The 53,150-nt window shown below is 69.7% G+C and carries 57 protein-coding genes, 2 pseudogenes and 1 riboswitch; of the genes and pseudogenes, 24 read left to right on the top strand and 35 right to left on the bottom strand.

All coding sequences use genetic code 11. The features are described 5' to 3' along the window. Positions 1-189: DUF488 family protein (locus IC63_RS07340; protein ID WP_036718568.1), on the bottom strand; the 189-nt coding region annotated here is incomplete at its 3' end. A 19-nt stretch (positions 190-208) separates the two neighbouring features. Between IC63_RS07340 and IC63_RS07345 the strand changes: the two genes are divergently transcribed. Then, entirely contained in the window at positions 209-421 is a 213-nt protein-coding gene (locus tag IC63_RS07345; protein WP_036718571.1) for a hypervirulence associated TUDOR domain-containing protein, read from the top strand. Between the two features lies 1 nt (position 422). On the opposite strand, the gene IC63_RS07350 is transcribed toward IC63_RS07345, so the two are convergent. Together IC63_RS07350 and cobT are read right to left on the bottom strand one after the other, a co-directional pair. Beyond that, positions 423-1,601, bottom strand: a complete 1,179-nt coding sequence (locus IC63_RS07350) for a patatin-like phospholipase family protein (protein ID WP_052041956.1) — start codon at positions 1,599-1,601, stop codon at positions 423-425. A gap of 46 nt (positions 1,602-1,647) precedes the next feature. Continuing rightward, positions 1,648-3,510 (bottom strand): cobaltochelatase subunit CobT, encoded by a 1,863-nt coding sequence (gene cobT, locus IC63_RS07355; RefSeq protein ID WP_036718573.1) that lies wholly within the window; start codon positions 3,508-3,510, stop codon positions 1,648-1,650. Positions 3,511-3,656: 146 nt separating this feature from the next. Here cobT and IC63_RS07360 point away from each other — a divergent pair, with 146 nt between their 5' ends. Further along, positions 3,657-4,175 carry a hypothetical protein gene (locus IC63_RS07360; protein ID WP_036718575.1) on the top strand — a complete coding sequence of 173 codons (519 nt, stop codon included), beginning with the start codon at positions 3,657-3,659 and terminating at the stop codon, positions 4,173-4,175. On the opposite strand, the gene IC63_RS07365 is transcribed toward IC63_RS07360, so the two are convergent. Next, the gene (locus IC63_RS07365; protein ID WP_036718577.1) at positions 4,160-4,531 is read right to left on the bottom strand and encodes a winged helix-turn-helix transcriptional regulator; all 372 of its coding nucleotides are present in this window, start codon (positions 4,529-4,531) and stop codon (positions 4,160-4,162) included. The genes IC63_RS07360 and IC63_RS07365 overlap by 16 nt on opposite strands. A gap of 75 nt (positions 4,532-4,606) precedes the next feature. Between IC63_RS07365 and IC63_RS07370 the strand changes: the two genes are divergently transcribed. Next, positions 4,607-5,191, top strand: coding sequence for an NADPH-dependent FMN reductase (locus tag IC63_RS07370; RefSeq protein ID WP_232222538.1), 585 nt, complete (start codon positions 4,607-4,609; stop codon positions 5,189-5,191). A gap of 89 nt (positions 5,192-5,280) precedes the next feature. Here IC63_RS07370 and IC63_RS07375 read toward each other — a convergent pair whose 3' ends face one another. From IC63_RS07375 to IC63_RS07400, 6 genes are all read right to left on the bottom strand, one after another. Then, positions 5,281-6,051, bottom strand: a complete 771-nt coding sequence (locus IC63_RS07375; protein ID WP_036718581.1) for an ABC transporter ATP-binding protein — start codon at positions 6,049-6,051, stop codon at positions 5,281-5,283. Further along, positions 6,048-7,049, bottom strand: a complete 1,002-nt coding sequence (locus tag IC63_RS07380; RefSeq protein WP_156965401.1) for a FecCD family ABC transporter permease — start codon at positions 7,047-7,049, stop codon at positions 6,048-6,050. Before IC63_RS07380 ends, IC63_RS07375 begins: the two co-directional genes overlap by 4 nt. Next, a complete protein-coding gene (locus tag IC63_RS07385) occupies positions 7,046-7,870 on the bottom strand; it encodes an ABC transporter substrate-binding protein (RefSeq protein ID WP_036718583.1) in 825 nt (274 codons plus the stop codon). Before IC63_RS07385 ends, IC63_RS07380 begins: the two co-directional genes overlap by 4 nt. Then, positions 7,864-9,762 (bottom strand): TonB-dependent receptor plug domain-containing protein, encoded by a 1,899-nt coding sequence (locus IC63_RS07390; RefSeq protein ID WP_232222539.1) that lies wholly within the window; start codon positions 9,760-9,762, stop codon positions 7,864-7,866. The genes IC63_RS07385 and IC63_RS07390 overlap by 7 nt, the downstream gene beginning before the upstream one ends. A gap of 134 nt (positions 9,763-9,896) precedes the next feature. Further along, a riboswitch (cobalamin riboswitch) is annotated at positions 9,897-10,107 on the bottom strand. Between the two features lie 63 nt (positions 10,108-10,170). Next, the gene (locus tag IC63_RS07395; protein WP_036718584.1) at positions 10,171-10,737 is read right to left on the bottom strand and encodes a thioredoxin family protein; all 567 of its coding nucleotides are present in this window, start codon (positions 10,735-10,737) and stop codon (positions 10,171-10,173) included. Positions 10,738-10,753: 16 nt separating this feature from the next. Next, positions 10,754-11,488 carry a cytochrome c biogenesis CcdA family protein gene (locus tag IC63_RS07400; protein WP_036718586.1) on the bottom strand — a complete coding sequence of 245 codons (735 nt, stop codon included), beginning with the start codon at positions 11,486-11,488 and terminating at the stop codon, positions 10,754-10,756. A gap of 76 nt (positions 11,489-11,564) precedes the next feature. On the opposite strand from IC63_RS07400, the gene IC63_RS07405 reads away from it, so the two are divergent. Genes IC63_RS07405 through IC63_RS07415 form a run of 3 tightly spaced genes read left to right on the top strand, consistent with a single transcriptional unit; the run spans position 11,565 to position 13,457 of the window. Continuing rightward, positions 11,565-11,945, top strand: coding sequence for a thioredoxin domain-containing protein (locus IC63_RS07405; RefSeq protein ID WP_052041957.1), 381 nt, complete (start codon positions 11,565-11,567; stop codon positions 11,943-11,945). After that, positions 11,942-12,379 carry a DUF302 domain-containing protein gene (locus tag IC63_RS07410; RefSeq protein WP_036718587.1) on the top strand — a complete coding sequence of 146 codons (438 nt, stop codon included), beginning with the start codon at positions 11,942-11,944 and terminating at the stop codon, positions 12,377-12,379. Before IC63_RS07405 ends, IC63_RS07410 begins: the two co-directional genes overlap by 4 nt. 13 nt (positions 12,380-12,392) lie before the next feature. After that, on the top strand, positions 12,393-13,457 hold the full coding sequence (locus tag IC63_RS07415) for a YeeE/YedE family protein (protein ID WP_036718590.1): 1,065 nt from the start codon (positions 12,393-12,395) through the stop codon (positions 13,455-13,457). 54 nt (positions 13,458-13,511) lie between these two features. Here IC63_RS07415 and IC63_RS07420 read toward each other — a convergent pair whose 3' ends face one another. The 7 genes from IC63_RS07420 to soxX all read right to left on the bottom strand — a co-directional run bounded on the left by IC63_RS07420 (position 13,512) and on the right by soxX (position 19,660). Beyond that, positions 13,512-14,345 (bottom strand): c-type cytochrome, encoded by an 834-nt coding sequence (locus IC63_RS07420; protein ID WP_084115606.1) that lies wholly within the window; start codon positions 14,343-14,345, stop codon positions 13,512-13,514. Beyond that, positions 14,329-15,624, bottom strand: a complete 1,296-nt coding sequence (gene soxC / locus IC63_RS07425; RefSeq protein ID WP_036718652.1) for a sulfite dehydrogenase — start codon at positions 15,622-15,624, stop codon at positions 14,329-14,331. The genes IC63_RS07420 and soxC overlap by 17 nt, the downstream gene beginning before the upstream one ends. Before the next feature lie 11 nt (positions 15,625-15,635). After that, positions 15,636-17,324, bottom strand: coding sequence for a thiosulfohydrolase SoxB (soxB, locus tag IC63_RS07430; RefSeq protein ID WP_036718593.1), 1,689 nt, complete (start codon positions 17,322-17,324; stop codon positions 15,636-15,638). A gap of 81 nt (positions 17,325-17,405) precedes the next feature. Continuing rightward, positions 17,406-18,272: a sulfur oxidation c-type cytochrome SoxA gene (gene soxA / locus IC63_RS07435; RefSeq protein WP_036718594.1), complete on the bottom strand. Its 867-nt coding sequence runs from the start codon at positions 18,270-18,272 to the stop codon at positions 17,406-17,408. A gap of 84 nt (positions 18,273-18,356) precedes the next feature. After that, a complete protein-coding gene (gene soxZ / locus IC63_RS07440; RefSeq protein WP_036718597.1) occupies positions 18,357-18,686 on the bottom strand; it encodes a thiosulfate oxidation carrier complex protein SoxZ in 330 nt (109 codons plus the stop codon). Between the two features lie 18 nt (positions 18,687-18,704). Beyond that, the gene (soxY, locus tag IC63_RS07445) at positions 18,705-19,157 is read right to left on the bottom strand and encodes a thiosulfate oxidation carrier protein SoxY (RefSeq protein ID WP_036718599.1); all 453 of its coding nucleotides are present in this window, start codon (positions 19,155-19,157) and stop codon (positions 18,705-18,707) included. Positions 19,158-19,165: 8 nt separating this feature from the next. Beyond that, on the bottom strand, positions 19,166-19,660 hold the full coding sequence (soxX, locus tag IC63_RS07450; protein ID WP_084115608.1) for a sulfur oxidation c-type cytochrome SoxX: 495 nt from the start codon (positions 19,658-19,660) through the stop codon (positions 19,166-19,168). A 197-nt stretch (positions 19,661-19,857) separates the two neighbouring features. Here soxX and IC63_RS07455 point away from each other — a divergent pair, with 197 nt between their 5' ends. Both IC63_RS07455 and IC63_RS07460 read left to right on the top strand, forming a co-directional pair. After that, a complete protein-coding gene (locus IC63_RS07455; protein ID WP_084115610.1) occupies positions 19,858-20,256 on the top strand; it encodes an ArsR/SmtB family transcription factor in 399 nt (132 codons plus the stop codon). 3 nt (positions 20,257-20,259) lie between these two features. Then, complete coding sequence (locus tag IC63_RS07460) at positions 20,260-21,315, top strand: YeeE/YedE family protein (protein WP_052041958.1); 1,056 nt, start codon at positions 20,260-20,262, stop codon at positions 21,313-21,315. Between the two features lie 60 nt (positions 21,316-21,375). On the opposite strand, the pseudogene IC63_RS18735 reads toward IC63_RS07460, so the two are convergent. Further along, positions 21,376-22,071: pseudogene (locus tag IC63_RS18735) on the bottom strand (FAD:protein FMN transferase); the annotation flags it as partial. Between the two features lie 253 nt (positions 22,072-22,324). Here IC63_RS18735 and IC63_RS07465 point away from each other — a divergent pair. After that, on the top strand, positions 22,325-22,663 hold the full coding sequence (locus IC63_RS07465; RefSeq protein WP_052041960.1) for an ATP-binding protein: 339 nt from the start codon (positions 22,325-22,327) through the stop codon (positions 22,661-22,663). Between the two features lie 112 nt (positions 22,664-22,775). Here IC63_RS07465 and IC63_RS07470 read toward each other — a convergent pair whose 3' ends face one another. After that, a complete protein-coding gene (locus IC63_RS07470; RefSeq protein ID WP_036718601.1) occupies positions 22,776-24,053 on the bottom strand; it encodes a glycerate kinase type-2 family protein in 1,278 nt (425 codons plus the stop codon). Positions 24,054-24,235: 182 nt separating this feature from the next. On the opposite strand from IC63_RS07470, the gene IC63_RS07475 reads away from it, so the two are divergent. From IC63_RS07475 to IC63_RS07520, 10 genes are all read left to right on the top strand, one after another. Further along, positions 24,236-24,589, top strand: coding sequence for a hypothetical protein (locus tag IC63_RS07475; RefSeq protein WP_036718603.1), 354 nt, complete (start codon positions 24,236-24,238; stop codon positions 24,587-24,589). Further along, complete coding sequence (locus IC63_RS07480) at positions 24,589-26,916, top strand: NosR/NirI family protein (protein ID WP_036718604.1); 2,328 nt, start codon at positions 24,589-24,591, stop codon at positions 26,914-26,916. Before IC63_RS07475 ends, IC63_RS07480 begins: the two co-directional genes overlap by 1 nt. After that, positions 26,913-28,889, top strand: coding sequence for a TAT-dependent nitrous-oxide reductase (gene nosZ, locus IC63_RS07485; RefSeq protein WP_036718607.1), 1,977 nt, complete (start codon positions 26,913-26,915; stop codon positions 28,887-28,889). The genes IC63_RS07480 and nosZ overlap by 4 nt, the downstream gene beginning before the upstream one ends. Then, a complete protein-coding gene (locus IC63_RS07490) occupies positions 28,889-30,241 on the top strand; it encodes a nitrous oxide reductase family maturation protein NosD (protein ID WP_036718608.1) in 1,353 nt (450 codons plus the stop codon). The genes nosZ and IC63_RS07490 overlap by 1 nt, the downstream gene beginning before the upstream one ends. Continuing rightward, positions 30,210-31,124, top strand: coding sequence for an ABC transporter ATP-binding protein (locus IC63_RS07495; protein ID WP_036718611.1), 915 nt, complete (start codon positions 30,210-30,212; stop codon positions 31,122-31,124). The genes IC63_RS07490 and IC63_RS07495 overlap by 32 nt, the downstream gene beginning before the upstream one ends. Then, the gene (locus IC63_RS07500) at positions 31,121-31,939 is read left to right on the top strand and encodes an ABC transporter permease (protein ID WP_036718614.1); all 819 of its coding nucleotides are present in this window, start codon (positions 31,121-31,123) and stop codon (positions 31,937-31,939) included. The genes IC63_RS07495 and IC63_RS07500 overlap by 4 nt, the downstream gene beginning before the upstream one ends. Further along, positions 31,936-32,517 (top strand): nitrous oxide reductase accessory protein NosL, encoded by a 582-nt coding sequence (locus IC63_RS07505; protein ID WP_036718616.1) that lies wholly within the window; start codon positions 31,936-31,938, stop codon positions 32,515-32,517. The genes IC63_RS07500 and IC63_RS07505 overlap by 4 nt, the downstream gene beginning before the upstream one ends. After that, a complete protein-coding gene (locus tag IC63_RS07510) occupies positions 32,514-33,449 on the top strand; it encodes an FAD:protein FMN transferase (RefSeq protein ID WP_232222540.1) in 936 nt (311 codons plus the stop codon). The genes IC63_RS07505 and IC63_RS07510 overlap by 4 nt, the downstream gene beginning before the upstream one ends. Before the next feature lie 96 nt (positions 33,450-33,545). Then, positions 33,546-33,746 (top strand): hypothetical protein, encoded by a 201-nt coding sequence (locus IC63_RS07515; protein ID WP_036718618.1) that lies wholly within the window; start codon positions 33,546-33,548, stop codon positions 33,744-33,746. A gap of 85 nt (positions 33,747-33,831) precedes the next feature. Continuing rightward, positions 33,832-34,674, top strand: a complete 843-nt coding sequence (locus IC63_RS07520) for an ATP-grasp domain-containing protein (protein ID WP_036718620.1) — start codon at positions 33,832-33,834, stop codon at positions 34,672-34,674. Between the two features lie 52 nt (positions 34,675-34,726). Here IC63_RS07520 and IC63_RS07525 read toward each other — a convergent pair whose 3' ends face one another. The 8 genes from IC63_RS07525 to moaA all read right to left on the bottom strand — a co-directional run bounded on the left by IC63_RS07525 (position 34,727) and on the right by moaA (position 40,673). After that, complete coding sequence (locus IC63_RS07525) at positions 34,727-36,868, bottom strand: peptidase domain-containing ABC transporter (protein ID WP_198026272.1); 2,142 nt, start codon at positions 36,866-36,868, stop codon at positions 34,727-34,729. After that, the gene (locus IC63_RS07530) at positions 36,865-38,220 is read right to left on the bottom strand and encodes an HlyD family efflux transporter periplasmic adaptor subunit (protein WP_198026273.1); all 1,356 of its coding nucleotides are present in this window, start codon (positions 38,218-38,220) and stop codon (positions 36,865-36,867) included. Before IC63_RS07530 ends, IC63_RS07525 begins: the two co-directional genes overlap by 4 nt. A 94-nt stretch (positions 38,221-38,314) precedes the next feature. After that, positions 38,315-38,479, bottom strand: coding sequence for a hypothetical protein (locus tag IC63_RS18035; protein WP_156965402.1), 165 nt, complete (start codon positions 38,477-38,479; stop codon positions 38,315-38,317). Between the two features lie 144 nt (positions 38,480-38,623). After that, complete coding sequence (locus IC63_RS07535; RefSeq protein ID WP_036718625.1) at positions 38,624-38,821, bottom strand: hypothetical protein; 198 nt, start codon at positions 38,819-38,821, stop codon at positions 38,624-38,626. A 45-nt stretch (positions 38,822-38,866) separates the two neighbouring features. After that, positions 38,867-39,001, bottom strand: a complete 135-nt coding sequence (locus tag IC63_RS19065; protein ID WP_269634712.1) for a hypothetical protein — start codon at positions 38,999-39,001, stop codon at positions 38,867-38,869. Between the two features lie 8 nt (positions 39,002-39,009). Continuing rightward, positions 39,010-39,171 (bottom strand): hypothetical protein, encoded by a 162-nt coding sequence (locus IC63_RS18040; RefSeq protein ID WP_156965403.1) that lies wholly within the window; start codon positions 39,169-39,171, stop codon positions 39,010-39,012. Then, positions 39,171-39,326 carry a hypothetical protein gene (locus IC63_RS18045; protein ID WP_156965404.1) on the bottom strand — a complete coding sequence of 52 codons (156 nt, stop codon included), beginning with the start codon at positions 39,324-39,326 and terminating at the stop codon, positions 39,171-39,173. The genes IC63_RS18040 and IC63_RS18045 overlap by 1 nt, the downstream gene beginning before the upstream one ends. Before the next feature lie 342 nt (positions 39,327-39,668). Then, positions 39,669-40,673 carry a GTP 3',8-cyclase MoaA gene (moaA, locus tag IC63_RS07540; protein ID WP_036718627.1) on the bottom strand — a complete coding sequence of 335 codons (1,005 nt, stop codon included), beginning with the start codon at positions 40,671-40,673 and terminating at the stop codon, positions 39,669-39,671. A gap of 148 nt (positions 40,674-40,821) precedes the next feature. Here moaA and IC63_RS07545 point away from each other — a divergent pair, with 148 nt between their 5' ends. After that, on the top strand, positions 40,822-41,364 hold the full coding sequence (locus tag IC63_RS07545; RefSeq protein WP_036718628.1) for a hypothetical protein: 543 nt from the start codon (positions 40,822-40,824) through the stop codon (positions 41,362-41,364). Between the two features lie 37 nt (positions 41,365-41,401). Here the strand turns inward: IC63_RS07545 and IC63_RS07550 are convergent, their stop codons facing one another. Beyond that, on the bottom strand, positions 41,402-41,770 hold the full coding sequence (locus IC63_RS07550; RefSeq protein WP_198026274.1) for a hypothetical protein: 369 nt from the start codon (positions 41,768-41,770) through the stop codon (positions 41,402-41,404). Beyond that, on the bottom strand, positions 41,767-42,933 hold the full coding sequence (locus IC63_RS07555; RefSeq protein WP_036718629.1) for a M20 aminoacylase family protein: 1,167 nt from the start codon (positions 42,931-42,933) through the stop codon (positions 41,767-41,769). The genes IC63_RS07550 and IC63_RS07555 overlap by 4 nt, the downstream gene beginning before the upstream one ends. Before the next feature lie 117 nt (positions 42,934-43,050). On the opposite strand from IC63_RS07555, the gene IC63_RS07560 reads away from it, so the two are divergent. After that, positions 43,051-43,662, top strand: a complete 612-nt coding sequence (locus IC63_RS07560; RefSeq protein WP_084115621.1) for an anthrone oxygenase family protein — start codon at positions 43,051-43,053, stop codon at positions 43,660-43,662. Here the strand turns inward: IC63_RS07560 and IC63_RS07565 are convergent. Continuing rightward, a complete protein-coding gene (locus tag IC63_RS07565; RefSeq protein WP_036718630.1) occupies positions 43,550-45,403 on the bottom strand; it encodes an ABC transporter ATP-binding protein in 1,854 nt (617 codons plus the stop codon). The genes IC63_RS07560 and IC63_RS07565 overlap by 113 nt on opposite strands. A gap of 277 nt (positions 45,404-45,680) precedes the next feature. Between IC63_RS07565 and IC63_RS07570 the strand changes: the two genes are divergently transcribed. From IC63_RS07570 to IC63_RS07580, 3 genes are all read left to right on the top strand, one after another. Continuing rightward, positions 45,681-47,384: a peptide ABC transporter substrate-binding protein gene (locus IC63_RS07570; protein WP_036718632.1), complete on the top strand. Its 1,704-nt coding sequence runs from the start codon at positions 45,681-45,683 to the stop codon at positions 47,382-47,384. A gap of 69 nt (positions 47,385-47,453) precedes the next feature. Continuing rightward, positions 47,454-48,461 (top strand): ABC transporter permease, encoded by a 1,008-nt coding sequence (locus IC63_RS07575; RefSeq protein WP_036718634.1) that lies wholly within the window; start codon positions 47,454-47,456, stop codon positions 48,459-48,461. Next, entirely contained in the window at positions 48,454-49,491 is a 1,038-nt protein-coding gene (locus tag IC63_RS07580) for an ABC transporter permease (RefSeq protein ID WP_084115623.1), read from the top strand. The genes IC63_RS07575 and IC63_RS07580 overlap by 8 nt, the downstream gene beginning before the upstream one ends. Positions 49,492-49,546: 55 nt before the next feature. Here IC63_RS07580 and IC63_RS07585 read toward each other — a convergent pair whose 3' ends face one another. The 5 genes and pseudogenes from IC63_RS07585 to IC63_RS07605 all read right to left on the bottom strand — a co-directional run. After that, complete coding sequence (locus IC63_RS07585; protein WP_036718636.1) at positions 49,547-50,197, bottom strand: thiamine diphosphokinase; 651 nt, start codon at positions 50,195-50,197, stop codon at positions 49,547-49,549. Then, positions 50,194-50,412, bottom strand: coding sequence for a DUF2842 domain-containing protein (locus tag IC63_RS07590; RefSeq protein ID WP_036718637.1), 219 nt, complete (start codon positions 50,410-50,412; stop codon positions 50,194-50,196). The genes IC63_RS07585 and IC63_RS07590 overlap by 4 nt, the downstream gene beginning before the upstream one ends. Then, entirely contained in the window at positions 50,412-51,704 is a 1,293-nt protein-coding gene (locus IC63_RS07595) for an adenylosuccinate synthase (protein ID WP_036718640.1), read from the bottom strand. Before IC63_RS07595 ends, IC63_RS07590 begins: the two co-directional genes overlap by 1 nt. Positions 51,705-51,765: 61 nt before the next feature. After that, the gene (locus IC63_RS07600; RefSeq protein WP_036718671.1) at positions 51,766-52,725 is read right to left on the bottom strand and encodes a 5-oxoprolinase subunit C family protein; all 960 of its coding nucleotides are present in this window, start codon (positions 52,723-52,725) and stop codon (positions 51,766-51,768) included. Continuing rightward, a pseudogene (locus tag IC63_RS07605) lies at positions 52,718-53,128 on the bottom strand (5-oxoprolinase subunit B family protein); the annotation flags it as partial. The pseudogene IC63_RS07605 and the gene IC63_RS07600, both read right to left, overlap by 8 nt. Positions 53,129-53,150 lie beyond the last annotated feature (22 nt).

Raw genomic sequence — 53,150 nt, forward strand, 5'->3', positions numbered from 1 at the left:
GATCAGGACATAACCCAGCTGCCGTTCAGCCAGCATCTCGGGCAGCGTGGCCCGGTCATATTGCGGGTTCGCGCGCGACCGCGGGATCGACCGCACGTCGCAGACCAACCGCACATCCGCGGCGTGCAGCAGCGCCCCGAGCTCATCAAGACTGCGCGTCGAATGCCCGATAGTGTAGAATAACGTCATGCCTTGCAGGAGGGAGCAAATGTCCCACGAGTTCAAGACGGGTGATCACGTCAGCTGGAATTCTGAGGCCGGGCGCGTCAGCGGCCGCATCACCCGCGTCCATCCGCAGGATTTTCAGGTGAACGGCTATACGCGGCATTGTTCGCAGGACGATCCGCAATACGAGATCGCCAGCGACAAGACCGGCCACATCGCCTATCACAAGGCCGGCGCGCTGACGAAGGTCGGCTGAGTCAGTCCAGCAGCGGCGCCGGGCTGTCGGCCCAGCCGTTCCGCGACCGGCCGCTCGCGAGGCCCACGCGATAGACGGTGTCCATGTAGGCCGGATCGAAGGGCAGCCCCTGCGGCAGCCGCTGCGCGGCGGGCACGGCGGTGACGTGGAAGTCGAACCCGTCCCGGCGCGCGAGGTGCTGAATCTCGGAAATATCCACCAGCGACTGCGCCTTGATCATCGTGCTGACGCTGCGCCCGGCGATGGCCAGCGCGTTCTGGGCCACCGTCTCGGGTTCCGGCCCGAGCTTGGAATTCCGCACCACCCACATCCGCCGCGGCCCGCGACGGGGCGGCAACGTCACCTCGGGCGGATAGGCGAAGACGCCCCGGGTCACGCCGCCATCGACGTGCATTTCCTGAAAGCGGTGCCCGTCGGCCACCACGTCGATGGCGACCGGCGGGAAGGCCGCGGGGATCGAGGCCGAGGCGAGCAGGATGGCGCGGATCAGCTCGACCCGGTCCGGCTGGCCGGACGCCGCGATGCGGCCGATGTCCCAGATCACCTGCCGCTGGGCGTCAAGGTTGGTGGTGCCGATCAGCAGCAGCCGGCCCTTGCGGCGCTCTGCGGCGATCTCGTCGACCATCGCCGGCGTCACGATCGCCGCGATGCGGTCGCGCAGGGGCGAGCTGTCGCCGACCGAGGGCGCCCCCGTCAACACCTGCAGCGGCTTCAGCAGCACCACATCCGACCGCTGCGTCTGGGTGTAGGATCGGCGCAGCTCACCGTCATAGCGCGGCCCGAGGAAAGCCAGCGGCGCGATCAGCGCCCCGGTCGAGACGCCGGTGACCATGTCGAATTCCGGCCGGTCGCCACGTTCGGTCCAGCCGATCAGCAGCCCGGCGCCGAAGGCCCCGCCATCGCCGCCGCCCGACAGCGCGAGGATGTCCACCGCCTCGGCCCCGCGCAGCCGGGCCAGCGCCGCCGCACCCAGCGAGTCGGTCTGCGCGTCGCTGGCGCCGATCACGTTGCCATAGGCGCGGATGCGGCCATAGCCGGGCGGGGCGGCGTTCAGCGTCGCCGCCGCCGGCACCGCCGGCAGGTCCCGCACCGGCCCGAGGTCGCAGGCGGCGGTCGCCAGCGCCGCAGTCACAAGGACGAGGCTGCGGGCGGTCCGGCCCGCGCGGTGCGCTGCGATCATCTCGTCCCCCCGCGAGTCCGCAATGCCAATTTCCGCACCCCCCGTGTCAGCGCCGCGAACTGCCGGCCATCGCCCGCGCCCGCTTGCGCGGGTCGCTTTCGAACAGCGCCGCCAGCTGTTCGGTCATCGCCCCGGCCAGCTGGTCCACGTCGGTGATCGTCACCGCGCGGTCGTAATAGCGGGTCACGTCGTGGCCGATGCCGATCGCGATCAGTTCGACCTGGCGGCGCTTTTCTACCATCGCGATCACGTCGCGCAGGTGCTTTTCCAGGTAGTTGGCCGGGTTCACCGACAGTGTGCTGTCATCGACCGGCGCCCCGTCGGAAATCACCATCAGGATCTTGCGCGCCTCGGGCCGCCTGCCCATCCGCCGATGCGCCCATTCCAGCGCCTCGCCGTCGATGTTTTCCTTCAGCAGCCCTTCCTTCATCATCAGGCCCAGGTTCGGCCGCACCCGCCGCCACGGCGCGTCGGCGCCCTTGTAGATGATGTGGCGCAGGTCGTTCAGCCGCCCCGGCGCGGCCGGCCGGCCGTCCTTGAGCCATTTCTCGCGGCTCTGCCCACCCTTCCAGGCGCGGGTGGTGAAGCCGAGGATCTCGACCTTGACCGAGCAGCGTTCCAGCGTCCGTGCCAGCACGTCAGCGCAGATCGCGGCGATCGAGATCGGGCGGCCGCGCATCGACCCGGAATTGTCGATCAGCAGCGTCACCACCGTGTCGCGGAACTCGGTGTCCTTTTCCCACTTGAAGGACAGGGGCGTGGTCGGGTTCGCCACCACCCGCGCCAGACGGCCGGCGTCCAGCACCCCCTCTTCCTTGTCGAATTCCCAGCTGCGGTTCTGCTGCGCCTGCAGGCGGCGTTGCAGCTTGTTGGCGAGCCGGCTCACGGCCCCCTTCAGCGGGTCGAGCTGCTTGTCCAGATAGGCCCGCAGCCGTTCCAGCTCGGCCGGCTCGGCGAGGTCCTCGGCGCGGATTTCCTCGTCGAATTCCTGCGCATAGACGCGATAGTCGGCCGACGCCTCGCTGACCGGAGGCGGCAGTTCCGGCGGCATCTCGCTGTCGGCCATCTCGGCGTCTTCGACCAGCTCTTCGTCGGACTGGTCGTCCAGCGACACCTGTGCCTGCCGTTCGTCCTGGGTGCGCTCCTGCGACTGCTCGGGCGAGGCTTCGGCGTCGTCGCCCTCCTGTTCCTCGCGGGACTGGCTGTCGCCGGATTCGTCCTCCTGCTCGGCGTTCTCCTCGGGCTCGTCCTGCTGCGGCTCGTCGGGGTCGTCGCCCAGCTGGTCGCCATAGCCCAGATCGGCGATCATCCGGCGGGCGAGCCGGGCAAAGCTGGCCTGGTCGGCCAGCGCCGCATCGACATCGGCGAGCGCCCCGCCGGCCTGCTGTTCGACGAAGGGCCGCCACAGATCGGCGACGTGCTGGGCGGCGGGCGGCAGGGTGCGGCCGGTCGCCGCCTGGCGGACCAGGTAGCCCGCTGCGGCAGCCAGCGGCGCGTCGGCCGCGGCGCGGATCTGGCCGTAGCCCTTGCGGTCGGCCTCGGCCCCCAGCTTGGCGTCGATGTTCGACAGCGCGCCGGGCATGTCGCGGGCGCCCAGCGCCTCGCAGCGCGCGGTCTCCATCGCCTCGTAAAGCTCGCGCGCCATCGGCCCGGCGGGGGCGTATTTCGCGTGGGTGGCGGCGTCATGGTGACGCAGCTTCATCGCCAGCGCGTCGGCGGTGCCGCGCGCCATCAGGATTTCGTCCCGCGTCATCCGCCGGCTGATCTGCGGCAGGCGCATGGTGTCGCCCGCCACCCCCGAGGGATCGGCGGTGAAGGTGACGCTCAGCTCGTGCTCGGCGGCGAGGGCGCGGGTCGCCTCGGTCAGGGCCTTCTTGAACGGATCGGCGGGGTTGTCGGATTTCTGCATGGAACCGTTGTGCGGCTTTGGCGCGCGGGTGTCCATATGGCGCGGCGCGGACCGGAGCGCTGCCCCGGACCCCGGGATATTTCCGCAAAGAAGAACCCAAGCGCGTTGGCGGGCGTTCGCCCGGCATGGCCAAAGGGGATCGTTCGATGCGCGTGATGTTTCTTGCCCTGCTGTTGTCCCCCTTGCCGGCGCTGGCGCAGGACTGCGGGACGCCGCGGGCGTGCTACAACACGGGGTTCTCGGACGGGGTGGCGGCGGTAAACGCGCAGCTGGGCGCGGTGACGGCGCAGATGCAGCGGGACGTGCAGGCGCAGGTCAACGCGCAGCTGGCCCGGCTGGGCGCCGAGCGGACCCGCGAGTTGGAGGCGCGGCTTGCCACGGCCCAGGACCAGGCGCTGGCCGCGCAGGGGCTGGCGCAGGCGGTGGGCGACGGGCCGTCGGTGACCATGCCAACCCTGCCGCCGCTGGCGCGCGCGCCGGGCGGCGGGATCGCGCCGGTGCTACCGCGCGACCTGGCGGCAGCGACCCCGATCCGGCAGCGGCCCGATCCGCGCATCCCCGCCGATCCGGCGGCTCTGCCCGCGGGGACCACGATCACCATCACCGATCCCCAGAACCTGCCGCCCGAGCTGTTCCGCGCCCTGATGAACTACGCCGCCCGCTGACCATCATAGGCCTGCCGCGCGGCGTCGATCGCGTCGGCATGGGTGATCGTCCATTCCGCCAGCGCCGCGATCGGCCGGAACAGGTCGTGACCCATTGCAGTCAGCGCGTATTCCACCTGCGGCGGGGTCGCGGGCGTCACCGTGCGGCTGACCATCCCGTCGCGTTCCAGATTGCGCAGCGTGGCCGTCAGCATCTTCTGCGAGATGCTGCCGAGCCGCCGCTTGAGCGCCGAGAACCGCAGCGGCCCCTGCCCCAGTTCGCGCACGATCAGCAGCGTCCACTTGTCACCGATCCGCGACAGCATCTCGCTGATCCGCTGGCAGGTGCCGGTATCCTGGGTGTCGCATGGTTTCACTGGGGTGCCCTCTTGTGGCGGTCGCTGAAGCGCCCTTAGTAACTTCAAGTTACCAACTTAGTCATGGAGACTCAAATGTCCAAGCCCCGTATCGGCGTCATCATCGGTACCACCCGCAAGGCGCGCTTTGCCGACAAGCCGGCGCAGTGGTTCATGGAGCAGGTGGCGGACCACGCCGAACTGGATTTCGAACTTGTCGACCTGCGCGACTTCGATCTGCCCATGTTCGACGAGGTCGCCTCGAACGCCTGGTTGCCGTCGGAAGACCCGCATGCGGTAAGGTGGCAGGAAAAGGTGAAAAGCTTCGACGGCTATGTGTTCGTGACCGCCGAATACAACCACTCGATCTCCGGTTCGCTCAAGAACGCGCTGGACCAGGATTACACCGGCTGGGCCCGCAAGCCGATGGCGGCCGTCGCATATGGCGGCGTGGGCGGCGCGCGGGCGCTGGAGCATCTGCGCACGATCAGCGTCGAGCTTCAAATGGTGCCGCTGCGCAACGCCGTTCATATCGGCGGCAGCGATTTCTACAAGGTTTGGTCCGGCGGCGAGAACGCCCCGATGAGCGAGATCGAAGGCCACCTGCAGGCGGCGCTGAGTGCGATGCTGGACGAGCTTGTCTGGTGGACCAAGGCCACCAAGGCCGCGCGCGAGGCCTGATCGCGGACGGTCGGGGTCCACTGCGTCTGCCCCCGGCCGACCTTCAGATGTCGCCCGATCCGGCGGGACCGGGAGGCATGCCGCCCCGGTTACCCCCGGCTCGGCCGGGGGCGCGCGATCAGGTCCAGCGCCTGGTACACCAGCCCGTCCGGCCCCTGCGACAGATGCGCGGTGATGCCGAAGACCTGGGCGATGTTGGCAGGGGTCAGCACCTCGGACGGGCAGCCGTCCGCCACCAGCCGGCCCTCATGCAGCAGCACCAGCCGCGAACAGAACCGCGCCGCCAGCCCCAGGTCGTGCAGCGACGCCAGCACCGTCCGGCCCTGCCCGGCCAGGTCGCGGAACAGCCGCATGACTTCGATCTGCGCGGCGGGGTCGAGCCCGGCGATGGGCTCGTCGGCGAACAGGATCGGGGTGTCCTGCGCAAGGGCGCGGGCGATGAGGACGCGGGCCTGCTCGCCGCCCGACAGCTCGGTCGCCTGCCGGTGGCGCAGCCCCTGCAGGCCAAGCGCCACGATGGCGCGGTCGATGGCGGCGCGGTCGGCGGCGCGGGCCGCGCCGGGATGGGCGATCCGGCCCAGGGCGACCAGCGAGTCGACCGGCATCGGCCAGGCGATGTGGCGCCCCTGCGCGACGAAGGCGGCGACACGGGCGCGGGCCGCTTCCGGCAGGTCGGCCAGCGACGACCGACCGTCGGCGGGCAGCAGCCCCAACGCGGCGCGCAGCAGCGTGGTCTTGCCGGCGCCGTTCGGTCCCAGCAGGCCGACGAACTCGCCCGGCGCGATGCGCAGATCGACCCCGGACAGGACCGCCCTGCCGTTGCGAGTGAGCCCGAGGCCCTGCAGCGTCAGCCCGCTCACAGCGTCTGTCTCCGGGTGCGGAGGATCAGGTGCAGGAAGAACGGCGTGCCGACCAACGCCGTCAGCACCCCCAGCTTGAGATCGCGCCCCGGCGCCAGCAGCCGCACGGCGATGTCTGCGGCCATCACCACCGCTGCCCCGCCGAGCGCCGAGGCCGGCACCAGCCGCGACGGGCTCGCGCCCACGGCGGGGCGCAGCAGATGCGGCACCACCAGCCCGACGAAGCCGACCGCCCCCGCGACGGCGGTGGCCGCGCCGACCAGCGCCGCGACGCCGCCAACCAGCCGCAGCCGCAGCCCCTTCAGCGCGATGCCGGACGAGGCGGCGGTATCCTCGCCCAGCGTCAGCGCGTCCAGCGCCCGGCGCGTGGGCCACAGCAGCAGAAACCCCGCCGCCATGATCGGGGCCGCGATCCACACATGCAGCATCGAGCGATCGGCCAGCGAGCCCATCATCCAGAACACGATCTCGTTGGCGGCAAAGGGATTGGGCGACAGGTTCAGGACCAGCGAGGTCAGCGCCCCGGCCAGGGCCGAGATCGCGACGCCGGCGAGGATCAGCGCCAGCGCGTCGCCGCGCGGACCCGCCAGCAGCAGCACCAGCGCGACCGAGGCCGCCGCCCCGGCCAGCGCCGCCAGGGGCAGCCCCAGCGCAAAGGCCGAGGCGAGGCCGGTGTGGATCGCCAGCACCGCCCCCAGCCCGGCCGAGGCGCTGGTCCCGATCAGCCCCGGATCGGCCAGCGGATTGCGCAGGAACCCCTGCAGGACCGCCCCCGTCATGCCAAGCGCGGCGCCGACCAGCAGGCCGAGGATCGCGCGTGGCAGCCGGATTTCCCGCATCACCAGCGCCAGCATGTCGTCCTGACCCCGAAACAGCGCGGCGAGGCTGTCGACCGCGCCGACATGGGCGGGACCGGTCAGCAGCGAGGCCACGAACAGCAGCGCCACCAGCGCCGTCAGGCCGGCCAGCAGCCGGCGGTGGGACGCGGTCGCGCTCACATTGCCTCGCGCGCGGCGGCCAGTGCGGCCACCGCCCGCAGCACCTGCGGGGTGGCGCAGACCCAGTCGCGGTCCGCCATGACCCGGGACGGGTTGCGGGCCGTCAGCGCGGTCAGGCCGGGATGGCGCAGGATCTCCTCGGACCGCGAGGCGCCGGGATAGGGCTCGCCGGTGATGACCAGGTCGGGCGCGGCCAGCATCAGCACCTCGAGCGGCACCGTCCCGCCGCCGCCCACGCCCAGCGTCTCGGCGAGATTGGCGAAACCGGCCGCGTCGATGATCTCTCCCGCGAGGCTCTCGGGCCCCTCGCTGTAGCCGTTCGCTGCATACATTGCCGCCCGCGGGCGGTTGGCCGGGGGGCGCCCCAGCGCCGCCAGGTCGGCGTCGAAGCGCGCGACCATCGCCCGCGCCTGGTCCTGCCGACCCAGCAGGTCGCCCATGCGGATGAGGTTGCGGCGCAGCTCGTCAAAGCTCTGGGCGGCATCGAACAGCTCGACCCGCCGGCCCAGCCGGCGCAGCAGTTGCACCGTGCCCGGCTTGGCGAAGCTGTCCGCCAGCACCAGGTCGGGCCGGGCGAGATAGATCTCTTCGGCGTCGCCGTGATTGACCGGATAGGCCATCGCCTGATCGGCCAGCGCCGAGGCGCGGGGGTCCCGGGCCACGTGGCTGACCGAGACCAGCTGCCCCGGCGCCGCCAGCAGCATCGCCAGCTGGTCGGTGCACAGGTTCATCGACAGGACCCGGCGCGGCGCCTCGTCGGCGCCGGCCGGCAGGCCCAGGCCGCCCACAAGGCAGGCGGCCATGAGCCAGCGGATCACCATTTGGCGCTGAGGCCCAGATAGGCCGTCCTGCCGCGGGCGGCGAAGCCCCAGACGTCGGAATGATCCTGATCGAAGAGGTTCACCACGCGGCCGGTCAGGCGGAGATTGTCGGTCAGATCATAGCTCGTCGAGACGTTGACGACGTTATAGGCGTCCATTTCCCGCACCGGATAGGCTCCCCAGAACTGGGTGTCGTAGTTCCCCGACACATGGCGGAAATCGACCGTCGTGCTGCCGGCCCCTTGCGCGAAGGCATAGGTCGCCGACAGGCCCAGCTCGTGCCGCGGGCGGCGCGTCTCGACCGACCCGTCGGGGTTGCGAGCATCGAGATAGGTATAGTTCAGCGCCACCAGCAGGTCCGGCGTCGCCTGCACGCGGCCGGTCAGTTCCACCCCTTCGCGCGGGCTTTCGCCGGACTGGTTGACATAGGTCGCGCGGCCGTCCGGCGCGGCGCCGTAGGCATAGGTGATCTCGTCGTCCATCCGTTCCCTGAACCAGGTCAGGTCCACGGTCCCGCGATCGTCGGGCAGCTGGTATTCGATGCCGATATCGACCCCGCGGTTGGTTTCCGGCCGCAGGTTCAGGTTGCCGGCCGTAAAGCTGTCATTGACGTAGAGCTCGTAATGGGACGGGTTGACCAGCGCCCGGCCGGCCGAGGCGTGCAGCCGCAGCGGACGGTCCGGCACCTGCCAGGACAGGCCAAGGTTCCAGCTGGTGAAGTCGCCGAAGACCTCGTTGTCGTCACGGCGCAGGCCGGCCTGAATGTCCAGCCCGTTATCCAGAAAGCCGCGATATTCCAGCGCAAAGGCGGTCAGGTCGCGGTCAAAACCGGGGGCCGCCGAGCTTTCGTCGGTCTGCCTTTCGGCCAGGAAGTTCAGCAGGTGCCGCGCCTCGGCCACCGGCTGGCCGTCAAGGCCATAGCTCAGCCGGTATTTCAGCTTGGTGGTCTTGCCGGTCGTCTCGGGCGCGTTCTCGTGGCTTTGCCTGAAATCCGACCGCTGCAGGTCGAGCCGGTGGATCACCCGGCCGCCGGCCATCGCATATTCGGCCCAGACCCCGCCCTGGGTTTCGCGGCGGTCGCTGAACAGCGTCCCGTCATCGACGACATAGTTGTCGGCATTGGTGGCGGCAAAGGACAGCGCGTCGTAGTCGTAGCGTTCCCTGGACCAGCGCAGCGTGGTGCCGACGGTCAGGTCGTCGGCGGCCGCCCAGTCGCCGGACAGGCCGACCGTCTTGCGGTTGATCCCGTCCTTTTCGCCGCCATCGCCGGACAGGTCATAGCCGTGATCGTCCGTCGCCGACAGGCTCAGCGCGATGCCGCCGCGGTCGCTGCGCTGGCTGACGCGGGCCGAAGCCGACGCGCCGTCCCCCAGTTCGACCCGGCCCCCGTAATGCAGGCCGGGTTCGCCCTTGTCGGTGATAATGTTGATGACCCCGGCCGAGGCATTCGAGCCGTAGAACACCGATTGCGGCCCGCGCAGCACCTCGATCCGGTCGACATTATCGGTTTCCAGACCGCTCAGCATGTATTCGTCCGCGCCGCCGGCGGCCTCGATCCCGTCGATGAGGATCAGCGTGTGGTTGCCTTCGCCACCGCGGATGCGGACCTGGGTCGCGCCTGCGCCCCCGTCGCTGACCGCGACGCCGGGTACCGCGCGCAGCGCGTCCTGCACGGTGGTGAGGCCGCGGCGGTCGAGTTCTTCGGCGGTCAGCACGGTATAGGACCGCCCATAGGCGTCCGCGGCCGAGGAGGTCAGCCCGGCCGACAGCACGATTTCGTCAAGCACGATGCTGGTCGGCGCGGCGGTGTCCTGCGCGATGTCCTGCGCGGCGGCCAGCGCCGGCGCACACAGGCAGGTCGACAAAAGAAGCAGGCTGCGGATCTGGGTCAATTCGTTCGGTCCATCCCATGCGGACCACGCGGCCCGCGGTTGCAGAGGTGCGCCGGGGTGGTCCGCGCGGGCCATCCCGGACAGTGTCGATCACCACTGCGGAACGGCCGCTCTCCATGCGCGCCCCGCGCAGGAAATGGGTGAAGGCCTCGGCAGGTCTCCTGGCTCGCGGATCGTGGCTCGGGCCGGCCTTCCCGGGGGAACCCCAGTGGCGTCATCGGCCTTTGCTCACCGCTTACAGTTGCGGGGGCAGCCCCGGCCTGGCCCGGGCCTGTCGACCCGCGGCGCACCGGTGTTCCCTATTATCCCGACCGTTGAGCCGGGACCGAAGCTGGCGACGGCAATGCGCCAATCGCGAGGCCGAGTCAACGACCCCGCGGAAGGCAGCGGTTACCGTCCCGCGCCGGTCTACTCGGCCTTGTCCTCGGCCAGCCGGGCGGCGAGGAATTTCTGGAAATGCTCGCCGTTTTCATAGGTCCCGTCGCGGACCCACACCAGCATCGCCTCGACCGTGCCCTTGCCGAAGGCGCCGGGGACGGTGGCGATGGCGGCCTGGGCGGCAGGCTGGACCTCGGGGACCTCGCCGGGCAGGAACAGCATGGTCGGGGTGAACATCACCCCCCAGCGCGCCGCCATCTCGCTTTCCGGCAGCGCCGTGCCGTCCAGGTCGGTAATCTCGACGCTGCCGAACAGGTTCATCTGCACGACATAGAAATCCTCGGTCAGCAGCTTTTCGATGGCCGGGTCGACGAACACCTCCTCGTGCATCTTGGTGCAGTAGATGCAGCCGCTCTGTTCGACGATCACCATCAGGTGCTTGCCGGCGGCCTTGGCGTCGGCCAGGTCCTCGCGCAGGTCCTTGAAGGTGTCCTGCAGCCAGGCCGGCTTGTGCAGCCCGTCATCGCCGATCGTCACGGCGCCGGCGGGCAGCGCCAGGACTGCCAGCGCGGCGGCCATCAGGATGCGTCTCAGCATGGATCAATCCTCCCCCTCATGTCACCGTCGACGACCAGTCGAAGTGACGGATCATGAAATCGGCGATCCGGTTGACGCTGCCGGTCGCGATCAGCACCGCGAACAGGATCAGCATCGCGCCCATCGCCTTTTCGATATGGGCCAGAAAGCTGCGGTGGCGCGAGACCCAGCGCAGGAACGAGTTGATGAACAGCGCCGCCAGCACGAAGGGCAGCGTCATCGCCAGGCCGTAGACCAGCAGCAGCAACCCGCCGCGCCAGATGTCGCCCATCCCCGACGCGACCATCAGGATCGCGGCCAGCGCCGGGCCGACGCAGGGGGTCCAGCCGAACCCGAAGGCGAGCCCCATGACATAGGCGCCGGCGAGGCTGGCGGGCTTGGTCTCGGTCTCGATACGCGCCTGGCGGTACAGGAAGGGGATGCGGACCACGCCCAGGAAATGCAGGCCAAAGACGAACAGCACCGCCGCCGCCACCCAGGACAGGGTCTGCTTCCATTCCCCGAAGGCCCGGCCCAGGGCGGTGGCCCCCATCCCCATCAGCACGAAGATCGAGGTCACCCCCAGCGCAAAGGCGATCGCCTGCACCACGACGCGGCGGGTGGCGCCGGGGACGATGCGGTCGCCCTTCAGCTCCTGCATCGACAGCCCGGCCATGTAGCACAGGTAGAACGGCACCATCGGCAGGATGCAGGGCGACAGGAAGGACAGCAGCCCGGCCAGCGCCGCGCCGCCAAAGGAAATGTCGAACATTGCGCCCGCCCTGCCTTTCGCTCAAACTTCGAATAATCCGATGGATGAATACTCGGTGAGGAAAGGGGTCCGGTCAATGGTCCTGCGTGCGCTGTCGCTTGTCATCCCGCTGCTGGCCGCGAGCCCCGCCGCGGCCGAGCTGACCCTGCTGATGATCGAGCAGCCGGGCTGCGTCTATTGCGCCCGCTGGGACCGCGACATCGCGCCGATCCTGCCCAGGACCGACGAGGGCAAGGCCGCCCCCCTGCGCCGCATCCAGCTGCGCGAGCCGGTGCCCGCCGACATCACGCTCGATCGTCCGGCGACCTTCACCCCGACCTTCGTCATGCTGAACGACGGCCGCGAGACCGGCCGGATCGAGGGCTATCCGGGCGACGAATTCTTCTGGCCGCTCTTGAACGAGCTGATCGACACGGCCACCCTCGCCCAACCACCGCAACAGGAGAACCAGCCATGAAGACCCTGACCGCCGCTTGCGCCGTGCTGATCCTCGCCACCGCCGCCCACGCCGAAGCTCCGGTCACGCAGACGACCGAGGGCAGCTTCGACGATGTCGCGGCGGCGGTCGAATCGGCGATCATCAATGCCGGGCTGGTCATCGACGGCACCCACCAGGTCGGCGAGATGCTGGCCCGCACCAAGGCGGACGTGGGCGGCACCAAGGACCTGTTCACCCATGCGACGACCTTCACCTTCTGTTCGGCCACCGCGTCGCGGCAGGTGATGGAGGCCGACATCGCAAACCTGCAGCATTGCCCCTATGCGGTGTTCGTCTATGAAACGCCGGATGCGCCGGGCAAGATCACGGTCGGGCACCGCGCCTATGCCGATCCCGCAATGGCGCCGGTGACCGAGCTGCTGGACGGCATCGTCGCCGACGCGCTGAACTGAGCACGCGGCCCGCATGAACGACCTGCTCGATCTGACCCAACTGGCCGAACGGCTGGGAGAGCCGCAGCTGGCCGCGCTGATCGGCGTGCTGACCGGCGCGATCTTCGGCGTCGCGGCGCAGCGGTCAGCCTTCTGCCTGCGCTCGGCCACCATCGAGTTCGCCCGCGGCAGCCTGGGGCCGCGGATGGCGATCTGGCTGCTGTGCTTTTCGACCGCGCTCGTCTGGGTGCAGGCGGCGCGGCTGTCGGGGTTGTTCGATCCGCAGTCCGCGCGGATGATGAGCGTGACCGGCTCGTGGTCCGGCGCCATCGTTGGCGGGCTGATGTTCGGCGCCGGGATGGTGCTGGCGCGGGGCTGTTCGGGGCGGCTGGTGATCCTTGCGTCCAGCGGCAACCTGAGGTCGGTCATGACCGGGCTGATCTTCGCGGTCTTCGCGCAGATGAGCCTGCAGGGCTGGCTGGCGCCCGCGCGGCAGTACCTGGCCGCGCTGTGGGTGACGCCGAACGGGCGCAACATCGAGCTTGTCAGCCTGCTCGGACTGCCCGAGGAAACCGGGCTGGTGGTCGGGCTGCTGACCGCGGCGCTGGCGCTGTATCTGTCGTTTCGCCACGGGATCGGCCCGCGCAAGCTGGTCTTTGCCGCGGGCGTCGGCTTTTCCGTCGCCGTGGGCTGGGTCCTGACCTATGCGCTGGCCCAGATCGCGTTCGAGCCGGTATCGGTCAACTCGGTGACCTTTTCCGGCCCCTCGGCCGAGGCGCTGATGTTCTTCCTGGTCCCCGCCGGTCCGCTCAGCTTCGAGGTCGGGCTGGTGATCGGCGCCTGCCTGGGCGCCGCCGCCGCGGCGCTGCTGAACGGCGAATTTGCCTGGCAGGGGTTCGAGGGCGCGGCCTCGATGCGCCGCTACATGCTGGGCGGCGCGCTGATGGGCATGGGCGCAATGCTGGCCGGCGGCTGCGCCATCGGCGCCGGCGTCACCGGCAGTTCGATCCTGTCGGGCACGGCGTGGCTGACGCTGTTCTTCTTTTTCGTCGGCGCCGGGATCACCGACCGGCTGATCGACTATCGCCCGCAAAGCTGAACGGGCGGGGTTTCCCCCGCCCGCCGGCTGTTTCTTTTCAGAGCCGTGCGACCGTCAGGGCTTGGCCGGCGTCTCCGCCGGGGCGGCGTCGGCGGGCGGGGTAGCCGCCGCGTCGGCCGCAGGCGCAGCATCCGCAGCCGGCGCAGCGTCCGCCGGGGGAGCAGCGTCGGCTGGCGCAGTCTCCGGCGGTTCGGCAGCCGGAGCGGCGGCACCACCCTCGGCCCCCTCGGCGCCCGGAGGCGCGCTCGTGGCGTCGTCCGGCGTCACATCCAGGATCGAGGCGTGGCGGGTAATCTCGACCGAGTGCTTGCAGTTTTCCATGCACGGCTCTTTCGTGAACTCGGGGTATTCCACGGCTTCCCGGTCGTCGGCAAAGAACGCTTCGGCGTTGGGCAGTTTGACCTCGGTAAAGGTCTCCTTGGACAGCACGAAATCGTCGTCCACCAGGTTGTTCGAATACAGCAGATAGGCCGTGATCGCATAGGTATCGTCGGCGCTGAGCGTCTGCGCCTGCCCGAACGGCATCGAGCGGTGGACATAGTCCCAGACCGTGGACAGATACGGCCAGTAGCTGCCGATCGTCTTGACCGGATCCTGGCGGTTCAGCGTGCCTTCCCCGCCCGACAGCTTGGGCCAGTTGTCCAGCCCCTCGGCAAAGTCGCCTTGGCAGCTGGCGCAGTTCTCAAGATAGACCTCCTCGCCCGTCGCCACGTCGCCCGATCCCTCGGGCAGACCACGGCCATCGGGCATCACCTTGACGTCCCACGCGGCGATCTCCTCGGGCAGCGCGGCGCGGCCCAGGCCCAGCGGCTCGGACTGCGCGGTCAGCGGCAGCGCCGCCAGCGGCAAGGCCAGCGCGAATGCCGCAATCTCAGGAAACTTCGACATTTTCCGCGCTCCCGTCGGGCTTGATCCACCAGGTCTGGATGGCATTGTTGTGATAGACCGAATTCTCGCCGCGGATCGCCCGCAGCGCGTCCTTGGTGGGCTGGACATAGCCCGTCTGGTCGATGGCGCGGGATTGCAGCAGCAGTTCCGACCCGTCCCAGTTCAGGTCGAAATAGAACCGGGTCATCGCCATCGGCACGCCGGGCGCGGCCAGCCGCGCGGTCTGCCAGCTCTTGCCGCCGTCAGTCGAGACGTCGACGCGGGTGACCGCGCCGCGGCCTGACCAGGCCAGCCCGGTGATGACCAGCGGCCCCGGGCCGTGGGCGATCGGCACCTGTGGGCTGGGGGCGGTGATGACCGATTTGGCGTCCATCACCCAGGTCCATTTCCGCGACGTGCCATCGGCCATGGTGTCGGTGTATTTCGAGGTCTCCTCGCGGCTTTCGACCGCTGCATCGGTGACCTCGATCCGGCGCAGCCACTTGACCCACATGTTGCCTTCCCAGCCCGGCACGACCAGCCGGACGGGGTAGCCATGTTCCTTGCGCAGCGCCTCGCCATTGGCCTTGAAGGCCACCAGCACGTCGCCCAGCGCCTTTTCGATCGGGATTGAGCGGCCGTTCGAGGACGCATCCGCGCCTTCGACATAGACCCACTTGCCTTCGGGCTTGACGCCGGCCTCGTCCAGCAGCGTCTTCAGCGAGACGCCGACATATTCCATGTTGTGGATCATGCCCTGGGTGAACTGCACCCCGTTCAGCTGCGCCCCGGCCCATTCCATCCCGGAGTTCGCCGCGCATTCGCAGAAATAGACCCCGGCCTGGCGCGGGAAGCGGGTCAGGTCGTCATAGGTGAAGAGCAGCGGCCGGTCGACCAGCCCGTTGATCATCAGCCGGTAGTCGGGCTTGGATAGCTCGATGGCGCCGGAATGGTGCCGCTCGAAGGCGCAGCCGGCGGGGGTAATGGTCCCGTCCAGCTCGTGAATCGGGGTGAAGTTGATCGAGCTGATCGGGTCGGCGGTCAGCCACGGCACGTTGCGGCGCACCACCTGATCCTCGAAGTGGATCGGCATGCCGTAGGGTGTGGCGTCCACGCCGTCGCCCGTGTAGCGCGCCCAGTCCTGCACCTCGGTGATAAGGGGATCGGGCGTGCCCGCGGCAATCCCCTGGGCCCGCGCGGCCAGCGCCCCGGCCGGCAGCGCCACGCCGGCTGCGATGCCGGCGCGCAGCAGGCTGCGGCGCGCGGGGGATGCGGGACGGCCGGAGATATCGTCGCTCATCTGGCGCCTCATTACTGCTTGACGGTGATCGGCGAGGTTTCGCCAAGGGCCGGGATCTTGCCCAGCTTGCGGATATGCGATTCGACCACGTCCCAGATCTGCGGACCCTCGGTGCCCTCGTTGACCGAGGCCCAGCCGGCGACGACATAGTTGCGCGCCGGGTCGATGGGGGAATTGTCGCGCAGCAGGGTCATGCCGCTGATCCGGTTGCCCATCTCGGCATTGGGGTCGATGGTATAGCCCAGCCCGCCGACGCGGACCATGTCGCCGCCCTGCTGGTAATAGGGATCGGCGTTGAAGATGTTGTCGGCGACGTCCTCCATAACCGTCTTCAGAGTCTCGCCGGACATCTCGTTGCGATAGACCTGGCCATAGGTGATCGAGGTCACCGAATGGATGTCCTCGCGGGTGATCGGCCCTGGGATCAGGCTCGCACCCCAGCGCACGCCGGGGGACAGCGCGATTTCGGCGTCGCGTTCGGCCATGATCGCGTCGCAGATCAGGTCGTCCCAGGTGCCGTTGAAGTTGCCGCGGCGGTACAGCAGGCCCTCGGTTTCGCCGACCACCTCGGACAGCTTGTCGGCGTAGGGGGCACGGATCTCGTCGATCAGCGCCGTCATGTCGGCATCGGGCGCGATCACGTCCGAGAAGATCTGGATCAGCTTGTGGCGGAAGCCGGCCATCTTGCCGCCCTGCACGTCCAGGTCGACGCGGCTGACGAACTTGCCGTGGCTGCCCGAGGCGATGATGATCGTCTTGCCGACCAGCACGGGTTCGGGCACGGCGTCATGGGTGTGGCCCGACAGGATCACGTCGATGCCCTTGACCCGGCCGGCCATCTTGTGGTCGACGTCAAAACCGTTGTGGGACAGCATCACGACCAGGTCGACGCCGTCGGCGCGGACCTCGTCGACGACCGCCTGCATGCGCTCCTCGCGGATGCCGAAGCTGTATTCGGGGAACATCCATTTCGGGTTGGCGATCGGCAGATAGGGGAAAGCCTGGCCGATCACGGCCACCCGCAGCCCGCCCTTCTCGAAGATCTTGTAGGGCTCGAAAGCGGGTTCGTCCCACTCGGCGTCGAAGATGTTGGCGCCCAGCAGCGGCTGGTCCATCATCTCGACCAGTTCCTTGACGCGCTCGGTGCCGAAGGTGAATTCCCAGTGCGCGGTCATCGCCTCGGACCCCAGCGCCTTGAACACGCGGACCATGTCCTCGCCGCGGGTTTCCAGACTGGTATAGCTGCCATGCCAGGTGTCGCCGCCATCCAGCAGGATGGAATCCGGCCGCGCGGCGCGGATCGCCTTGACCACGGTGGCGACGCGGTCGAACCCGCCCATCCGGCCATAGGTCTTGGCCAGGTCCACGAAGTCCGGATAGGTCAGCGCATATGCCTCGGGCGAGCGCGGGGCGATGCCGAACAGCTTCTGGAACGCCTCGCCGACCACGTGCGGCACCCGGCCGGCGGCCTCGCCCACGCCGATATTGGTGTCCGGCTCGCGGAACCAGACCGGCTTCAGATGAGCGTGGCAGTCGGTGATGTGGATCAGCGTCAGGTTGCCGAAACCGTCGAACTGCAGCAGCTGGTCCTGGGTCAGGGCCTGCTGGGCCAGCGCACGGGTGACGTTGCCGAAGCCCAGCCCCGCCAGCACGGCCGAGGCCGCCAGTCCGGTTTGCAGAAAATCGCGCCGTGTGGTCATGCCGTGTCCAGTCATATTCGCATGTATGAAGATTCAGCGGTCGAAAGCGCCGCGCGGACGGGCCGCGCGGCGCCAAGTGGATCAGTGGCGGACGCTGGCGCCCTCGACCGGCAGGCCGTTGCCGCGCGAGGCGACGTACAGCTCGAGGTCGCGGAATTCCTGGCTGCCCTGTTCGAACGGCTCGGCGCGGGTGTCGCGGATGCAGCCCGAGAACCGTTCATGCAGCGAGACCGTACCGGCGCCGTTGATGCGGAACACCGGAAAGCCGTTGGTCTGGCCCTGCGACAGGTGGTCCGCGCGGATCATCTGGCCATAGTTCTGCTGGTGGCAATTGGCGCAGGACAGTTCCAGCTGGCCATAGCGGGTATAGTAGATTTCCTTGCCCTTCTCCCAGAACGGCTTGGCCGGCCCGTCGATGGCGACATCGACCGGCATCCCCCGCGACTGCAGCGAGATGGCGAGGGTCATGTTCTCCATCGGCTGGCTGGACCATTTCCAGGCCTCGGCGCCCATGCGGTTGGTGCGGCAGTCGTTGATGTAGTTTTCCATCGACCACAGCTCGCCCGCGGCGTTGACCTTGGGCATGACGGCGCGGACGCCCTTCATGCTTTCGATTTCGTTGTGGCACGAGGCGCAGCTTTTGCCCTCGGTGCCGTCGACGGTGTTCCAGGCTTCGATCCCCTGATCGACGAAGGCCATCGAGGGGTTGGCAAAGTCGTCTTCCTGCATGGCGCGGGTTTCGGCGTCGCGGAACACCCAGCCCGAATAGATCTTGTCGCCCAGCGCGCCTTCCAGGTGCGCTGGCGCATCGGCGAAGGTCGGCAGCGTCACCGCGCCGCCGTCGATGACGATGTCCGGGGTCTCGGTCGGCGCGGTCTCGGCCAGCGCAGGCAGCGTCAGCGCAAGGCTGATCCCCAGTGCGCCGAGCGAACGGATCGCTTTAGTCATGTCGTGGATCCCTCCCGTTGGAAGCGGCCGGCCCGTCCGGGGCCGGTTCCGCATGCCTGCGTCGGCGTATCGTGCCTGGCCGCGTCAGGCGACTTCGATCTTCTGCACGTCCTCGTAGACGGACCCGTCATCGTCGTACCAGGTGAACTTGAATTCACCCGATTCCGGCACCTTGGCCTGGAATTCGACATAGGGGTTGGTGCTGATCGCCGGTTCCAGGGTCATGTCCAGGACGGACTGGCCGTTGAATTCGACCGTCATGCGGTTGATGATAGACCGCGGGATGACCTTGCCGTCCTTGTCCTTGCGCTGACCCGATTCCATCTGGTGCGAGATCAGGGTCTTGATCGTGATGACCTCGTCCTTGGAGGCCGTCTTGGGCACGCGGACGCGGGGTTTGACGTTGTCTGCCATGATTCTACCTTTCCGACCTCAGCCGCCGCAGCCGCCGATGGTCACCTTGACGTTGCTTTTCGCCCGCACGACCTTGCCGTCGGTGAACTTGGCGATGGCCATCACGTCCTGGGTCTTGGCCAGGCGCACGCGGGTGGACACCGCCTGGTTGCCGGCCAGCGGACCAAAGGTGAACTTGGCCACGCCGGGCACCGGGTTGCCGCTGGCCACCAGCAGAATTTCCGTCGCCCCGGGCGCGTCGACGCTGATCGGGACGGTGTTGCCGTTCTCGGCGATCTCGGGGGCGGTCAGGGTGACGCCGTCGCCATCCGTGACCTCGGCGCCGCCGGCGAACTCGGCGACCCATTGATCGGCGGTCATCTCGGGCTGCGCGGCGGGCGCCGCAGCCTGGGCCAGGACCCGCAGCGGCAGGCCGGCGAGCGCGATGCCCGCGGCACCAGCGACAAGCATGGTACGTCGTCGAGAATTCATCTCTCGTCTCACTCCTTCTGCGTGGCCAGATAGGCGACCACATCTTCGATCTGTTGGGCGTTCAGAAGCGGCTTCAGCGGTTCCTGCGCCGGCTTGCCGGTAAAGCCCTCGCCCGGCCGGACATAGCCGGAGGTCTTGTAGAAGCTGGGCATCACCGAATCGGGGAACACGTGCTTGGCGTCGGCGACGATGGCGCGCAGCTGTTCTTCGGTCCAGCGGCTGCCGGCGCCGTCCAGCGACGGCCCGACATTGCCCTGGAAATCCGCATCGGAGTTACTGACCACGTGGCAGGCCACGCAGTTGCCCAGAGACTTTTCGGCATAGATCTTGGCGCCCTCCCCGGCGTTGCCCGGGGTCCCGGACAGCGATTCGGCGATCACGTTCCCCTCGCCCCAGGCGACGTCGGCCGGTGCGACCTCGGCCTGTGCGGCACCCCAGATGACAGCCCCGGCGATGACCGACGCGGCGATGAAGCGCACAATGGCGGCTGCCCAAAATCTCATGAGCTTGCGTTCCCCCCTGCTGGCTGGCCGATCCGACGCCGGCCTTTCTCTGCGCCAAGACTAACGTCCAACTTGCGCCGCGCACCCAGAATATTAGAAAAACATAATATACGCTTGCAGCCGCCCTCGGCAGGGCGGATAGCTGGCGTCACCAGGTCGCGTGCGTGCGCGGCCCGGCAGCGGAACGTGAGGTGGGCATGTCGACTACTGACCAGCAGCGCCAGCATGGCGCGACCATTCGCCCCGGCGGCGTCTTCGATGCGGTGTTCGGATCTGCGCGCGCCCCTGCGGCCGCCTCTGCGGCCGGGGAACGCGCCCGGGCGGCGACCGACATCTTCAAGACCCTTGGCCACGAGGGGCGGCTGGCGATCCTCTGCCACCTCGCCTCGGGCGAGAAAAGCGTGACCGAGCTGGAATCGATGCTGGACGCCCGCCAGTCGGCGGTCAGCCAGCAGCTGGCCCGTCTGCGGATGGAGGACGTGGTCACCGCGCGCCGCGACGGGCAGACCATCTTCTATTCCATCAAGGACCGCCGCATCGTCGAGCTGCTGGACGCCTATGGGCGCATCTTCGGCGCCGCGGTGTCCGACCGCTGAGCGATGGAGTCGCTGGGCGACGGGCTGGCCGCGGTCGGCTATCAGGCCGGGCTGGTCGGTCTGCTGTCGGGGCTGCTGCTGGGATACTGCGCCCGGATGGGGGATTTCTGCACCCTCGGCGCGCTCGAGATGGCGTTCCTGGGCCGTGACTACCGCCGCCTGCATGTCTGGGCGGTCGCGCTGGCCACGGCGATCCTGGGCCTGCACCTGGCCGCGGCCACGGGGCACGCCGATATCGGCGCCACCTTCTATCACAGCATCGCGTGGAACCCGGTCGCGAGCATCGCGGGGGGGCTGGTCATCGGCTATGGCATGGCGCTGGCCGGGAATTGCGGCTTTGGCGCCCTGACCCGGGCGGGTGGCGGCGACATCCGGTCGCTCATCATCGTGATCGTGCTGGGGATCGCGTCCTTCTTCACCCTGTCCGGCCCGCTGGGACCGCTGCGGGCGAGGCTGTTTCCGCAGGACATGCAGACCGGCCCTTCGGGCATCGCGCAGGGCGTCGCCGCGGTCAGCCCGGTGCCGGCGACGGCGGTGGCGGTCCTGATCGCGGTGGCGCTGCTGGCCTGGGGCCTGTCGCATCCGGCGGTGCGGCGCCCGGCGACGGTCGCCTGGGCGGCGGGGGTGGGGCTGGCGGTGGTGGTGGCCATCGTCGGAACCAGCGCCATCTCCCATGACAGCATGCAGGGGCTGCAGGTCGAGGGGCCGTCCTTCACCGCGCCGGTCGGGCGGGCGATCCTGTATCTGATGACCTCGACCGGCACCCTGCCCAGCTTTTCGGTCGGCTCGGTGATCGGCACCCTTCTGGGCGCGTTCCTCGCCACGCTATTCAGTGGCGCCTTCCGGTGGGAGGCCTGCGACGACCCCCGCGAACTCGGCCGGCAGATGGGGGGCGCGGTGCTGATGGGGATGGGGGGCGTGGTCGCGATGGGCTGCACCATCGGCCAGGGGCTGACCGGCTTCGCCACTCTCGCCTGGTCGGGCCCGGTGACGCTGGCCGCGATCTCGGCCGGCGCCTATGTCGGACTGCAGCATCTGGTGGCTGCCGGGCGGGTCTAGGCCGGGGTCCCGCTCTACGCGCTCCAAAGTGCGGCGATGCCGTGCGCGCGACACGCGCTGGCTGCCGACCATGACGAAATGCCGATAGTCGCCGGAACTGGCGGGCGTCGAGTCATGGAGCGCGACCAGCCCGCTGGCGCTGCGCCGGCCCGGCTCGGGCGCCTCGACGGCGATCCCCCAGGCGTGCCCGTCGGGGCGCCTGCCCAGGGCGCGCATCTCGCCGTCCAGGCCGAACAGCGCGTTGCTGATCCCGGCGGCCCGCGCGGCCTCGGCCATCGCGTCGACCGCATGGCCCTTGGCGATGCCGTCCAGCGCCAGGGTCAGCGGCGCGTGCTTGCGCACGGCGCGCCGGGCGGGGTCCAGTTCCAGCTGATCCTGCGTGGCGGTCGGATTGCGGGGGGCCGCGCGCATCGCCTCGGGGCGCACCTGGCCCGGCGCGGCGCCAAAGCCCCAGGCCGCGGACAACCCGCCCATCGCGATGTCGAACAACCCGCCGGTCTTGCGCCCCAGCTTCAGCGACAGGGTCAGAAGGTCGAACAGCTCGGCCTGCAGCGCGACCAATGCCCCGACCGGCGCGGCGTTCAGCCGGCAGAGGTCACTCTCCGGCCGCCACAGGCTGGCCTGCGCCTCGATCCGCTCGACCGCCGCGGCCAGCGTGGCGGCCAGGCCGGGCTCTGGGGCCGCCAGCCGCGCGGTCCAGCGGCTGCCCATCGCGGGACCCGACAGGGTCACCGGCTCAGTAGATGTCCTCGACATACCGCCCCTCCCGTTTCAGCGCGGCGACCGACAGGCCAGGGGGCCAGCACCGCGTCGAATTCGGTCGCGACCGAGCGGCCCATCGCCACGCTGCCGCAGACCAGCACCCGGGCGCCGCGGGCGATCTGCTGGCGCAGCCGGGCGGCGTCCTCGTGCAGGCGGTGCTGGACATGGCCGCGGTCGTGCCCGGCCGCGGCGCGGCTGACGGCTGGCGGAAAAGCTGCTGCAGCTGGCCCGCGCCGAGGGCGGCGGGGTGGTCGCCGAACGCATCCGCGACATGGTCCCGATCCTCGCAGCGCTGATCGACGACCTGGGCCGCGACCTGCGGCCGAGGGGGATCGTGCTGACGCTGCCGGACACGCCCGTGCCGTCACGGCTCGACCCAGACGCCTTCGCGGTGCTGGCCCGCAACCTGGTCGAAAACGCGCTGCTGCACGGCGCGCCCGACACCGCGGTGGCGGTGGCGCTGACCCCAGCCGGGACGCTGCAAGTGATCAACGATCCGGCGCCGCTGCCCGCCGAAACCCTCGCCCGGCTGACCAAGCGGTTCGAACGCAACGGCAGCCGCGCCGCGGGTCGGGGCTGGGCCTGACCATCGCCCGGTCGATCGCGGTCGCCATCAAGCGCGATCTGCGGCTGGTCTCGCCCCTGCCGGGGCAGGAGCGCGGCTTCCGGGTCGAGGTGGATATCGGCCTGGGCGAGAGCTAGGGCGCGCCCTCGGGCCGGCGGATCAGGATCGCGCGGAAGTCGTTCACGTTGGTCGCCGTCGGGCCGGGCACGAACAGATCGCCCAGCGCCGCAAAGGCGGAATAGGCGTCGTTGCCCGACAGCAACGCCTGCGGGTCCAGCCCTGCCGCGCGCAGCCGGCCGGCGCTGTCGCCGTCGGCAAACGCGCCGGCATTGTCCTCGGAGCCGTCGATGCCGTCGGTATCGGCGGCGAGCGCCGCAAGCGGCAGCCCCTCGGCGGCCAGCGCCAGCGCCAGCAGGAACTCGCTGTTCCGCCCGCCCCGCCCCTTGGCGCGGACCGTCACCGTGGTCTCGCCCCCGGACAGAAGCACCACCGGGCGGGCGAAGGGCCGGTCGCGCATGGCGATCTCGCGGGCGATGGCGGCGTGGACGCACCCGACGTCGCGCGCCTCGCCCTCGATCGCGTCGGACAGGATCACCGCCGGGATGCCGGCCGCCTCGGCCCGCGCCGCCGCCGCCTCGAGCGACAGGCGCGCCGAGGCGATGACATGGACCTCGTTGCGGGCGAAGACCGGGTCGGCGGGGTCGGGCGCCGCGCCCGCGTCGCCGGCCAGCCAGTCGCGCAGCCGGGGCGGCAGGGCGATGCGCCAGCTGTCCACCAGCCGGCGGGCATCCGCCCGGCTGCCCGGATCGGGCACCGTCGGGCCCGAGGCGACCTGCGCCGGATCGTCCCCCGGCACATCCGAGACCACCAGCGACACCACCCGCGCCGGATGCGCCGCCGCCGCCAGCCGGCCGCCCTTGATCCCAGAGACCTGCTTGCGGATCGCGTTCATCACCGAGATCGGCGCCCCGCTGGCCAGCAGCGCGCGGTTCAGCGCCGCCTCGCCCTCGAGCGTCAGATCGCCGGGCGGCATCGGCAGCAGCGACGAGCCGCCGCCGCAGATCAGCGCCACGACCAGATCATCCGGGCCCAGCCCGCGCACCGCGTCGAACAAGGCGGCCGAGGCAACGAGCCCCGCCGCGTCGGGCACCGGATGGGCGGCCTCGATCACCCGGATGGCGCGCGTCGGGCAGGCATAGCCATAGCGGGTGACGACCACCCCCTGCAGCGGGCCGTCCCACAGCGCCTCAAAGGCCGCCGCCAGCTGCGCCGCGCCCTTGCCGGCGCCGATGACCACCGTGCGGCCACGCGGCGGTTCGGGCATATGGGCGGCCAGCGCCCGGGCCGGGTCGGCGGCGGCCACCGCGGCGTCGAACAGCCCGGCCAGGAACGCGCGGTCCTCGGGGGTCATGGGTAGGTCCCGTCCATCGCCTGGGTCCTCGCTCAGCGCTCGCGGGTTCGGTTCGCCAGCGGCTCGACTTTACGTCCCGGCAGAGGGATGTCCATGTGGGGTGCGGGCTGCCGGCGGACGAGCGGAACCGGATGATTGACTATTGTCAACGCATTCCGGCGGCGCCCGGCCCACAAGGTCGCATGCGTCGCGTCGTGGCTTTCCTGCTGGCCGTCTTCGTCGCACTGTCCCAGATGACCGGGGCGGTGCAGGCCGAGCTGTCCGCCTCGGGCGAGGTGCAGGTGCTGTGTTCGGACCTGGGCGCCCGCGCCGTCGTGATCGGCGCCGACGGCAGCCCGGTCGACCCCGACTCCACGGTCCGCCATTGCGCCAAGTGCCTCCCCCTGCCGCAGCCGACCGTGCTGAGCGGCGCCGCGGCCGTGCCCGCCGCCGCCTGGTCGGCGCCGCGGGTCCTGTCCGTGTCCCGTCCCGCGGCGTCCAATCCGCCCGTCCCGTCCCATGTTCCCGCCGCCAGAGGGCCCCCCGGGGTATCGTGATGCTGCTTCGAGTCCTGTCCGCCCTGATCCTTTCCCTGACGCTTTGCCTGGCCTCGCTGATGCCGCAGCAGGCCAGCGCCCAGGGCGCCGCGCCCGCGGCGTCCTCGCACCTCGCGCAGCTTCTGCCCGACATCGCGCCCGCCGACATCGTGCCCGGCGCCGACGCCTTCGGCGAGATCCGCGCCGATCTGCCGGTGGCGCCGGTAATGGGCGGGGGCCAGCAGCTGGGCTGGGTCTACATCACCTCGGATTTCGTGGGCACGACCGGCTATTCCGGCAAACCCATCCACACGGCGGTGGCCGTGGATCAGGATGCCCGGGTGCTGGGCGTGCGGCTGGTCAAGCATTCCGAACCGATCGTGCTGATCGGCATCCCGAACGAAAAGATCCAGGAAATGGCCGCCGGCTATGTCGGCATGGACCTCAAGGCCGAGGCGCGGGCGGGCGGCGACGCGCACGAACTGAACATCATCTCGGGCGCGACGGTCACGGTCATGGTGATCGACGATTCCATCGTGCGGTCCGGCCTGCACGTCGCCCGCGCCCTGGGTCTGGGCGGCCTGGGCGAGGCGCCCGCGGCCACCGCCGATGCCGGCCCGGCGATGGCGGTGAACCCCGACGCCGCGGCCGCGAAGGACTGGCCGACGCTGGAAGGCGACGGCACCGTGCGCCGGCTGCTGCTGGACGTGGCCACCGTCAACCAGACCTTCGAGACCCACGCCGACCCCCGGGCCCGCGAAAAGCCGCTGACCGAGGCCCCCGATACCACCTTCATCGACATGCGCGTGGCGCTGGTCAGCCATCCCGGCATCGGCCCGGCGCTGCTGGGCGAGGCCGGCTGGAAGAACCTGCAATCCTGGCTGAAGCCGGGCGAGCAGGCGATCATGGTGCTGGGCAACGGGCTGTATTCCTTCAAGGGCTCGGGCTATGTCCGGGGCGGCATCTTCGACCGCATCCAGCTGATGCAGGGCGACAGCTCGGTGCGGTTCCGCGACCGCCAGCACCGGCGGCTGAACGCGCTGGCCGCCGAGGGCGCGCCCAAGTTCACCGAGATGGACCTGTTCAAGATCCCCGCCGATGCGGGCTTCGACCCAGCCAAGCCGTTCCGGCTGCAACTGCTGGTGTTCCGGCAGGTGGCCGCGATCGACAAGGCCTTCACCACCTATGAGCTGGATTACCAGCTGCCGGCGAAATACCTGCAGGAAGTGCCGCAGGCGCCCGCTGCCGCCCCGGCCGCCGACGCGGCCACGGCCCAGCCGGCCACGGCCCCTGCCCCGGCTGCCACCGGCCCGGCCGCAACCGCGCCGACCTCGGCGGCCCCGCCGGAGGCGGTGATGTCCCAGGCCGCCGCGACCGAGGCCGACGCCCAGGCGCAGCTGTGGAAGCGGATCTGGGAGGCCAAGACCCCGCAGATCGCTGCGCTGCTGGTGATGCTGGGGGTGCTGACGCTGGCGTTCTTCTTCCAGGACTACCTGGCACGCTCGGCCCGCGCGGTGGCGGTATTCCGCTATGCCTTCCTGACCGTCACGCTGGTCTGGCTCGGCTGGATGATGAATGCGCAGCTGTCGGTGGTGAACATCCTCGCGCTGTTCAACTCGCTTACCACCGGCTTCTCGTGGCAGGCGTTCCTGCTCGATCCGCTGACCTTCATCCTGTGGTTCGCCGTCGCCGCCGCGCTGATCTTCTGGGGCCGGGGCGCCTATTGCGGCTGGCTGTGCCCCTTCGGCGCGCTGCAGGAGCTGACGAACCACATCGCCCGCCGGCTAGGCGTGCCGCAATGGCGCCTGCCCTGGGGGCTGCACGAACGGCTGTGGCCGGTGAAATACATGATCTTCCTCGGGCTGTTCGCGGTCTCGCTGATGAGCCTCGACCGCGCCGAGCACCTGGCCGAGGTCGAGCCGTTCAAGACCGCGATCATCCTCAAGTTCGTGCGCGAGTGGCCGTTCGTCCTGTATGCCGCTTGGCTGCTGGTCATGGGGCTGTTCGTCGAACGCTTCTACTGCCGCTATCTCTGCCCGCTGGGGGCGGGGCTGGCGATCCCGGCGCGGATCCGCATGTTCGACTGGCTGAAACGCTATCGGGAATGCGGCAACCCCTGCCAGACCTGCGGGGTCGAATGCATGGTCCAGGCCATCCATCCGACCGGGCAGATCAACCCGAACGAGTGCCTGAACTGCATGCACTGCCAGGTCCTCTACCACTCGAAAGAGAAATGCCCGGTCGTCCAGCGCACGCTGAAACGCCGGGAGACCGCTTCGGCCAGCGCGGCATCGCTGGACCGGATCCTGAACCATCCCAACGTCAAGGCAAAAGGGGAACTGACATGAGCGAGACCAACGGCATCAGCCGCCGCGGCCTTCTGGGCGCCACGGCCGGCGTGGGCGGGCTGGCCGCCCTTGGGGGCGCGGGCGCCGCCCGCATGGGGCTGATGGGCGGCGCGGGCGCGGCAGCGCTGGCAGCCGGCACCGGCACCGCCGCGGCGCAGGCGGCCCCCGCGGAAGGCGCGACCCCGTGGATTCTGCATCCGGGCGAGCTGGACAGCTATTACGGGTTCTGGTCGTCCGGGCAGACCGGCGAGGTGCGCATCCTCGGCATCCCCTCGATGCGCGAGCTGATGCGGATCCCGGTATTCAACCGCTGCTCGGCCACCGGCTGGGGTCAGACCAACGAATCGCTGAAGGTGCTGACCGAGACGATGACCGACAAGACCCGCGCCTACCTGGCCGCGCAGGGCAAGAAGGTCCACGACAACGGCGACCTGCACCACGTCCACATGAGCTATACGGACGGCACCTACGACGGCAAATACCTGTTCATGAACGACAAGGCGAACACCCGCGTGGCGCGGGTCCGCTGCGACGTGATGAAGTGCGACAAGATCCTTGAAATCCCGAACGCCAAGGGGATCCACGGGATGCGCCCGCAGAAGGTCCCCTCGTCCAAATACCTCTTCTGCAACGGCGAGGACGAGGCGCCGATGGTCAACGACGGCTCGGTGCTGGACGATCCGTCGAAATACATCAACTTCTTCAGCGCCGTGGACACCGAAACGATGACGGTGGCCTGGCAGGTGATCGTGTCGGGCAACCTCGACAACTGCGACGCCGACTATGAGGGCAAATACGCCTTCTCGACCTCGTACAACTCGGAAATGGGCGTGAACTCGGCCGAGATGATGGAGAGCGAGCTGGACCACGTCGTGGTCTTCAACCTCGAGGCCATCGAGGCCGCCATCGCCGCCGGCGACTATGAAGAGGTGCAGGGCGTCAAGGTTCTGGACGGACGCAAGGAAAACGCGGCCAAGAAGCTGACCCGCTACATCCCGATCGCGTCGAACCCGCATGGCTGCAACATGGCGCCCGACAAGAAGCACCTGTGCATCGGCGGCAAGCTGTCGCCCACGGTCAGCGTGATCGACGTGACGAAACTGGCCGACGTGTTTGCGGACAAGGCCGAGCCGGCTTCGGTCATCGTGGCCCAGCCCGAGGTCGGGCTTGGTCCGCTGCACACCGCCTTTGACGGCAAGGGCAACGCCTTCACGACGCTGTTCCTCGACAGCCAGGTGGTCAAGTGGAACATCGAGGACGCCATCAAGGCACACAACGGCGAACAGGTGGACCCGATCCGGCAGAAGCTGGACGTGCACTACCAGCCGGGCCACCTGAAGACCTCGATGGGCGAGACGCTGGATGCGGACGGCCGCTGGATGGTCTGTCTGTCCAAGTTCTCCAAGGACCGCTTCATCAACGTCGGCCCGCTGAAGCCGGAAAACGACCAGCTGATCGACATCTCGGGCGACGAGATGAAGCTGGTCCATGACGGCCCGAACTTTGCCGAGCCCCATGACGCCATCGCCGTCCGCGCCGACATCATGTCGAACATCAAGTCGGTGTGGGACCGCAACGACCCGTTCTGGGCCGACACCAGGAAGCAGGCCGAGGCGGACGGCATCAACCTCGACGAATGGACCGACCAGGTGATCCGCGACAAGGACGACCCCAAGAAGGTCCGGGTCTACATGTCCAGCCAGGCGCCGAACTTCAGCCTCGAGAAGTTCACCGTCAAGGAAGGCGACGAGGTGACGGTCATCGTCACCAACCTCGACGATCTGGACGACCTGACCCACGGCTTCACCCTGGGCAACCACGGCGTGGCGATGGAAATCGCGCCGCAGGCCACCGCGTCGGTCACCTTCACGGCAGCGATGCCGGGGGTCTACTGGTACTATTGCCAGTGGTTCTGCCACGCCCTGCACATGGAGATGCGCGGCCGGATGCTGGTCGAGCCGAAGACCGCCTGATGATCCGCCGCGTCCCCCTTGCACTGGCGCTGGCCGCCTGCCTGCTGCCCGGCCTTGCCGCGGCGGCAGAGCGGGCGGTGGCGCCGGGGCCGGGGACGCTGGCCGCGGCCATCGCCACGGCCGCGCCGGGGGACGTGCTGAAACTGTCGCCGGGCCGCCATGACGGCCCGGTGATCCTCGACAAGCCGTTGACGCTGGACGGCGGCGGCGACGCCTCGGGGAACGGGGCCGAGCTGGTGGGCAATGGCACCGGCTCGGTCATCACCATCACCGGGCCGGACGCGGTGGTGCGCGGGCTGCTGATCACCGGCTCGGGATCGGCCCACCAGACCATCGACAGCGGCGTCCAGATCAAGAAGGGCGGCGACCGCGCGGTGGTTGCGGACAACCGGCTGGTCGGCAATCTGTATGGCGTGGACGTGCATGGCGGCATCGACGTACAGGTCCGCGGCAACCATATCGAGGGCCGCCGCGACCGGCGCATCAACGACCGCGGCAACGGGATCTATGTCTGGACCTCTCCGGGCCTGGTCGCGGACGGCAACGTGATCGACTGGGGCCGCGACGGCATCCTCGTCACCATCGGCCGCAAGCTGACCTTCACCAACAACCGCTTCACCAACCTGCGCTTTGCGGTCCACTACATGTATGCCCATGACAGCGTGGTGTCGGGCAACGTGTCGCTGGGCAACCACCTCGGCTATGCGCTGATGTATTCGGAACGGCTGAAGGTGCATGACAACATCAGCCTGCACGACCGGGCGCAGGGGCTGATGTTCAACTATACCAACAACGGCGACGTGACCGGCAATCTGGTCCGCAACGCCGACAAATGCGTGTTCATCTACAACGCGCACCGCAACATCATCGCCAACAACCGCTTCGAGGGCTGCGCGACCGGCATCCATTTCACCGCAGGATCCGAACGCAACGCCCTGACCGGCAACGGTTTCGTCGGCAATCGCAACCAGGTGAAATACGTCGGCACCCGCGACATCGAATGGAGCGTCGAGGGCCGCGGCAACTACTGGTCCGACCACCCCGCCTTTGACCTGAACGGCGACGGCATCGCCGACAGCCCGTTCCGCCCCAACGACCTGATGGACCATGTGCTGTGGTCGCAGCCCGCCGCCGCGCTGCTGACCGGCGCCCCTGTGGTGCAGCTGGTGCGGTGGAGCCAGTCTGCCTTTCCCGCCACCCTGCCCGGCGGGGTGGTGGACAGCTTTCCGCTGATGGCGCCGCCGGTGATCCCGGTGGACCCCAGTGACGAGGCCGCCGCCGCGGTCGCAATCGCCGCCCGCGCGGCGCAAGGGATTGAAGATGAGCAGTTTGACCCTCTCAAGGCTCACTAGGCGCTTTGGCGCCGTCAGCGCGCTTGAGAACGTGTCCTTCACCGTCGCGCCGGGCGAGCGCGTGGCGCTGCTGGGCCATAACGGCGCCGGCAAGTCCACGCTGATGAAGATCGTGCTGGGGCTGATCCCGGCGACCTCGGGCGAAATCCGCGTGCTGGACGCGGCCCCGGGCAGCGCGGCGGCGCGGGCGGGGACCGCCTATCTGCCGGAAAACGTGGCCTTTCACCCGGCGCTGACCGGGCGCGAACAGATCCGCGCCTATCTGGCGCTGCGCGGCGCGCCGGCGCGGCAGGCGGGCGATCTGCTGGCCCGCGTGGGGCTCGCCGATGCAGCGGACCGGAGGATCGGCACCTATTCCAAGGGGATGCGCCAGCGCGTCGGCCTTGCGCAGGCGCTGATCGGGCAGCCGCGGCTTCTGGTGATGGACGAGCCGACCTCGGGGCTGGACCCGGTGTCGCGGCGGGAATTCTATGCGCTGCTGGACGACCTCGCCGCCGCGGGCGCCGCGATCCTGCTGTCCAGCCACGCGCTGACCGAGGTCGAGGCGCGGACCGACCGCATGGTGATCCTGTCCCACGGCCAGCTTGTGGCGCAGGGGACCATGGCCGAGCTGCGCGACCGGGCCGCGCTGCCGGTGGTCTTCGCGCTGGTCCCCGGCGCCGGGCAGGCGGGCGCGCTGGCCGCAGCCTTCCCTGATGCGGCGGCCAGTCCCGACGGCACGCTGCGCCTGTCGGTGCCGCAGGACGGCAAGATTGCCGCTCTGTCCCGCGTCGCCGCCGCGCAGGCGATGCTGGCCGACGTGGACATCATCCCGCCGAGCCTCGAGGACATCTATTCCCGGATCAGCCGCCGCGACGTGGACGTGCCGGGGGTCGCCGCATGAGCCGCGTCCTCGCCCTCGCCGCGACCGAGCTGCGCATCGCCGCCCGCAACCGCTGGGTCATCATCGCCGTCGCCATGATGGGGCTGTTCTCGCTGGCGCTGGCCGCCGCCGGGTCGGCGCCGACCGGGGCGCTGGGGGCCGACCGGCTGTCGGTGGTGGTGGCCTCGCTGACCAGCCTCGCCGTCTACCTCGTGCCGCTGGTCGCGCTGCTGATGTCCTTCGACGCGGTGGCCGGAGAGGTCGAGCGCGGCACACTGCCCCTGCTGCTGACCTATCCGGTCAGCCGCGCGCAGGTGCTGGCCGGCAAGTTCGTGGCTCACCTGGCGATCCTGACGCTGGCCATTGCGGTCGGCTATGGGCTGGCCGCCGGGGCGGCGTTCCTGGTCGATCCGCTCGCCGCGCGCGGCATCCCGGCGCTGGTCCGGCTGGGCTGGACCTCGGTGCTGCTGGGGGCGTCGTTCCTGGGCGCGGGCTATCTCGCCTCGTCGCTGGCGCGCCGGCCCTCGGGCGCGGCGGGGATGGCGATCGGGATCTGGCTGGTCGCGGTGGTGCTGTATGACCTCGGGCTGCTGGGGCTGATCGTGTCGCAAGGCGGCGAGGCGCTGGGCCGCGCCCTGCCCGCCGCGCTGCTGGCGAACCCGGCGGACGCGTTTCGCCTCTATAACCTCGGCGCCAGCCAGGCGACGGCCGCCGCGGCCGGGCTGGGCGGGGCCGCGGCCTCGATCCCCGCCTGGCAATCGCTGACCTCGCTGGCGCTGTGGCCGGTGGCGATCCTCGCGCTGGCCGTCGCCGCCTTCCGCCGGGTGACGCCATGAGACCCGCGCTGGCCGCCCTGCTGCTGGTCGCGGCCCTCGCCGGCTGCCGCGAGGAGGCCGTGCCGCGCCCCGATCCGGTCGCGATGACCAAAGAGGCGATCGGCCATTTCTGCCAGATGAACCTGCTGGAACACCCCGGCCCCAAGGCGCAGGTCCACTTGAAGGGGATGCCGAACCCGCTGTTCTTCAGCCAGGTCCGCGACGCCGTGGCCTTCCGCCTGCTGCCCGAACAGCAGGGCGAGATCACCGCCATCTATGTCAGCGACATGGCCAAGGCGCCGTGGGCGGACCCGGGCGCGACGAACTGGATCGCTGCCGAGGACGCCTTTTACGTTGTCGGGTCCGCCCAGGCCGGCGGGATGGGGACGCCCGAGCTGATCCCCTTCGGCACCGAGCCCGCCGCCCGCGGCTTTGCCGACCAGCACGGCGGTTCGGTGCAGCGGCTGGACGACATCCCGGCCCAGCTGGTGCTGGCCCCCGACGGTCCCGCCGGCACCACCGACGCCCAGGACGACGCCGATTTCGCCGCCCGGCTGAAAGCCCTGTCGGCCAACCGACCCGAGGAGAAGACGCCATGACCGGCCTGCGCATGACCCACGGCGTGAACCGCCGCCGCTTTCTCACCATCGCCTCGGCCGCGGCGCTGCTGCCGGCGGCGGGGCGCGCGGCTGCCCCGCGGATCACCGACTGGCGCGGCATCGCGCTGGGGGCCGAGGCGCGGCTGATCCTCGCCCATCCCGACTCGGACCGGTTGGTCGCCGCGGCGCTGGACGAGCTGGCGCGGCTGGAGCGGATCTTCAGCCTGTATCGCCGCGATTCCGAGCTGTCGCGGCTGAACGCGGCCGGCGTGCTGGACGCCCCTTCGAACGAGCTGGTCGAGCTGCTGGCGCTCGCGGGCCTCGTCCACGACGCGACCGGCGGCGTGTTCGACCCGTCGATCCAGCCGCTCTGGGCCGCCTATGCCGCGGCCGGGGCCGAGGGGCGCGCGCCGACCGACCCCGGGCGCACGGCCGCCCTGGCCCGCGTAGGGTGGGAGGGCGTGACCGTCGATCCCGGCCGGATCACGCTGCGCCCCGGCATGGCGCTGACCCTGAACGGCATCGCCCAGGGCTACATCACCGACCGCGTGGCGGCCCGGCTGGCCGCGCTCGGCCTGTCCGACCTGCTGTGCGAGATGGGCGAGATCGCCGCGCTGGGCCACACCCCCGACGGCACCGCCTGGCCGATCCGGCTGAGTTCGGGCGAGCCGGTGCCGCTGAGCGGCCGCTGCCTCGCCAGCTCGGCGCCGCGGGCCACGGCCTTCGACCAGGCGGGGCGGCTGGGCCATATCCTCGACCCGCGAACGGGGGTCCCGTCGGATCGCGACCTTGCGCTGGTGTCGGTTTCGGCCCCCTCGGCGGCACTGGCCGATGCGCTGTCGACCGCCGGCTGCCTGATGGCGCGGGCCGATCTGGACCGCAGCGCCGCCCGCTTCGCCGAGGTGCGGATCGAGGCCTACCGCCCATCCTAGGCCATCCGTCCAGTCCGCCTAGGACATGGCGCGAATTGAGCCGGCCCCCGCGATCCGCGACCCTGAGGACGCTGATCGACACAGGAGGTATGGGCGATGAAGCAAGGCACCGAGGATCTGCGCAACCTGTCGGACGCGGAATGCGACCGGGTTTCCGGGGGACGGATGCTGACGACGCTGGCGGTGGGCGAGGAGGATGGCGGCTGCCGCGGTCCGATCATGACCACCATGGCACTGGGCGAAGAGGACCCGCGCGAACGGCTGGGCGTGCCGCTGGACGCGGGGCTGCATCTTTGATCCAGCAGGCCCGGGACGGGTCACGATACGGGGGCGCGCCACGGACCGGCGCGCCCCCGATGCCATTCGATAGGGGGAGAACCCGATGATCCTGATCTTTGGCGGCCGGCACGATCCGAATATCGCCGTCCTGGCCGACCGGCTCGCGGCCCGCGGGATGCCCTTCGTCGACCTGCGCATCGGCGCCGAGGCCAACCCGCGGCTGCGCATCGACCTGGCCCGGCAGCTGCTCGAGGTCGATGGCGAGGCGGTCCCGGTGACGGGCGCCTTCCTGCGCCATGACGTGTTCCTGTATCCGACCGAGGACGTGGCGGGTGCCGCGGCGTCGGCGCTGAACTGGTATCAGGCCGTCCGCGGCTGGCTGGTGAGCCAGCCCGGCATCCGGGTCTTGAACCCGCTGTATCCGCTGCGCGAGACAAACAAGATCGGCAACCTGATCGAGGCCGCCGCCTGCGGCCTGCGCATCCCGCCCACGATCATCGACAGCCGCCCGGCCGATCCGGCCGCGCTGCCGGGACCGCATATCCAGAAGCCGGTCGCCGGCGGCGAATATACCGCCCCGGCGGGCCAGGGCGGGGCGGGTGCGCAATATCCCCGCTTCGTGCAGCCGCGGCTGGACCGGCCCGAGATGCGGATTTACCGGATCGGCGGGCGGCTGCTGGCGTTCCGGCTGGAATCGCCCGATCTCGATTACCGGCAAAGCCAGAACGTGACGCTGGCCGAGGCCGAGGTGCCGCAGCCCGAGGGCGCCGCCCTGACGCACCTCTGCGACCGGCTGGGGCTGGATTTCGCGGCGGCCGATTTCATGACCGACGGCGACGGGCGGCGGGTGTTTCTCGAGGTCAACTCGCAGCCGATGTTCGCGGCCTTCGACCGCGTCGCCGGCGGCGCGCTGAGCGACGCCATCATCGACGCGCTGTCCCCCTGATCGCCGAAGGGGCCGGCATCCGGGCCGGCCCCCCCTGGGCTCTGTCCCACCCTCAGTTCGCGGAATAGACGGCGCGGCGCGGGCCGGCCGGCAGCTCCTCGATCCGGCCGCCGCTGCACTGGATGCGGCGGGCGGCGCGCTCGATCAGCGCCGGGCGGTGGGCGATGACGATCCGGGTGATCGGCAGCTGCGCGATCAGGTCCGCGATGGCGCGTTCGGTCGGTTCGTCCAGGTTCGCCGTGCCCTCGTCCAGCAGCAGCAGGCGCGGCCGGCGATACAGCGCCCGCGCCAGCAGGACGCGCTGGCGCTGCCCGCCCGACAGGGCCGAGCCCATGTCGCCCACCAGCGACAGATACTGCATCGGCATCCGCACGATGTCGTCATGCACCCGCGCCGCCGCCGCCGCCGCCACGACCCGTTCCATGTCCATGTCGGGATCGAAGAAGGCGATGTTGTCGGCGATCGAGCCCGACAGCAGCTGGTCGTCCTGCGCCACGACGCCGATCTGCCCGCGCCAGGCGCGCCACAGTTCCGGCGCGGCCGGCTGGCCGTCCAGCAGGATCTGGCCCGCCTCGGGCTGGTTCAGCCCCAGCAGCAGCTTGGCCAGCGTCGTCTTGCCGCCCCCCGACGGGCCGGTCACCGCCAGGAAATCGCCCGGCGCGATCGCCAGCGACACGTCATCCAGCACCAGCGGGCTGCCGGCCCCATAACGGAACGAGACGTTGCGCAGCTCGATCCCGCCCTGCACGTCGATCATCCGCGGCGGGCGGTCGTCCTGGTGGGCGACGTCCGGTTCGGCGGTCACGATGTCGGCCAGTCGTTCCAGGTGCAGGCGCAGCAGGCGGAACTGCATGATCTCGTTGACGAGCGACAGCGAGCGGTCGCTGAAGGTCTGGCGGAAGGACAGGAACGCCATCAGCATCCCGACCGAGAACCCCTGCGCGTTCAGGATCATCCGCGCGCCCAAGTAGATCACGAGCACCGTCTGCACCCCGATCACGGCGTTCTGCAGGAAGCGCAGGGTGATCTCGTAGCGGCCGACCCGGACCGAGCTGTTGATGACCGCGGCATAGCGGTTGCGCCACTTGCCCTCGCGGTCGGTTTCGCCGCCCATCAGCCGGATCGTCGGCATGGCGCGGACCGTCTCGATCAGGTGCGACTGTTCCGAGGCCATGGCGACGATGTTTTCCTCGGTCGCGGCGCGGGTCGCGGGATAGAAGGCAAAGCCCAGCCCCAGCACCATCAGCAGCGAGGCGACCACGACCACCGCGAGGATCGGCGAATACAGGAACAGGATGAAGGCCGCGATCACCGCCATCGCCCCGTCTACCAGCGCCGAGATCATGCCGCGGGTCAGCGCGTCCTGGATCGCGTTGGTGGATTCGATCCGGGACATGATGTCCCCCACATGCCGCTTTTCGAAGAACGGCACCGGCAGCCGCAGCAGGTGGCGCACGATGTTGCCGACCACCTGGAACGACATCATCGACCCCAGGAGCCGCAGCACCCAGTTCCGCAGCGCCTCGAGCGCCGCGTGCAGCACCGCGAGCGCCCCGAAGCCCAGCGCCAGAACCGTCAGCAGGCTGCGGTCGGCGCGGCCGATCGCCTCGTCGACGACCAGCTGCAGGTGGAACGGCATGGCGAAGGTGGCGATCTGGAACACCACCGACAGCGCCAGCACCTGGAAGATGGCGGCGCCCATGCCTTCGGTCCGCGACCACAGGCTGGTCAGCCGCACCGGCATCCGCGCCCGGGTCTTCTGGAAGTTGCCCGCCGGCGCCAGTTCCAACACCACGCCGGTGAAGTGGTTCGACAGTTCGTCGATCGACAGGGTGCGGGCGCCCCGCGCGGGGTCGTGGATGACCGCCTTGCGCTTGCTGACGGACTTGAGCACGACGAAGTGGTTCAGGTCCCAGTGCAGGATCGCCGGCAGCCGGACATTCCCCAGCGCCTGCAGCCCGACCCGCAGCGCACGCGGCGCCAGCGACAGTTGTTCGGCCAGCTGCATCAGGTTGCGCAGGGTGGCCCCGGTCAGCGACAGCGAAAACCGCTGGCGCAGCCCGTTCAGGTCGATGTCGTGGCCGTGATAGCGCCCGATCATCGCCATGCAGGCCAGCCCGCATTCGGCAGCCTCGGCGCCGCGGATCTCGGGCAGGCGGCGCCGGCCCATGAAGTTCAGCTCGGCAATGCTCATCCCAGTCGCCCCACCGCATAGATCGGATCCAGAAGCCATTCGACCAGCGTCCTGCGGTCGATGACGATGCCGGCGGACAGCAGCATGCCGGGCTGCACCGGAATGGCCTGGCCATAGGCCTGCACGGAATCGCTCTCCATCCCGACCTTGACCCGGAACACCGGCTCGTTGATCTCGAGCCCCGGGATCGCCACCTCGCCGGGCGCCAGCACCGTGCGCGACACGCTGCGCACCGTCCCGTTGGCGGCGCCGAATTTCTGATAGGGGAAGGCCTGATACATCAGCTGCACCTCTTGTCCCGGGGTGATGAAGCCGGCCGAGCGCGAGGGCACGTACAGCTCTGCCTCGAGCGTCGAGCCTTCGGGCGTCAGCACCGCGATCACCGATTGCGGCGGCACGGTCTGGCCCCTCGACACCGGCACGGCCACCACCCGACCGGCCACGGTGGCGCCGGCGCGATACACGTCGCGGACGGCCAGCTCGGTCCCCTGCTGGGCCAGCTGCGCCTCGCTGGCGCGGGCCTGCGCCTCGGCGGCGCGGATCGACAGCGGCAGGGTCTTGAGCTGCGCCTCGACATCGCCGATCTGGCGTTCGGTCGCCATGACGCTGCTGCGCAGGGCGTCCAGTTCCTGCTGGGCCGACAGCACGGCCATGGCGCTTTCCTCGACGTTCTTCTTGCTGGCATAGCCGCGGTCGGCGATCTTGCGGACCCGCTTGGCGTCGGCCTCGATCAGCGCCAGCCGCTCGGCCATGGATTCGACGCGGGCGCGGCTCTGGTCCAGTTCGCGCAGCATGCCGTCGCGCTGGGCCTTCAGGCTGACCTCCTGGGCCTGCAGCTTTTCGCGTTCTGCCTCGGCCTGGGCGCGGACCGCCTCGATCTGGTTCTTCAGCTGCTTCTGCAGCGCCAGCCCGGCGCTGCCATCCTCGAGATCGGTGGACAGCCGCAACTCGGCCAGCGCCTCGCCGGCGGCAACCTGGTCGCCCTCGGCGACCGAGAGCTTTTCGATGATCCCGCCCTGCTGGGCGGTGACGCGGATCAGCCCGCCTTCGGGCACGACCCAGCCGACGACGGTTTCCATCCGGGCATAGGTGGCGGTGGCGGCGAAGATCGCCGCGCCCGCAACGACGACCACGGCCAGGATGATCAGCGCCCGCATCCGCATCGACAGCGACAGCATCACCTCGCCGTCCAGCGACCGCGACTGATAGGCAACGGCCTGCTGGCGAAACAGCGGGATGGGCTTGTCGCCGGACTGTGCGCCCGCCCCGGCGTTGGGCTGCTGTGCGGTGTGGCCCTGTGCGCGGGCATGACCGTCCGACCCGCCCGAAGCAGGTGTGTCCTTGTCCGTCATTGCGTGATCCGGGTTGTTGCGCCAGGGTGGCGTCGGAGGCCCTACACCTCCGACGCCTGAGAGGCGGGTCGGCCCACTTTGGTGGGCCGGCCGTTCAGCGGAAGAAGTCCCGCGCGATGTTGTAGGACACTCCGGTGCTCGAGATGTACACCATCGCCATCCAGAACGGCAAAACGCCGCCTGCGACTTCTTCGATGGCGTCGTCCGTCAGGACGTTGATCTGCCGGTCGTGCTCGGCGGTGAGTTCGAGGTTGGTCATCATAATGATCCTTTCTGGTCCTCAGTTGAGGATTTGCATGCCGAAGTTGTAGCCGAAGACGATGGCGAGCACGAACACGACCGCGATCAGTGCATTTTCAGCGGTATAAAGTCCCATTGTTCTCGCTCCGTTGCCGATCCGTGTTCAGCGGCTGGAAAGCCAGGCCAGGCCGGTCCCAGTGCCGATGCCGGCCACCAGCGCGCCGCCGATTTTCCAGGCGACCGGGATCGCCGCCCAGGCGATCGCCCCCGACACGTCGTCGACATCGGCCGCGTTCAGTTCGACCAGCGCGGTTTCGTTCAGGTCGGTGACCAGCTGCAGTTCGGTCTTTTCAGCAAACATCCTGTTTCTCCCTTGATTGCTGTCGAGTGCCCCGATCGGGGCGGGTCAGCCGGCAAGCCGGCGGATGATCCACCAGATTGGCGGATAGATGGGACCGGGCAGGATGATGCGGCTGCCGCCCACCCGGGCGGTGGACGCGTCGTCCAGCTCGATCAGTTCGGTTTCGCCGTGCCGGGTCATGGCGGCCCTCACAGCCAGATCGGCCAGCGGGGCCAGTCGGGCACGGGCCAGCACGGCGGCATCGGGAAACGCGGGCGCGGCAAGATCCCGGCGCCCGCGACGCCGTCGATTGCGTCCTCGCCGAGGACCTCGACCACCGCCTCGGCCGAACTGTCGCGGGCCTGCGCCATCACTTGACCTCCAGGCAGGGCAGCGGCGGAAAGCTGGGCCATTTCGGGGGCCACGGCAGCGGGCAGCGCGGAAGCGGCAGCGGGATGCAGTCGATGATACCGCCCGACACATGGTCGAGCTGGCGGTCATCAAGCTCTGTCATGATGGGTTTCATCGTTGTTCCTCTGTTGGCGCCGGGGCTTCTCCCGACGTGTTCATGAGGACACGGAGCGGCCCGGCTGCACAGTCACCGGATGTGCTAGGCGACCTAGGCCGTCCGACCCACGCTTAGGGCCGCGCCGCCCGGAGGCTAAGCCCGCTGACCGGCCGCCGCCGGTGCCCGGCGCGGCAAAGGACGATTCCCGACCTGGTCACCGGGCGTAAACGGCGCCGGGGGGACTAGGCTGCCGGCCTGGGCGGTTTGGCGTTCGGGAGGATGGAGACTGCCGGACGGGGCCATGACCCGGGCGATTGCCGTCCCGTCCGGGCGGCCACGGGCAAGGGCCGCGCCCGAGGCTCAGCCGCCGGTGTGGCTCATGTGGCGGGTCATCTGGCCACCCACGCCGCGGGAATAGTCGAAATCGTGGCCCTTGGGCTTGCGGGCGATGGCGGCGCGGATTGCCTGCCGCACCGGCTCGTCGTCGGGGCTGGCGCGCAGGGCTGACCGCAGGTCGGCGCGGTCCTCCTGCCCCAGGCACATGAACAGCTCGCCCGTGCAGGTCACCCGCACGCGGTTGCAGCTTTCGCAGAAATTATGCGTCAGCGGGGTGATGAAGCCGATCTTCTGCCCGGTCTCCTCGACCCGGACATAGCGGGCGGGACCGCCGGTGCGCTCGGCCAGTGGCGTCAGCGTCAGCCGTTCGGCCAGACGGGCGCGCAGGTCGGACAGCGCCCAGTACTGGTCGAGGCGGTTTTCATCGCCCATCTCGCCCATCGGCATGACCTCGATGAAGGTCAGGTCGTGGCCCTGGGTCGCGCACCAGTCCAGCAGCGCGAACAGCTCGTCCTCGTTGAAGCCCTTGAGCGCCACGGCGTTGATCTTGACCCGCAGCCCGGCATCCTGCGCGGCACGGATGCCGTCCAGCACCTGCGGCAACCGGCCCCAGCGGGTGATCGCGGCGAACTTGTCGGGGTCGAGCGTGTCCAGCGACACGTTCACCCGGCGGACCCCGCACTCGGCCAGTGGTCGGGCAAAGCGCGACAGCTGGCTGCCGTTGGTGGTCAGGGTCAGCTCGTCCAGCCCGCTGCCCAGACGCTGCGCCATCGCCTCGAAGAACGACATGATGTTGCGGCGCACCAGCGGCTCGCCACCCGTGATCCGCAGCTTGCGCACGCCGAGGTCCACGAAGGCCGAGGACAGGCGCTCCAGTTCCTCGAGCGTGAGCAGGTCGGCCTTGGGCAGGAACTGCATGTGCTCGGACATGCAGTAGGTGCAGCGGAAGTCGCAACGATCCGTCACCGACACCCGCAGATAGGTGATGGGGCGGGCGAACGGGTCGATCAGGGGCGCGGCGTCGGACATGCCTGCTAGATAAGCCCGTGGCGCGAACGGCACAAGGACGGCAGGAATTCGCCCGCACACGCGCTGTTGCGTGGACAGGCCGCCTGCGAGGCCTCACCGTCCGCGGCACGCCTGCACCGACACAACGAACGATACCGAGGGACCGACCATGAAGACCGCACGCCTCGCGCTGATCCTGCCGTTCCTGGCACTGGCCGCCTGCGAGACCACGACCGCTGACCCGACGCCGCGCCCCGCACCCCGCACCCCGGGCGTCACCGTGGCCGTCTCGCCCGCCGCGTCCGACGCCGCCGCCGCAGCCGCGGCAGAGGCGCGCACCGGGGCCATCCCCGACACCATCGCCGCCGGCACGCTGCAGCGCCCGGCCGGCTCGCGCAGCGTCGCCCAGCTGGACGCCTCGGCCGCCGAAAAGGCGGCGGCCAGCAAGCCCGTCGCGACGGGCGGCCGGCTGGGCACGACCGTTGCCTCGCTGGGGGACGCGACGCAGGGCGGGTTCTGGATCAAAACGCCGCTGGTGCGGTCGATCGGCAAGGGCCGGATCGTCAACCCGGCGACCGGCAAGTCGGTCAACGTGGACCTGCTGCCGCTGAGCGGCCCGGCCTCGGCCGGCAGCCAGGTGTCGCTGCCGGCGCTGACCACGCTGGGCGCTGACCTGACCGACCTGCCCGAGGTCGAGGTCTACAGCGTCTGATCTGGCTCCCCTGTGACGGCCCCTAGTCCGGGGGCCGTCACGTCTCGGGATGGCGGGCGGTCTGGGCCCACTCCCGCCCCGCGTCACCACCCCACAGCAGCCAGGCGATGGACCCGGCCGAGGGGTTGGCCGCATCGTCCCAGCGCCCCCGCCCGCGCAGATGCGCAAAGCGGGCGAACCACGCCGCCATGACCCGCAGGTCCCGCGCCGTCTGGGGGTCGCCCGCAGCCAGCGACGCGGCGCGGGCCAGCCCGACCTTGGTGCCGCCTCGACCGTGCCGGGCGCGCAGGTCCAGACCCCGGCGCGCCGCCTCTGCCACGGCGGCGGGCGGAACGAACCGCTCCGCCGCCCCGCCGAGTCCCAGCGCCGCGAGTTCGGCCGCGACCGCCGGGGGCAGCCGCGTCACGCGGCGGGCATCCGCGCCTCGACCATGCCGGCATACCAGCTGGATCCGAAGGGGATCGCGTCGTCGTCGAAGTTGTAGGCCGGGTGGTGGACCATCGCCGTGTCGCCGTTGCCGACGAAGATATAGGCGCCCGGCTTCTGTTCCAGCATATAGCTGAAATCCTCGCCGCCCATCATCGGGGCGACGTCGGTGTTGACGTCGGCGGACAGGTCGCGGGCGACGCTGATCGCATGGCCGGTTTCCTCGGGATGGTTGACGGTCACCGGATAGCCGCGGTGATAGGTCACCTCGACCTGCGCGCCGAAGGCCGCCGCGATCCCCTGCGACACGCGCGAGATCCCGGATTCCAGCTGCGCACGGACGCCGGGATCGAGGCTGCGCGCCGTGCCCTTGAGCCGCACCACCTGCGGGATCACGTTATAGGCCGTCGAATCGGTCTGCACGACGCAGGTCGACACGACCGCGTTCTTCAGCGGATCGACGTTGCGCGACACGATGGATTGCAGCGCCACGATGATCTGCGCGGCGATCAGGGTCGAATCGATGCATTCATGCGGCTTGGCGGCGTGGCCGCCCTTGCCGGTCACGACGATGTCGAACTGGTCCGCCGCGGCCATGATCCCGCCCTCGCGGATCGCAAAGCTGCCGACCGGGATGCCGGGCATGTTGTGCATGCCGTAGAATTCCTGGATGCCCCAGCGATCGACCAGCCCGTCCTCGACCATCGCGAGGCCGCCTGCCCCGCCCTCCTCGGCGGGCTGGAAGATGACCACCGCGGTGCCGTCGAAATTGCGCGTCTCGGCCAGGTACTTGGCCGCGCCCAGCAGCATCGCGGTGTGGCCGTCATGGCCGCAGGCATGCATGACGCCGGGGGTCTTGGACGCATAGTCGAGCCCGGTTATCTCGTTGATCGGCAGCGCGTCCATGTCGGCGCGCAGCCCGATCACGCGGCCCCGCGTGTCGGTCTTGCCGCGGATCACGCCCACGACGCCGGTCCGGCCGATGCCCTCGGTCACCTCGTCCACGCCGAATTCGCGCAGCAACTCGGCGACGCGCCCGGCGGTGCGGTGGACCTCGTAAAGCAGCTCGGGATTTTCGTGGAACTCGCGCCGCCAGGCGGTGATTTCCGGAAGCATCTCGGCAAAGCGGTTCTTGACGGGCATGATCGGTCTCCTTGTGTCGGCACAGGGTGACGCGGGCGGCAGGGCGGCGCAAGCGTCATGCGGCTGTTGCAGGGACGGGGCACAGATCGCGCCGTTGCCCCTGCCGAGGATGAAACGATGTTCCCTGCCGCCCGGTTTGCCGCGCTGGCCGCGCTTTTGCACAGCGGCGCGATCTTCGGCTTTTTCTTCGCCTGGGTGTGCTCGACCATGTGGGGGCTGGACCGGCTGCCGGCCGACGTGGCGATCGCGGCGATGCAGGCGATGAACGCCAGCGTCCGCAACGTCGTCTTTGCGCCGGCGTTCTTTGCCACCGGGCCGGTGCTGGCGCTGGCGGGCGCACTGGCCTGGCGCGCGGGCAGCGGCCGCGCCGCGCTGTGGTTCGCGGCCGCCGCCGTCGCCTATGTGGGCGGCGCGATGCTGCCCACGCTGCTGGTGAACGTGCCGATGAACGAGGCGCTGGCGCAGGCCGACCCGGCCGACCCGCATGCCGGCGCGCTGTGGGGCGCCTATTCCGCCCGCTGGCAGGGCTGGAACCAGCTGCGCACCGTGGTCAGCGGCGCGGCGCTGCTGATGTGCGGGCTGGGCCTGCTGTCACTGAACCCCGGCGCCTTGGCGGTCAGCCATGCGTCACCGGGTCGACCAGCACCCGGTGCCCCGGCGCAACCTCGCGATAGGTCGACCGCGGCGGCTGATAGCCCAGCGGGTGGATCGGCGACGGGATCGGCTTGAAGTTCAGGTCCTCGCTGATCTTCTTCTGCCGCGGATCGGCGACCGGCACCGCCGACATCAGCTGCCGTGTATAGGAGTGCTGGGGGTTCTCGAACACCTGCCGGCGGGTGCCGATTTCCACGATCCGGCCCAGATACATGACCGCGACGTGGTGGCTGACGCGTTCGACCACGGCCATGTCGTGGCTGATGAACAGCATGGAAATGCCCATTTCCTGCTGCAGCTCCATCAGCAGGTTCAGCACCTGCGCCTGCACCGACACGTCCAGCGCCGACACCGCCTCGTCGGCGATGATGAGTTTCGGCCGCAGCGCCAGGGCGCGGGCGATGGCGATGCGCTGGCGCTGGCCGCCGGACATCTCGTGCGGATAGCGGCGCATGAAGCTGCGCGGCAGTTCCACCCGGTCGAACAGCCCGGCGATGCGGTCCTGGCGTTCCGATTTCGACCCGATGCCATAGTTCAGCATCGGCTCTTCGAGCTGGTCGTACAGCTTCATCTGCGGGTCTAGCGACGCGAAGGGGTCCTGGAAGATCATCTGCATGTCCTGCCGCGCCCGGCGCAGCTGCCCCGGTCCCAGCGCCAGCACGTCGGTGCCGCCCAGCCGGATCGACCCCGAGGTCGGTTCCACCAGCCGCAGGATCGAGCGCCCGCAGGTGGACTTGCCGCAGCCCGATTCGCCGACCAGCGACAGCGTCTCGCCGCCGTTGAGCGTGAAGGACACGTCCTCGACCGCGTGGACCTGCGCCACCGTGCGGCGCAAGAGCCCGCCCCTGACTGCAAAGCGCGTGCAGAGGTCGCGGACCTCCAGCAGCGGCTGTGGGTTTTCCACGACGATGGGCCGGGGCTCGATCATCTCGCCGCCGCGCATCAGGCGCAGCGGGATCGGCGCGTCAGTGCCCTGCATCTCGCCCAGCCGCGGCACCGCGGCCAGCAGCGCCTTGGTGTAATCCTCGCGCGGGGATTCGAAGATCTGCTCGACGGTGCCTTCCTCGACCTTGTCGCCGCGGAACATCACCACCACGCGGTCGGCCATCTGCGCCACCACCGCCATGTCGTGGGTGATGAACAGAACCGCCATCTGCTTTTCGCGCTTGAGCCGGTTGATGAGCGCGAGGATCTCGGCCTGGATCGTCACGTCCAGCGCCGTCGTGGGCTCGTCGCAGATCAGCAGCCGCGGCTCGCAGGCCATCGCCATCGCGATCACCACTCGCTGGCGCATGCCACCGGACAGCTCGTGCGGATACTGGCCCAGGCGGCGTTCGGGTTCGGGGATGCGGACCTCGCGCAGCAGTTCCAGCGCGCGGGCAGTGGCCTGCGCCTTGGTCATCCCACGATGCACGATCAGCGATTCGGCCAGCTGGTCGCCGACGGTGAAGACCGGGTTCAGCGAGGTCATCGGCTCCTGGAAGATCATCCCGATCTGGTTGCCCCGGACCTTTCGCATGGCGGCGTCAGTCTGCCGGGCCAGGTCGATGGGCCGGCCGTCGCCGCGGTCGAACAGCATGACGCCCGCGTCGATCCGCCCGCCGCCATATTCGACCAGCCGCATCAGCGACAGCGAGGTGACCGACTTGCCCGACCCGGATTCGCCCACCACGGCCACGCATTCGCCGGGGCGGATGTCGAAGCCGATCTCCTTGACGCCCTCGACCCGGCCCTCGCGGGTTTGAAAGCTGACCCGCAGCCCGTCGATGGACACCAGCGGCGCCTGCGCCGACCCTGCAGCTGCGTCATCCAGCATGTCACCCAGACTCCCTTGCGCGGCCTCTGGCGGGCCGATCCGGGGAAACGTGCCGTCTGCCGCCCCGGTTTGCAAGCGTCCCGGTCCGCCCGCCCGGCGGCGACGTCACGGAGCGGTGATGTTTGCGCTTGCAATCCCGTGCGGCTGGCGCTGAAACTGCCGCCATTCCGCGGGACCGCCCCGCCAGAACGGAACGACACAAGTATACGGACCGGCCGCCGGAGGACCGCCACACAAGGCTCCGCGGCCCAACAAATCCAACATCGGGAGACTGCAGATGAAACTCAAGACGACGCTGATGACGGGCGCCGCCGCGATCATGGCGCTGGCTACTGCCGCGCACGCCGAACGAGGCACCGACGGCCAGGTCAACATCCTGTATTCGCAGGCCATCTCGACGATGAACGGCTATATGTCGGGCGGCACCAAGGACATCGAGGCCGGCAGCCTCGTGCTGGAACCGCTGGCCGGCTTCGACGAGAAGGGCAACATCATCCCGCGTCTCGTCACCGAGATCCCCAGCAAGGAAAACGGTGGTATCTCCGAGGACCTGACCTCGATCACCTGGAAGATCAAACCCGACCTCAAGTGGTCGGACGGCACCCCCTTCACGTCCGAGGACGTCAAGTTCACCGCCGAATACTGCATGCATCCGGAAGGCGGCTGCGCCCAGCTGGCCCGATATGAAGGCGTCAAGTCGGTCGAGGCGGTCGATCCGCTGACCGTCAAGGTCACCTTCGAAGGCCCGCAGGCGAACCCCTTCACCGCCTTCGTCGGCGCCACCTCGCCGATCCTGCAGAAGGCCCAGTTCGAAAAGTGCCTCGGCACCGCGGCCTCGACCTGCACCGAACAGAACACCAAGCCGATCGGCACCGGCCCGTTCCGCGTCACCGACTTCAAGGTCAACGACGTCGTGATGCTGGAGGCGAACCCGAACTATCGCGACCCGGCCAAGCCGGCCTTCGCGACCGCCATGGTCAAGGGCGGCGGCGACATCGAGGGCGCGACCCGCGCCGTGATGGAAACCGGCGAGTTCGACTATGCCTGGAACACCCAGGTCAACCCGGAACTGCAGGAACAGATGAAGGCCGCCGGCAAGGGCGTCTTCGAGGTCGCCTTCGGGACCCTGGTCGAGCGGATCGAGCTGAACCAGACCGACCCGTCGTCGGACCTTCCGGCGGACGAGCGGTCCACCGTCAAGCACCCGCACCCGTTCCTTTCCGATGCCAATGTCCGCAAGGCCCTGTCGATCTCGCTGGACCGCCAGGCGCTGTCCGACATCGGCTATGGCGAAGCCGGCCGCCCGACCTGTGACCTGGTCCCCGCGCCCGAGCAGTACGCGGCCAAAAACGACAGCTGCCTCAAGCAGGACATCGAAGGCGCCAAGAAGCTGCTGGACGAAGCCGGCTGGGTCCCGGGTGCTGACGGCATCCGCGAGAAGGACGGCAAGAAGCTGAAGGTCCTGTTCCAGACCTCGGTCAACCCGGTTCGGCAGGAATTCCAGTCGATCATCAAGCAATGGTGGTCGGAAATCGGCGTCGAGACCGAGCTGAAGCAGGTCGACGGGTCGGTGTTCTTCGGCGCCGATGCGGGCTCGCCTGACACGCTGCAGAAGTTTTATGCCGACGCGCAGATGTACGCCAACAACTTCGACGGTACCGATCCGCAGCCCTATCTGGCCCAGTGGACCTGCGACAAGGCGCCCTCGCCGGCCAACCAGTGGCAGGGGGAGAACTACAACCGCTACTGCGACCCGGCCTATGACGCCGCGGTCAAGGAGATGCTGAGCACCACCGACGAGGCCAAGCGCGGCGAGCTGGCCAAGAAGCTGAACAACATGATCACGGTCGATTCGAACGTGACCCTGCCGCTGATCGACCGCGGCCGCTTCTCGGCCCGATCCAACACGCTGGGCGGCGTGGTGATGAACGTCTGGGACAGCGAGCTGTGGAACGTCTCGGACTGGGTCCGGGTCAAGTGAGCCTGACGTGACAATCCGGCCGCCCCGACGTGGCGCAGGGCGGCCCCATACTTTCCGGGACAGGCGCTCATGCTGACCTATACCTTGCGGCGGATCCCGATGGCGATCCCGTCGCTGCTGTTCATTTCGCTGGTGATCTTCCTGCTGCTGGAACTGTCGCCGGGCGATCCGCTGGGCAGCGTGCCCCTGACGGTCCCGCCCGAGGTCAAAGAGAAGATGCGCGAGGCGCTGGGGCTGGGGCAGGCCTGGTACATCCGTTATTTCCTGTGGCTGAAGCAGTTCTTCTGGATCGAGCCGATGCACTGGTTCGACGCCACCTTCGGCACCGCGATCGTCGAGGGGCAGCAGCGCATCATCAGCTTCCAGTCGCGGGTGCCGGTGTTCGACGTGATCGCGCAGCGCATCCCGCAGACCCTGACCGTGGTGGGCTTCAGCTACCTGGTCGGCGTGCTGATCGCGATCCCGATCGGGATCATCTCGGCCTACAAGCAGTATTCGTGGTTCGACCAGCTGGGCACCTTCCTGTCGATGGTGGGCTTCTCGATGCCGACCTTCTTCACCGGGGTGGTGCTGATCATCATCTTTGCCGTGAACCTCCAATGGTTCCCGTCGGTCTATGACACGACGCTGCGGGTCACCGACTGGGCGAGCTTCTGGAAGCAGGTGCGCCAGATGGTGATGCCGGTGACGGTTCTGGCGCTTTACAACGCCGCGCAGATCAGCCGCTTCATGCGCGCCTCGATGCTGGACAACCTGCGCCAGGACTATGTCCGCACCGCCCGCGCCAAGGGGCTGTCGGAAAAGACGGTGGTGCTGAAGCACGTGCTGCGCAACAGCCTCATCCCCGTCGTCACCGTCATCGCGCTGGGGCTGCCGGCCGTCTTTGGCGGCGCCATCATCACCGAGCAGGTGTTCCGGGTGAACGGGCTGGGGCAGCTGCTGATTTCGGCGATCCAGGCCAACGACATCCCGATGGTGCTGACGCTCACCTTCATCTTTGCCATCCTGATCGTCGTCTTCACGCTGATCGCCGACCTGCTGTATGGCATCCTTGACCCGCGGATCCGCTATGACTGACCCCGTCACCCCGTCGAACGCTGCCGCCCGCGCCGCCGAACCGGCCCGCGATACGGCCGAGCTGATCCGCGAGACCGCCTCGAACGCGGTGTCGCCGGCCGCCTCGACCCTGCCGCCGGACGATCCGGTCAGCGCGAGCCCGGGCACGCCCGCGACCCGCAGCCAGTGGCGGGACGTGTGGGCGCAGTTCCGCAGCCACCGCGGGGCCATGATCGCGCTGGTGCTGTTCGTGCTGATCCTGCTGTTCGTGCTGGTCGGCCCCTGGGTGTGGCAGGTGGACGCGACCTTCGTGGACATCCGCGCGCGGAACAAGGGTCCCAGCTGGGCGCATCCGCTGGGCACCGACCAGTTGGGCCGCGACACGCTGGCGCGGCTGATGGCGGGCGGCAAGACCTCGATCGCGGTGGGGCTGACGGCGATGATCATCGCGGTGACGCTGGGCAGCCTGATCGGCATCCTCGCCGGGTTCTACCGCCGGCTGGACGCGCCGCTGTCGCGGCTGATCGAGCTGTTCCTCGCCCTGCCCCTGCTGCCGCTGCTGCTGCTGATGGTGACGCTGTTCCGCGAGCCGCTGGCCAAGAACCTCGGTGCCGGGCTGGGGACGTTCCTGCTCATCGTGGTCGCCATCGGGGCGACGTCGTGGATGCAGGCGGCGCGGATCGTGCGCGGCGACGTGCTGGGGCTGAAGGAGCGCGAGTTCATCCTCGCCGCCCGGTCCATCGGCACGCCCAACCGGCGCATGGTGCTGCGCCACATCCTGCCCAACGTGCTCAGCCCGATCATGGTCGCGGCGACGCTGGGCATCGCCAGCGCGATCATCACGGAATCGGCGCTGTCCTTCCTGGGGCTGGGCTTTCCGCCCGACTTCCCGACCTGGGGGCGGCTGCTGTTCGACGCCATCCCGCAGATGCAGACCTATCCGATGCGGGTGATCCTGCCCGGGGCGCTGATCTCGCTGACCGTGCTGACGGTCAACTATATCGGCGACGGGCTGCGCGACGCGATGGACCCGCGGATCCGGGGGCGATAGGCGCCGGACCGGGGCTCTGCCCCGGACCCCGGGATATCTGGGACCGCCCGAAATTTCAGCCGCGGGCGATCTCGATGGCAGTGGTCAGATGCGGGGCCGGAACGATCAGCAGCATCGGGCCGGTGACGGTGAGGTCGAGCGGGCCGGTGATCTCGTTCGAGGTGCCGATGCGCCCGTCCGGCGCGAAGTCGATGCCGTCCACCGGCCAGCGCAGCCCGGTTCCCGAGGCGGTGGCCTGCCCCATCGGAAACAGCGACACCCGCGTCCCCGCGGGCAGGTCCGCACTCACGCGGCGCGGGCAAGCCAGCATCGCATCGGCGCCGGCCAGCAGCACCGTCGGCGGCCCGACCCGGCGCACCAGCGCGTTCAGCGCCGCCAGCGTGTGATCGAGCCGCGAACCCGAGAAGCCGACCGCGATCACGAAGGGCGCGGCGATGCGGGTCAGGCATTTCTCGAAATCGGTGCTGTCCTGCTCGGCCACGGGATGCAGCACGTCCGCCAGTTCCCGCCGGGCCGCGTCCGAGATGCTGTCCAGATCGCCCACCACCGCCGCCGGCCCCTGGCCGTGTGCCAGCGCCGTATCGGCGCCGGAATCGGCGGCCATGACGACCGGCGCCAGGGCCAGGGCCGCGGCCAGCGCCTGGGGCGCGACCTGCCCGCCGCCGATCAGCGTCACCCCGGTGGCGCTGATCAGGACCGGCGTCATTCCTCGCCGCGGCCGATGCCGCTGAACACCCGGCGGAACGGGATCGCCCAGGCGAAGGCGAGCACCAGATACAGCGGCAGTTCCAGCCAGGCCGGCGGACGGCCGCCGAAACGGTCGCCGACGAAGGCCAGTAGCCACCAGGCAAAGGCCAGATACACCGGCAGCCAGACCAGCAGCAGCACCAGCGACCAGCGTTTGCGCGCGCGCAGGTCCATCAGTCGGCGAACGGGTCGGTGACGAGGATGGTGTCGTCGCGTTCGGGCGAGGTCGACAGCAGCGCGACGGGGCACTGGATCAGCTCCTCGATGCGGCGGACATACTTGATCGCTGCGGCGGGCAGGTCGGCCCAGCTGCGCGCGCCCTCGGTCGACTCGGTCCAGCCCTCGATCTCTTCATAGACCGGCTCGGCTCGGGCCTGCAGCGCGGCGGCGGTGGGCAGGTAGTCGTAATGCTGCCCGTCGACCGTGTAGCCGGTGCAGATCCGCAGCGTCTCGAACCCGTCCAGCACGTCGAGCTTTGTCAGCGCGATTCCGTTCACGCCCGAGATGGCGCAGGTCTGGCGAACCAATGCCGCGTCGAACCAGCCGCAGCGGCGCTTGCGGCCGGTGACGGTGCCGAACTCGCGGCCCCGCTCGCCCAGCCGCTGGCCGATCTCGTCCTCGAGCTCGGTCGGGAACGGGCCCGACCCGACGCGGGTGGTGTAGGCCTTGACGATCCCCAGCACATAGCCGATCGCGCCCGGCCCCATGCCGGTGCCCGACGCGGCCATCCCTGACATCGTCGTGGACGAGGTGACGAAGGGATAGGTGCCGAAGTCGATGTCCAGCAGCGAGCCCTGCGCGCCCTCGAACAGGATGCGCTTGCCGGCCTTGCGGGCGTCGGCCATCACCTTCCAGACCGGCTGGGCATAGGGCAGCAGCTTGGGCGCGATCTCGATCAGCCGGGCCTTGAGCTCGGCGCGGTCGACCGGCTCGGCCCCCAGACCGGCGCGCAGCGGGTCGTGATGGGCGAGCAGCCGGTCCAGCCGCTGGTCCAGCGTTTCCTCGTCGCCGAGGTCCGCGACCCGGATGGTGCGGCGGCCGACCTTGTCCTCGTAGGCCGGGCCGATGCCGCGGCCGGTGGTTCCGATCTTGGCGGCGCCTGCGGCCTCTTCGCGCAGGCGGTCGAGGTCTTGGTGCAGCGGCAGGATCAGCGGGGTGTTTTCGGCAATCATCAGGTTGTCGGTGCCGATTTGCACCCCCTGCCCGCTCAGCTTGTCGATTTCCGAAAACAGCGCCCAGGGGTCCAGCACCACGCCGTTGCCGATCACCGCCAGCTTGCCCGGCCGCACGATCCCCGAGGGCAGCAGCGACAGCTTGAAGACCTGCTCGCCGATGACCAGCGTGTGCCCGGCATTGTGGCCGCCCTGAAAGCGGGCGATCACGTCGCCCCGTTCGGACAGCCAGTCGACGATCTTGCCCTTGCCCTCGTCGCCCCACTGGGCGCCGACCACCACCACGTTCGCCATTCTGGTCCCCTTCGTCCGGTCCGCGGGCGGTATAGCCCTCCGCGCAGGCGCGGGAAAGCGGCTATTCCGCCGCAAGCTGCCCGGCGAGCGTCCCCAGCCAGCGCCGCCGCAGCGATGCGTGGCGGCGGGCGCGGGCGATGGCCTCGGCCGGGGACACGGCGACGAACGCGATCCGGTCGCGCGGGCGCAGCTGCGCCACGCGGTCCAGCTCGCAGGCCAGCACGGTGGCGATCTTGGGGTAGCCGCCGGTGGTCTGGTGGTCGCGCATCAGGATCGTGGGGATGCCGTCGCCCGACACCTGGATCGAGCCCGCGACGATCGCCTCGGACGGGATCGACAGGGCGTCGGCCAGCGCCAGCGGCGGCCCGTCCAGCCGCATCCCCATGCGGTCATAGGCGGTGGTGACCTGCCATTGGGCCGACAGCAGCGCCGGCAGCGCGCCCGGCTGGAAGCGGTGGTCCTGCGGGCCCGGCACGACGGCGATCCGGTGCTGCGGACGGGCGATGACCGGGCACGGGATGCGCCGATCAGCCCCCGTCGTGCCCCCGTCGGTGTCGCGCACGCGCAGCTCGCCGCCCGTGAGCAGCCGGCCGCCGCCGCGGCCCGACATGGTGTTGGTCGCGCTGTGGCCGAGCCATCGCGGGCAGTCCGGCTCGCCGGCAAAGGCAAGGCAGCACCAACCGCCCCAATGGCCGGGGCGGATCGCCAGCCGCTCGCCGGCGCGGACGCGCAGCACCGCCCACGACCCCAGCCGGCGCCCGGCATGTTCCACGACGAAGCCGCCGCCCGCGACGGCCAGCGTCACCGCGCCCTCGACGCAATCCAGCACCAGCCCGCCCAGCGAGACCTCGACCGCCGTCGCATCGGCCGGCCGGCCCACGGCAAGGTTCGCCGCCGCATGGGCCAGGCTGTCCATCGGCCCCGAGCGGGTGACGCCAAACCGCATCAGCCCCGGCCGTCCGCCATCCTGAAAGGCGACATGGGGTCCGGCGAAGACGATGCGGAACCGCGCGTCAGCCATGCAGCGCCCGAACATATTCACCCCGGCCGATCCGCCGCATCACCACCTTGTCGCCGGCGTCGAAGAGGAACGGCCGCGCGGGATCGTCGTCGCGCAGGATGCGCGTGGGCGAGCGCCCGATCCGCCACCACCCGGCCGGCATCTCGACCGTGGTGACGATGCACTGCGCCCCGGCGATGATGACGCTGCCCGCCGGCACCCCGCGGACCGGCGCCGTCTTGCGCGGCAGGCGGATCGCCTGAGGCAGGCCGGACATATAGGCATAGCCGGGCGCAAAGCCGTACATGCCGACGCGGTAGGCCCCGCCCAGGTGGGCCGCGATGACTTCGTCGGGGGTCAGGCCGGTCAGCCGCGCGACCTCGTCCAGGTCAGGGGCGAGATCGGCGTCATAGCAGACCGCGACCTCGTGGGTCGCGGTCTGCTAT

This window comes from Paracoccus sphaerophysae, assembly GCF_000763805.1.
Taxonomy (GTDB): domain Bacteria; phylum Pseudomonadota; class Alphaproteobacteria; order Rhodobacterales; family Rhodobacteraceae; genus Paracoccus; species Paracoccus sphaerophysae.

Excerpts from the sequence above, each read along its gene's own strand:
- IC63_RS07345 (WP_036718571.1), top strand. The coding sequence starts at position 209 with ATGTCCCACGAGTTCAAGACGGGTGATCACGTCAGCTGGAATTCTGAG.
- IC63_RS07350 (WP_052041956.1), bottom strand. The coding sequence starts at position 1,601 with ATGATCGCAGCGCACCGCGCGGGCCGGACCGCCCGCAGCCTCGTCCTT.
- cobT (WP_036718573.1), bottom strand. The coding sequence starts at position 3,510 with ATGCAGAAATCCGACAACCCCGCCGATCCGTTCAAGAAGGCCCTGACC.
- IC63_RS07360 (WP_036718575.1), top strand. The coding sequence starts at position 3,657 with ATGCGCGTGATGTTTCTTGCCCTGCTGTTGTCCCCCTTGCCGGCGCTG.
- IC63_RS07370 (WP_232222538.1), top strand. The coding sequence starts at position 4,607 with ATGTCCAAGCCCCGTATCGGCGTCATCATCGGTACCACCCGCAAGGCG.
- IC63_RS07385 (WP_036718583.1), bottom strand. The coding sequence starts at position 7,870 with ATGGTGATCCGCTGGCTCATGGCCGCCTGCCTTGTGGGCGGCCTGGGC.
- IC63_RS07395 (WP_036718584.1), bottom strand. The coding sequence starts at position 10,737 with ATGCTGAGACGCATCCTGATGGCCGCCGCGCTGGCAGTCCTGGCGCTG.
- IC63_RS07400 (WP_036718586.1), bottom strand. The coding sequence starts at position 11,488 with ATGTTCGACATTTCCTTTGGCGGCGCGGCGCTGGCCGGGCTGCTGTCC.
- IC63_RS07405 (WP_052041957.1), top strand. The coding sequence starts at position 11,565 with ATGGTCCTGCGTGCGCTGTCGCTTGTCATCCCGCTGCTGGCCGCGAGC.
- IC63_RS07410 (WP_036718587.1), top strand. The coding sequence starts at position 11,942 with ATGAAGACCCTGACCGCCGCTTGCGCCGTGCTGATCCTCGCCACCGCC.
- IC63_RS07415 (WP_036718590.1), top strand. The coding sequence starts at position 12,393 with ATGAACGACCTGCTCGATCTGACCCAACTGGCCGAACGGCTGGGAGAG.
- IC63_RS07420 (WP_084115606.1), bottom strand. The coding sequence starts at position 14,345 with ATGTCGAAGTTTCCTGAGATTGCGGCATTCGCGCTGGCCTTGCCGCTG.
- soxC (WP_036718652.1), bottom strand. The coding sequence starts at position 15,624 with ATGAGCGACGATATCTCCGGCCGTCCCGCATCCCCCGCGCGCCGCAGC.
- soxB (WP_036718593.1), bottom strand. The coding sequence starts at position 17,324 with ATGACCACACGGCGCGATTTTCTGCAAACCGGACTGGCGGCCTCGGCC.
- soxA (WP_036718594.1), bottom strand. The coding sequence starts at position 18,272 with ATGACTAAAGCGATCCGTTCGCTCGGCGCACTGGGGATCAGCCTTGCG.
- soxZ (WP_036718597.1), bottom strand. The coding sequence starts at position 18,686 with ATGGCAGACAACGTCAAACCCCGCGTCCGCGTGCCCAAGACGGCCTCC.
- soxY (WP_036718599.1), bottom strand. The coding sequence starts at position 19,157 with ATGAATTCTCGACGACGTACCATGCTTGTCGCTGGTGCCGCGGGCATC.
- soxX (WP_084115608.1), bottom strand. The coding sequence starts at position 19,660 with ATGAGATTTTGGGCAGCCGCCATTGTGCGCTTCATCGCCGCGTCGGTC.
- IC63_RS07455 (WP_084115610.1), top strand. The coding sequence starts at position 19,858 with ATGTCGACTACTGACCAGCAGCGCCAGCATGGCGCGACCATTCGCCCC.
- IC63_RS07460 (WP_052041958.1), top strand. The coding sequence starts at position 20,260 with ATGGAGTCGCTGGGCGACGGGCTGGCCGCGGTCGGCTATCAGGCCGGG.
- IC63_RS07470 (WP_036718601.1), bottom strand. The coding sequence starts at position 24,053 with ATGACCCCCGAGGACCGCGCGTTCCTGGCCGGGCTGTTCGACGCCGCG.
- IC63_RS07475 (WP_036718603.1), top strand. The coding sequence starts at position 24,236 with ATGCGTCGCGTCGTGGCTTTCCTGCTGGCCGTCTTCGTCGCACTGTCC.
- IC63_RS07480 (WP_036718604.1), top strand. The coding sequence starts at position 24,589 with ATGCTGCTTCGAGTCCTGTCCGCCCTGATCCTTTCCCTGACGCTTTGC.
- nosZ (WP_036718607.1), top strand. The coding sequence starts at position 26,913 with ATGAGCGAGACCAACGGCATCAGCCGCCGCGGCCTTCTGGGCGCCACG.
- IC63_RS07490 (WP_036718608.1), top strand. The coding sequence starts at position 28,889 with ATGATCCGCCGCGTCCCCCTTGCACTGGCGCTGGCCGCCTGCCTGCTG.
- IC63_RS07495 (WP_036718611.1), top strand. The coding sequence starts at position 30,210 with ATGAGCAGTTTGACCCTCTCAAGGCTCACTAGGCGCTTTGGCGCCGTC.
- IC63_RS07500 (WP_036718614.1), top strand. The coding sequence starts at position 31,121 with ATGAGCCGCGTCCTCGCCCTCGCCGCGACCGAGCTGCGCATCGCCGCC.
- IC63_RS07505 (WP_036718616.1), top strand. The coding sequence starts at position 31,936 with ATGAGACCCGCGCTGGCCGCCCTGCTGCTGGTCGCGGCCCTCGCCGGC.
- IC63_RS07510 (WP_232222540.1), top strand. The coding sequence starts at position 32,514 with ATGACCGGCCTGCGCATGACCCACGGCGTGAACCGCCGCCGCTTTCTC.
- IC63_RS07515 (WP_036718618.1), top strand. The coding sequence starts at position 33,546 with ATGAAGCAAGGCACCGAGGATCTGCGCAACCTGTCGGACGCGGAATGC.
- IC63_RS07520 (WP_036718620.1), top strand. The coding sequence starts at position 33,832 with ATGATCCTGATCTTTGGCGGCCGGCACGATCCGAATATCGCCGTCCTG.
- IC63_RS07525 (WP_198026272.1), bottom strand. The coding sequence starts at position 36,868 with ATGAGCATTGCCGAGCTGAACTTCATGGGCCGGCGCCGCCTGCCCGAG.
- IC63_RS07530 (WP_198026273.1), bottom strand. The coding sequence starts at position 38,220 with ATGACGGACAAGGACACACCTGCTTCGGGCGGGTCGGACGGTCATGCC.
- IC63_RS18035 (WP_156965402.1), bottom strand. The coding sequence starts at position 38,479 with ATGACCAACCTCGAACTCACCGCCGAGCACGACCGGCAGATCAACGTC.
- IC63_RS07535 (WP_036718625.1), bottom strand. The coding sequence starts at position 38,821 with ATGTTTGCTGAAAAGACCGAACTGCAGCTGGTCACCGACCTGAACGAA.
- IC63_RS19065 (WP_269634712.1), bottom strand. The coding sequence starts at position 39,001 with ATGACCCGGCACGGCGAAACCGAACTGATCGAGCTGGACGACGCGTCC.
- IC63_RS18040 (WP_156965403.1), bottom strand. The coding sequence starts at position 39,171 with ATGGCGCAGGCCCGCGACAGTTCGGCCGAGGCGGTGGTCGAGGTCCTC.
- IC63_RS18045 (WP_156965404.1), bottom strand. The coding sequence starts at position 39,326 with ATGAAACCCATCATGACAGAGCTTGATGACCGCCAGCTCGACCATGTG.
- moaA (WP_036718627.1), bottom strand. The coding sequence starts at position 40,673 with ATGTCCGACGCCGCGCCCCTGATCGACCCGTTCGCCCGCCCCATCACC.
- IC63_RS07545 (WP_036718628.1), top strand. The coding sequence starts at position 40,822 with ATGAAGACCGCACGCCTCGCGCTGATCCTGCCGTTCCTGGCACTGGCC.
- IC63_RS07555 (WP_036718629.1), bottom strand. The coding sequence starts at position 42,933 with ATGCCCGTCAAGAACCGCTTTGCCGAGATGCTTCCGGAAATCACCGCC.
- IC63_RS07560 (WP_084115621.1), top strand. The coding sequence starts at position 43,051 with ATGTTCCCTGCCGCCCGGTTTGCCGCGCTGGCCGCGCTTTTGCACAGC.
- IC63_RS07565 (WP_036718630.1), bottom strand. The coding sequence starts at position 45,403 with ATGCTGGATGACGCAGCTGCAGGGTCGGCGCAGGCGCCGCTGGTGTCC.
- IC63_RS07570 (WP_036718632.1), top strand. The coding sequence starts at position 45,681 with ATGAAACTCAAGACGACGCTGATGACGGGCGCCGCCGCGATCATGGCG.
- IC63_RS07575 (WP_036718634.1), top strand. The coding sequence starts at position 47,454 with ATGCTGACCTATACCTTGCGGCGGATCCCGATGGCGATCCCGTCGCTG.
- IC63_RS07580 (WP_084115623.1), top strand. The coding sequence starts at position 48,454 with ATGACTGACCCCGTCACCCCGTCGAACGCTGCCGCCCGCGCCGCCGAA.
- IC63_RS07585 (WP_036718636.1), bottom strand. The coding sequence starts at position 50,197 with ATGACGCCGGTCCTGATCAGCGCCACCGGGGTGACGCTGATCGGCGGC.
- IC63_RS07590 (WP_036718637.1), bottom strand. The coding sequence starts at position 50,412 with ATGGACCTGCGCGCGCGCAAACGCTGGTCGCTGGTGCTGCTGCTGGTC.
- IC63_RS07595 (WP_036718640.1), bottom strand. The coding sequence starts at position 51,704 with ATGGCGAACGTGGTGGTGGTCGGCGCCCAGTGGGGCGACGAGGGCAAG.
- IC63_RS07600 (WP_036718671.1), bottom strand. The coding sequence starts at position 52,725 with ATGGCTGACGCGCGGTTCCGCATCGTCTTCGCCGGACCCCATGTCGCC.